Source organism: Gilvimarinus gilvus (genome assembly GCF_030518155.1).
In the GTDB taxonomy this organism is placed as follows: domain Bacteria; phylum Pseudomonadota; class Gammaproteobacteria; order Pseudomonadales; family Cellvibrionaceae; genus Gilvimarinus; species Gilvimarinus gilvus.
On sequence record NZ_JAULRU010000583.1, the window covers coordinates 170,918 to 220,963 of the forward strand.

General features: G+C 51.4%; 48 protein-coding genes (1 of these 48 running past the window's edge). 40 read left to right on the top strand and 8 right to left on the bottom strand.

What is annotated here, in order from left to right:
• On the top strand, nucleotides 1–1,180 hold the final stretch of the coding sequence (locus tag QWI17_RS14580) for an efflux RND transporter permease subunit (protein WP_302723254.1). It extends 1,982 nt beyond the left edge of the window; only the last 1,180 of its 3,162 coding nucleotides appear in the window; the start codon falls outside the window, past its left edge; its stop codon occupies nucleotides 1,178–1,180.
• Nucleotides 1,181–1,197: 17 nt separating this feature from the next.
• Nucleotides 1,198–1,743 carry an NADPH-dependent FMN reductase gene (locus QWI17_RS14585; RefSeq protein ID WP_302723255.1) on the top strand — a complete coding sequence of 182 codons (546 nt, stop codon included), beginning with the start codon at nucleotides 1,198–1,200 and terminating at the stop codon, nucleotides 1,741–1,743.
• Nucleotides 1,744–1,753: 10 nt separating this feature from the next.
• On the opposite strand, the gene QWI17_RS14590 is transcribed toward QWI17_RS14585, so the two are convergent.
• Both QWI17_RS14590 and QWI17_RS14595 read right to left on the bottom strand, forming a co-directional pair.
• The gene (locus QWI17_RS14590) at nucleotides 1,754–2,671 is read right to left on the bottom strand and encodes a response regulator transcription factor (RefSeq protein ID WP_302723256.1); all 918 of its coding nucleotides are present in this window, start codon (nucleotides 2,669–2,671) and stop codon (nucleotides 1,754–1,756) included.
• Complete coding sequence (locus tag QWI17_RS14595; RefSeq protein ID WP_302723257.1) at nucleotides 2,658–6,035, bottom strand: hybrid sensor histidine kinase/response regulator; 3,378 nt, start codon at nucleotides 6,033–6,035, stop codon at nucleotides 2,658–2,660. Before QWI17_RS14595 ends, QWI17_RS14590 begins: the two co-directional genes overlap by 14 nt.
• A 422-nt stretch (nucleotides 6,036–6,457) precedes the next feature.
• On the opposite strand from QWI17_RS14595, the gene urtA reads away from it, so the two are divergent.
• The 13 genes from urtA to QWI17_RS14660 all read left to right on the top strand — a co-directional run bounded on the left by urtA (nucleotide 6,458) and on the right by QWI17_RS14660 (nucleotide 21,044).
• Nucleotides 6,458–7,648 (top strand): urea ABC transporter substrate-binding protein, encoded by a 1,191-nt coding sequence (urtA, locus tag QWI17_RS14600; RefSeq protein ID WP_302723301.1) that lies wholly within the window; start codon nucleotides 6,458–6,460, stop codon nucleotides 7,646–7,648.
• Nucleotides 7,649–7,740: 92 nt separating this feature from the next.
• The gene (urtB, locus tag QWI17_RS14605; protein ID WP_302723258.1) at nucleotides 7,741–8,667 is read left to right on the top strand and encodes an urea ABC transporter permease subunit UrtB; all 927 of its coding nucleotides are present in this window, start codon (nucleotides 7,741–7,743) and stop codon (nucleotides 8,665–8,667) included.
• A 12-nt stretch (nucleotides 8,668–8,679) separates the two neighbouring features.
• Nucleotides 8,680–9,828: an urea ABC transporter permease subunit UrtC gene (gene urtC, locus QWI17_RS14610; protein ID WP_302723259.1), complete on the top strand. Its 1,149-nt coding sequence runs from the start codon at nucleotides 8,680–8,682 to the stop codon at nucleotides 9,826–9,828.
• Nucleotides 9,815–10,564 carry an urea ABC transporter ATP-binding protein UrtD gene (gene urtD, locus QWI17_RS14615; RefSeq protein ID WP_302723260.1) on the top strand — a complete coding sequence of 250 codons (750 nt, stop codon included), beginning with the start codon at nucleotides 9,815–9,817 and terminating at the stop codon, nucleotides 10,562–10,564. Before urtC ends, urtD begins: the two co-directional genes overlap by 14 nt.
• Nucleotides 10,565–10,574: 10 nt before the next feature.
• The gene (gene urtE / locus QWI17_RS14620; protein WP_302723261.1) at nucleotides 10,575–11,264 is read left to right on the top strand and encodes an urea ABC transporter ATP-binding subunit UrtE; all 690 of its coding nucleotides are present in this window, start codon (nucleotides 10,575–10,577) and stop codon (nucleotides 11,262–11,264) included.
• Nucleotides 11,265–11,282: 18 nt separating this feature from the next.
• Nucleotides 11,283–12,326 (top strand): aliphatic amidase, encoded by a 1,044-nt coding sequence (locus QWI17_RS14625; RefSeq protein ID WP_302723262.1) that lies wholly within the window; start codon nucleotides 11,283–11,285, stop codon nucleotides 12,324–12,326.
• A 124-nt stretch (nucleotides 12,327–12,450) separates the two neighbouring features.
• Nucleotides 12,451–13,491, top strand: coding sequence for an AAA family ATPase (locus tag QWI17_RS14630; protein WP_302723263.1), 1,041 nt, complete (start codon nucleotides 12,451–12,453; stop codon nucleotides 13,489–13,491).
• Nucleotides 13,492–13,748: 257 nt separating this feature from the next.
• A complete protein-coding gene (gene fmdA, locus QWI17_RS14635; protein ID WP_302723264.1) occupies nucleotides 13,749–14,984 on the top strand; it encodes a formamidase in 1,236 nt (411 codons plus the stop codon).
• 3 nt (nucleotides 14,985–14,987) lie between these two features.
• Nucleotides 14,988–15,359 (top strand): FmdB family zinc ribbon protein, encoded by a 372-nt coding sequence (locus QWI17_RS14640; protein WP_302723265.1) that lies wholly within the window; start codon nucleotides 14,988–14,990, stop codon nucleotides 15,357–15,359.
• A 215-nt stretch (nucleotides 15,360–15,574) separates the two neighbouring features.
• Nucleotides 15,575–16,834 carry an MHYT domain-containing protein gene (locus tag QWI17_RS14645; protein ID WP_302723266.1) on the top strand — a complete coding sequence of 420 codons (1,260 nt, stop codon included), beginning with the start codon at nucleotides 15,575–15,577 and terminating at the stop codon, nucleotides 16,832–16,834.
• Nucleotides 16,835–17,428: 594 nt separating this feature from the next.
• On the top strand, nucleotides 17,429–18,715 hold the full coding sequence (gene rhlB, locus QWI17_RS14650; RefSeq protein WP_302723302.1) for an ATP-dependent RNA helicase RhlB: 1,287 nt from the start codon (nucleotides 17,429–17,431) through the stop codon (nucleotides 18,713–18,715).
• Between the two features lie 15 nt (nucleotides 18,716–18,730).
• Nucleotides 18,731–19,588 (top strand): DMT family transporter, encoded by an 858-nt coding sequence (locus tag QWI17_RS14655; RefSeq protein ID WP_302723267.1) that lies wholly within the window; start codon nucleotides 18,731–18,733, stop codon nucleotides 19,586–19,588.
• An 82-nt stretch (nucleotides 19,589–19,670) separates the two neighbouring features.
• Complete coding sequence (locus QWI17_RS14660) at nucleotides 19,671–21,044, top strand: AmpG family muropeptide MFS transporter (protein WP_302723268.1); 1,374 nt, start codon at nucleotides 19,671–19,673, stop codon at nucleotides 21,042–21,044.
• Here QWI17_RS14660 and QWI17_RS14665 read toward each other — a convergent pair.
• On the bottom strand, nucleotides 21,041–21,349 hold the full coding sequence (locus tag QWI17_RS14665) for an MGMT family protein (protein ID WP_302723269.1): 309 nt from the start codon (nucleotides 21,347–21,349) through the stop codon (nucleotides 21,041–21,043). The two genes, QWI17_RS14660 and QWI17_RS14665, sit on opposite strands and share 4 nt — an antisense overlap.
• A 61-nt stretch (nucleotides 21,350–21,410) precedes the next feature.
• Between QWI17_RS14665 and QWI17_RS14670 the strand changes: the two genes are divergently transcribed.
• The 7 genes from QWI17_RS14670 to QWI17_RS14695 all read left to right on the top strand — a co-directional run bounded on the left by QWI17_RS14670 (nucleotide 21,411) and on the right by QWI17_RS14695 (nucleotide 27,119).
• The gene (locus QWI17_RS14670; protein WP_302723270.1) at nucleotides 21,411–22,433 is read left to right on the top strand and encodes a DUF481 domain-containing protein; all 1,023 of its coding nucleotides are present in this window, start codon (nucleotides 21,411–21,413) and stop codon (nucleotides 22,431–22,433) included.
• Nucleotides 22,434–22,435: 2 nt separating this feature from the next.
• Entirely contained in the window at nucleotides 22,436–22,924 is a 489-nt protein-coding gene (locus QWI17_RS14675; RefSeq protein ID WP_302723271.1) for an FxsA family protein, read from the top strand.
• Nucleotides 22,925–23,186: 262 nt separating this feature from the next.
• Complete coding sequence (gene groES / locus QWI17_RS14680) at nucleotides 23,187–23,477, top strand: co-chaperone GroES (RefSeq protein WP_302723272.1); 291 nt, start codon at nucleotides 23,187–23,189, stop codon at nucleotides 23,475–23,477.
• 52 nt (nucleotides 23,478–23,529) lie between these two features.
• Complete coding sequence (gene groL, locus QWI17_RS14685) at nucleotides 23,530–25,179, top strand: chaperonin GroEL (protein WP_302723273.1); 1,650 nt, start codon at nucleotides 23,530–23,532, stop codon at nucleotides 25,177–25,179.
• Between the two features lie 221 nt (nucleotides 25,180–25,400).
• Entirely contained in the window at nucleotides 25,401–25,982 is a 582-nt protein-coding gene (sodB, locus tag QWI17_RS14690; RefSeq protein ID WP_302723274.1) for a superoxide dismutase [Fe], read from the top strand.
• 164 nt (nucleotides 25,983–26,146) lie between these two features.
• A complete protein-coding gene (locus QWI17_RS23675) occupies nucleotides 26,147–26,827 on the top strand; it encodes an RHS repeat-associated core domain-containing protein (protein ID WP_370659577.1) in 681 nt (226 codons plus the stop codon).
• Nucleotides 26,814–27,119 carry a hypothetical protein gene (locus QWI17_RS14695; protein ID WP_302723275.1) on the top strand — a complete coding sequence of 102 codons (306 nt, stop codon included), beginning with the start codon at nucleotides 26,814–26,816 and terminating at the stop codon, nucleotides 27,117–27,119. Before QWI17_RS23675 ends, QWI17_RS14695 begins: the two co-directional genes overlap by 14 nt.
• A gap of 129 nt (nucleotides 27,120–27,248) precedes the next feature.
• Here QWI17_RS14695 and QWI17_RS14700 read toward each other — a convergent pair whose 3' ends face one another.
• From QWI17_RS14700 to QWI17_RS14710, 3 genes are all read right to left on the bottom strand, one after another.
• Nucleotides 27,249–28,148, bottom strand: coding sequence for an IS3 family transposase (locus QWI17_RS14700; RefSeq protein WP_302723303.1), 900 nt, complete (start codon nucleotides 28,146–28,148; stop codon nucleotides 27,249–27,251).
• A 119-nt stretch (nucleotides 28,149–28,267) separates the two neighbouring features.
• Nucleotides 28,268–28,744, bottom strand: coding sequence for a hypothetical protein (locus QWI17_RS14705; protein WP_302723276.1), 477 nt, complete (start codon nucleotides 28,742–28,744; stop codon nucleotides 28,268–28,270).
• Between the two features lie 48 nt (nucleotides 28,745–28,792).
• A complete protein-coding gene (locus tag QWI17_RS14710; protein WP_302723277.1) occupies nucleotides 28,793–29,287 on the bottom strand; it encodes a nitrogen fixation protein NifB in 495 nt (164 codons plus the stop codon).
• A gap of 388 nt (nucleotides 29,288–29,675) precedes the next feature.
• Between QWI17_RS14710 and QWI17_RS14715 the strand changes: the two genes are divergently transcribed.
• The 4 genes from QWI17_RS14715 to QWI17_RS14730 all read left to right on the top strand — a co-directional run bounded on the left by QWI17_RS14715 (nucleotide 29,676) and on the right by QWI17_RS14730 (nucleotide 33,290).
• Complete coding sequence (locus QWI17_RS14715; RefSeq protein WP_302723278.1) at nucleotides 29,676–30,425, top strand: hypothetical protein; 750 nt, start codon at nucleotides 29,676–29,678, stop codon at nucleotides 30,423–30,425.
• Between the two features lie 86 nt (nucleotides 30,426–30,511).
• Nucleotides 30,512–32,032, top strand: a complete 1,521-nt coding sequence (locus QWI17_RS14720) for a fumarate hydratase (RefSeq protein WP_302723279.1) — start codon at nucleotides 30,512–30,514, stop codon at nucleotides 32,030–32,032.
• Between the two features lie 52 nt (nucleotides 32,033–32,084).
• A complete protein-coding gene (locus QWI17_RS14725) occupies nucleotides 32,085–32,417 on the top strand; it encodes a 4a-hydroxytetrahydrobiopterin dehydratase (protein WP_302723280.1) in 333 nt (110 codons plus the stop codon).
• 144 nt (nucleotides 32,418–32,561) lie between these two features.
• Nucleotides 32,562–33,290 carry a hypothetical protein gene (locus QWI17_RS14730; protein WP_302723281.1) on the top strand — a complete coding sequence of 243 codons (729 nt, stop codon included), beginning with the start codon at nucleotides 32,562–32,564 and terminating at the stop codon, nucleotides 33,288–33,290.
• Between the two features lie 51 nt (nucleotides 33,291–33,341).
• Here QWI17_RS14730 and can read toward each other — a convergent pair whose 3' ends face one another.
• A complete protein-coding gene (can, locus tag QWI17_RS14735) occupies nucleotides 33,342–33,971 on the bottom strand; it encodes a carbonate dehydratase (RefSeq protein ID WP_302723282.1) in 630 nt (209 codons plus the stop codon).
• Between the two features lie 94 nt (nucleotides 33,972–34,065).
• Between can and sbcB the strand changes: the two genes are divergently transcribed.
• The 14 genes from sbcB (at nucleotide 34,066) to QWI17_RS14805 (ending at nucleotide 49,170) form a co-directional block, all read left to right on the top strand.
• On the top strand, nucleotides 34,066–35,514 hold the full coding sequence (gene sbcB / locus QWI17_RS14740; RefSeq protein WP_302723283.1) for an exodeoxyribonuclease I: 1,449 nt from the start codon (nucleotides 34,066–34,068) through the stop codon (nucleotides 35,512–35,514).
• 311 nt (nucleotides 35,515–35,825) lie between these two features.
• Entirely contained in the window at nucleotides 35,826–37,046 is a 1,221-nt protein-coding gene (locus QWI17_RS14745; RefSeq protein WP_302723284.1) for an argininosuccinate synthase, read from the top strand.
• Between the two features lie 218 nt (nucleotides 37,047–37,264).
• Complete coding sequence (gene ccoN, locus QWI17_RS14750; protein ID WP_302723285.1) at nucleotides 37,265–38,713, top strand: cytochrome-c oxidase, cbb3-type subunit I; 1,449 nt, start codon at nucleotides 37,265–37,267, stop codon at nucleotides 38,711–38,713.
• 12 nt (nucleotides 38,714–38,725) lie between these two features.
• The gene (ccoO, locus tag QWI17_RS14755; RefSeq protein WP_302723286.1) at nucleotides 38,726–39,337 is read left to right on the top strand and encodes a cytochrome-c oxidase, cbb3-type subunit II; all 612 of its coding nucleotides are present in this window, start codon (nucleotides 38,726–38,728) and stop codon (nucleotides 39,335–39,337) included.
• A 2-nt stretch (nucleotides 39,338–39,339) separates the two neighbouring features.
• Nucleotides 39,340–39,540: a cbb3-type cytochrome oxidase subunit 3 gene (locus tag QWI17_RS14760; RefSeq protein WP_302723287.1), complete on the top strand. Its 201-nt coding sequence runs from the start codon at nucleotides 39,340–39,342 to the stop codon at nucleotides 39,538–39,540.
• A gap of 2 nt (nucleotides 39,541–39,542) precedes the next feature.
• Nucleotides 39,543–40,457: a cytochrome-c oxidase, cbb3-type subunit III gene (gene ccoP / locus QWI17_RS14765; protein ID WP_302723288.1), complete on the top strand. Its 915-nt coding sequence runs from the start codon at nucleotides 39,543–39,545 to the stop codon at nucleotides 40,455–40,457.
• 97 nt (nucleotides 40,458–40,554) lie between these two features.
• Nucleotides 40,555–41,985: a cytochrome c oxidase accessory protein CcoG gene (gene ccoG / locus QWI17_RS14770; RefSeq protein WP_302723289.1), complete on the top strand. Its 1,431-nt coding sequence runs from the start codon at nucleotides 40,555–40,557 to the stop codon at nucleotides 41,983–41,985.
• A gap of 9 nt (nucleotides 41,986–41,994) precedes the next feature.
• Nucleotides 41,995–42,555: a FixH family protein gene (locus QWI17_RS14775; RefSeq protein WP_302723290.1), complete on the top strand. Its 561-nt coding sequence runs from the start codon at nucleotides 41,995–41,997 to the stop codon at nucleotides 42,553–42,555.
• A gap of 11 nt (nucleotides 42,556–42,566) precedes the next feature.
• On the top strand, nucleotides 42,567–44,960 hold the full coding sequence (locus QWI17_RS14780; protein ID WP_302723291.1) for a heavy metal translocating P-type ATPase: 2,394 nt from the start codon (nucleotides 42,567–42,569) through the stop codon (nucleotides 44,958–44,960).
• 21 nt (nucleotides 44,961–44,981) lie between these two features.
• A complete protein-coding gene (ccoS, locus tag QWI17_RS14785) occupies nucleotides 44,982–45,212 on the top strand; it encodes a cbb3-type cytochrome oxidase assembly protein CcoS (protein WP_302723292.1) in 231 nt (76 codons plus the stop codon).
• Nucleotides 45,202–45,936 (top strand): sulfite exporter TauE/SafE family protein, encoded by a 735-nt coding sequence (locus QWI17_RS14790; RefSeq protein WP_302723293.1) that lies wholly within the window; start codon nucleotides 45,202–45,204, stop codon nucleotides 45,934–45,936. Before ccoS ends, QWI17_RS14790 begins: the two co-directional genes overlap by 11 nt.
• Before the next feature lie 159 nt (nucleotides 45,937–46,095).
• Nucleotides 46,096–47,802, top strand: a complete 1,707-nt coding sequence (locus QWI17_RS14795) for a BamA/TamA family outer membrane protein (protein ID WP_302723294.1) — start codon at nucleotides 46,096–46,098, stop codon at nucleotides 47,800–47,802.
• 19 nt (nucleotides 47,803–47,821) lie between these two features.
• Nucleotides 47,822–48,211, top strand: a complete 390-nt coding sequence (gene gloA / locus QWI17_RS14800; RefSeq protein WP_302723295.1) for a lactoylglutathione lyase — start codon at nucleotides 47,822–47,824, stop codon at nucleotides 48,209–48,211.
• A 56-nt stretch (nucleotides 48,212–48,267) separates the two neighbouring features.
• Nucleotides 48,268–49,170: an MBL fold metallo-hydrolase gene (locus QWI17_RS14805; RefSeq protein WP_302723296.1), complete on the top strand. Its 903-nt coding sequence runs from the start codon at nucleotides 48,268–48,270 to the stop codon at nucleotides 49,168–49,170.
• Nucleotides 49,171–49,206: 36 nt separating this feature from the next.
• Here QWI17_RS14805 and QWI17_RS14810 read toward each other — a convergent pair whose 3' ends face one another.
• The gene (locus QWI17_RS14810) at nucleotides 49,207–49,842 is read right to left on the bottom strand and encodes a DUF2799 domain-containing protein (protein WP_302723297.1); all 636 of its coding nucleotides are present in this window, start codon (nucleotides 49,840–49,842) and stop codon (nucleotides 49,207–49,209) included.
• Between the last annotated feature and the right edge of the window lie 204 nt (nucleotides 49,843–50,046).

Sequence of the window (50,046 nt, forward strand, 5' to 3'; positions counted from 1 at the left end):
TTTATCGATCATCGATAACGTGTTTGACAGTGGTATGAACGATGGCGATGTTAGCTTTCGGATTATCGGCAAGGATATAGATCAGTTGCGTTTGGCTGCGCGTGATATTCGCGATGCGCTGAATGAAATTGAAGGGGTTTATGAAATTCAGGACAGCGAACAGCAAGGCGTGCAAGAGGCTCGCTTCGTCTTAAAGCCTTTGGCTGTGAGTATGGGATTGACGACTGCGGAAGTGGCCCGTCAGGCAAGCTTTGCGTTGTACGGTGTCGAAGCTCAGCGTATTGTTCGCGACAGCGAAGAAATTCGGGTGATGGTGCGTTACCCAGAGCAAGAGCGTAACGTGCTGGATGCTATTCGTGATGTCATTATTAATGCCCCAAATGGCAGCCAAGTCCCTTTAGTGGAGCTGGCTGACTTTGAGCTGGCTGATGGTGTGAATCAAATCTATCGTGAGGATGGCAATCGAACAATCAGTATATGGGCAACACTGGACTTTGCCAAAGTACAACCCCTAACCGTAGCAAATACGTTAGAGGATGGTGTATTTGAAACGTTAGAGTTGAGGTATCCAGCGGTTACCCTGGAGGAGGCAGGTAGCCTCAAAGACGAGCGGGAATCGGTCAAGAATTTCATGGTTAACCTTGGCAAAATATTAATGATGATTTTTGTTTTGCTCGCATTGCCTTTGCGCTCGTACGTACAACCTTTGATGATTATGTCGGTAATCCCTTTCGGCGTTATAGGCGCAATCTGGGGACACGTCATAATGGGGTATGACTTGAGTAATTTGTCACTGTTTGGCATTTTCGCCGCCATTGGCGTAGTGGTGAATGATTCACTGGTGATGGTGGATTACATCAATAAAGCTCGTGAGCGCGGCGAAACCTTGAATAATGCTGTGTTGCAGGGGGGGAGGCGTCGATTCAGAGCGGTTATCTTAACCTCGCTGACGACATTTATTGGTTTGCTGCCAATTATGTTTGAAAGTTCGTTGCAAGCGCAGATTGTAATACCAATGGCGATCTCATTAGCATTTGGTGTGCTTTGTGCGACGTTTGTGACCTTGCTGTTGGTGCCGGTGTTGTATTTGGTTATGCATGATGTCGGGCATGTGGGTCGAAAAACTGTTGGCTGGTTTGTACCTCATCGCAAGGCCAAACACGATATCAGCCAGACGTAATAAAAACGGGTAAGAGAATGACGGCTATTAAGAATGTATTGGCTATTTGCGGCAGTCTGCGTCAAGCCTCGCTTAATGCGCAGCTGTTGCAGGCTACAGAAAAAGTGCTGGATAACCGCGCGCAAGTAAGCTGGGCGAATATCGCCGATTTGCCACATTACAACGGCGATTTGGATGGTGATGATAAGCCGCTACCCGTGACACAACTGGTCGCGCAAATAAACGGCGCCGATGCTCTGATAATAGCGACGCCGGAGTACAATTACGGCGTACCGGGCACTCTAAAAAATGCTCTGGATTGGGCGTCTCGACCGGCCTTTAAGTCATGCTTAGCGCACAAACCTGTTTTGCTTATGAGTGCATCACCAAGCCCGGTGGGTGGGGTGAGGGCGCAAGGACAACTTAAGCAAATACTTGGAGGTACTTTAAGTCATCTTTGTCCCGTGCCTGAATTCGCCCTGGGGGGTGCGGCAACCAAATTTGAAAATGGGGTATTAGTCGATAGTGAGACGCAGAAGAAACTGGAGCGTCTCATTGGCGACTTTTTGGCTTGGTTGGAGTAGCGTTGTCTTGTTAGCCTTTTTCGGCCAGGGTGCGTATTGCCATGGCCGCTGCGGATGTTCTGTTCTCGACCCCCATTTTCTTAAACACTTGCTCTAAATGCTTGTTAACAGTGCGGGGGCTCATTTCTAAAATTTGGCCAATTTCCCGGTTCGTTTTACCGTTGGCGATCCACAGTAATACATCCGCTTCGCGCACCGTAACCTGAAAGCGGGTGCGCAGTAAGTCGGTGTAGCTTTCATTACTGGGTTGATCGGACAGGCGTAGCAGATGTTCATTGCCGCTAACATTGGCCAGGTACTCAACGCATATACTTTCGTCCAAGCCTTGTAGCTGCATTTTGTGCCCAGCGCCTGGTGTATGCTCCAGCCAGGTTTTTAACGTTTTCTGTAAGCCTCTCTCGTTTTCGCTTTCGCCGCCAGGCAGGCGTGCCAACAATTGGTACACGCGAGGCGTGGCCCACAGAGTATCCCCGTCCTGATCAATGGCAAAAAGCGTTTGCCCAGCAGCGTCCAAAGCCATGCGTGCACTTTGCGTCATGCGAGCATTAGCGAGATGAACATGCATGCGTGCTACCAATTCCGAAGCATTAATGGGCTTAGTAATATAATCTACCCCTCCCGACTTGAGCCCCATAACAACATGTTCGGTATCGCTTAAACCAGTCATGAAGATAATTGGCACGTCCATTAGCTTGGGATTTTCTTTCAGGGCCCGGCACGTTGCAAAACCATCCATGTTGGGCATAATGGCATCGAGCAAAATGATATCCGGTGATATGTTTTTGGTAATGGTAAGTGCCTGGCTACCCTCAAGTGCCACTAACACTGTCATTTCGGCTTCTTCCAGAACATCGCTGATCATCCGAATACTGTCGATGCTGTCATCAACAACCAGTACTACATCTTGTTTGCTACTAGCTTCGTTCATTGTTGGGTGCCTTAAGCATGGATATGAGTGTTTCAAATTGAAAGTTGCGAACCATGTCCGTTGCCTTTTCATAAAACGCTCTGTCGCAATATCCTTGAGCGATGGTTGTATTGAGTAGTTGAATGAGGCCGCTTTTGTGCCCAATCAGTGCCAGTTTGCGCATCTGCTGCAAAGTCTTTTCATCCGGCAATGCTATAGTGCTTGATGGCGATACGGGTAAGTCAATTTTCTTAATTTCGTGGGCAGGACTGTGCTGCCAGGTAAGATTAAGTTGCTTACCAAGGGTATCGAGTAGGCTGTCGATATTGATTGGTTTTACTACGTAAGCATTGTGATGTGAGGTGTCTATGGTGTCGGGGTGGGTTTCCCTAGCATCGGCAGATACCATGACAATCGGACAATTCAAACCACTGCTGCGCATTTGTTCTGCAATTTCCCAGCCGGATAAGCCGGGCATCGATATATCGAGCATCACCAGATCAGGTTTTATCGAATGTGCTGTGTCGACAGCAAGCAACGAATTATCCACCAGTTGCACGTCAAAGCCCAGCGGGGTTAATACCGCTTCAATCAGTTGGCGGTGACTAGTTTCATCATCGATTACCAAAACGGTTTTGGCGCTGCCTGCGTACCCGAAAACCTGGCGATTTTTTTGCGGCAGTTTACTCGGTGAGCTGGTACTCAATAGCATTAGTGCAAGTCGAAACTGAGTTCCTTTTCCAGGCGTGCTGGTAAGTGAAATGTCGCCTCCCATTATATCGGCCAAAAGTTTTGAGATGGTTAATCCCAAGCCAGTGCCAGAAACCGCGGAGCCGGGAGTTTTAACTCTTTCAAAGGGTTGAAAAATAAGCTCGACATTATCATCGGCAATGCCGACACCGGTATCGGAAACACTGAACTCTGCGACTTGGCTGCGGTAGCGAACCTTAAAACAAATCTCGCCTTTCTCCGTGTACTTAATGGCATTGGAGAGGATATTAATTAGAATTTGGCGCAACCGTTTTTCATCAGTCTTAACGAATTCCGGTAGCGCTGTTTCCTGTATATAGTCGAATTTCAAACCCTTACCTTCGGCCTGTAGTCGAAACATATAGACCAGTTGATCCATTAGCTGGGGTAGACGCACCTGCTCGCTGTGCAGGTCTAGTCGGCCCGCCTCAATCTTAGAAATATCCAGTAGGCCTTCAATCAAATCGCCAAGGTGCTCGCCGCTGCGGCGAATCACTGATATAGCGTCGCGCCGATTACTGGGGATATTCGGGTCTTTTTCCAACAGCTGCGCGTACCCTAGCACGGCGTTAAGAGGGGAGCGCAGTTCATGGCTAATACCTGTTAGGTAGCGACTTTTGGCTTTGTTGGCCGCCTCGGCTGTCTCTTTGGCTACCTGAAGTTCGCGGTCGGTTTGCTCGTGCGCAATGATCTCTTCGGTGAGCAAGCGGGTCTGGCGCTGGGACTCTTCCTGAGCAACAACCCGGCTCTCATGCGCCAATACAAATAGCCAGGTTACGATGCCGGTAATAATCACCAGTAGAAAGAAGACTTTCCAAAGTGTCGTCGCGGTTACCGGTGTTGGCGATTGAAAGTAAATCAGCGATAACAATAATCCGGAAAATCCATTGATAACGGTGAGTAGACCGAAGAAATGACCAATGCGAGAGTTAATGGTGGGAGTGAGTGACGCCGGTAAAAATCGTTGAACAAAGCTTTTTACCTGAGTCCAATAGCCCGCGCCAGGCTTGCAATAGTCACCACAGCGGGCATCCAGTGAACAGCACAGAGAGCAGATGTTGCCTGCATAGGCGGGGCAGTGGCTAATGTCTTCGCGCTCCAGGCGGTGCTCACAAATGCAACAAGTCGCTGTAGTTCCTTCAACATCGTTATAAAGAATGTCTGTTGCGATAAATGGGCGCGCCAGATAGTAGCGCCCCTTAGTAATCCAAGCAATTAATGGTGCGCAAACAAGCGCCGTGGCCAGGGTAATAAAATGTGTCAGAGCTTTAGAAATCTCACCAGCGACACCCGCATAGCACAACATTCCGACTATGCTTGCTAATATCATAGAGCCGCAGCCGACAGGATTAATGTCATAAAGATGTGCGCGCTTGAACTCAATGTGTTTCGGTGAAAGCCCCAGTGGCTTGTTAATTACCAAGTCCGCAACCAAACAGCCAACCCAGGCAACCGCGACGATTGCGTAAAATCCCAAAGTTTGCTCCAACGCCTGATAGACGCCAAGTTCCATTAACAACAGAGCAATACCGACATTAAAGATGAGCCACACTACTCGCCCTGGGTGTGAATGAGTAAGCCTTGAGAAAAAATTGGACCACGCGATGGAGCCGGCATAGGCATTGGTGACATTAATTTTCAGCTGACACAGCACCACAAAAATACCGGCCACACCCAGTGCGACCGCGGGCGACTGAGTTACATAGCCAAAAGCAACCATATACATGCGTGTTGGGTCGGTGGCTTCGAGTGCGCTATAGCCGTGTTTGAGGGCCAAAACAGCGAGAAATGACCCTGCTAACATTTTGACGGCCCCCACCAGGATCCAACCCGGGCCCGCCGCCAAAGTTGAAAGCCACCATGTGCGTTTACTGCGGGGGGTGTTAACAGGTTTCGGGACAAATCGCAGAAAATCCACCTGCTCACCAATCTGCGCAATCAGAGCGAACATAATTGCTGCGGCGGAGCCAAACATGACGACATCAAAATTGTGATGCTCTTGTGCCGGGCTGATGTATTGAGTCCAGTCGGTAACGGCGCTGGCGTCAGCGTAGATAATAAAAACAAAAGGTGATAGCTGTAGCAATAACCAAACCGGCTGACTCCAAACCTGAAAACGACTGATAAAAGTAATACCATAGATTACTAACGGAATTACCACTACCGCGCTAATAAAATAACCAATGGCCAGTGGAATTGAAAATAATTGATTCAGTGCCATGGCCATGATGGCCGCTTCTAGCGCAAAGAATATAAAGGTAAAGGATGCATAGATTAACGAAGTGATGGTAGAGCCAATGTAGCCAAAACCTGCGCCACGCGTGAGCAGGTCAATATCAACACCATATTTTGCTGCGTAATAGCTAATGGGTATGCCAGATAGAAAAATAATTAGGCTAACGGTCATGATCGCCGCTAACGCATGCCCGAATCCATAGTGCATGGTGGCCGTAGCGCCAATAGCTTCAAGTGCTAAAAATGAAATCCCTCCCAGCGCGGTTAGGGCAACTCGTCGCGCACTCCAGCGTCGTGCACTTTTGGCTGTGAAGCGCAAGGCGTAGTCTTCCAGAGTTTGGTTGGCGACCCATTGGTTGTAATTACGGCGGACGCGAAAGATATGTTGCTTTGCTGTCATAGTTAAATTCAGGCTTGTGCAGCCGCGTCCATGTTACCGCTTGCGCAATGCTGGTGCTTGGCATTTTGGTGCGCGCGATTTTGGTGCGATCTGCGTTGAAGAATACTGGCTTCGTCCGCGCGCGTCCTAGCAATACGGTAACTGTGAGCCTACCTCTCTCAATTCTTGTGCCACTTCCTCTCCTGCTCTTTTAATGCTCTGACACTACGCCGTAATGATGACGGTCCATATGAGTTAAATGACGTAGCTCTATGGTGTGTTTAGCGAATTGGCCAAATGGCTGTCATTTCTGAGAATGGAGGGGCAGGCACACGATGTCTATCAACTGGCTAAACAAATCATGAGGAAAGATCATGGCTACTACGATCAAAACACGACCAACGGGTAGCAGAAGCAAGCTTCCCGGGTTGGTGAAATCGCTAATGGGTGCGGCGGCGTTTGCCACAATGGCATTGACTGCGCCTATTTCGTTGGCGGAAGTGAACACCACCGGTTTGGCGGTAACCGAAGATACGGTACAGGTCGGTATTCTACATTCAGTGACTGGCACCATGGCAATCAGTGAAACCGGCTCGGTACAGGCTGAGAAGCTGGCCATTGAGCAGATCAATGCAATGGGTGGTGTATTGGGTCGCAAGATTGAATACATTCAGGAAGACGGCGCCAGCGACTGGCCCACCTTTGCCGAAAAATCCCGTAAGTTATTGGTGAATGACAAGGTGGCTGCAGTGTTTGGTTGCTGGACGTCGGCTTCGCGTAAAGCGGTTCTGCCGGTGTTCGAACAATACAACGGTATGCTCTACTACCCAACGTTCTATGAAGGTCTGGAACAGTCGCCTAACGTTATCTATACGGGGCAGGAAGCAACACAGCAAATTCTTGCCGGTATTGATTGGGTTGTTAAAGCCAAAAATGCCAAAACTTTCTACTTGTTGGGTTCTGACTACATTTGGCCTCGCACCTCCAACAAAATCGCTCGCAAGCACATTGAGAAGTTGGGCTTAAAGGTAGTGGGTGAGGATTACTATCCACTTGGCCATACCCAGTTCAACTCGATTATTAACAAGTTCAAGTTGAAAAAACCTGACGTTATCTTTGCATCTGTTGTGGGTGGATCCAACGTTGCTTTCTATAAGCAATTAAAGGCCGCCGGTATCGACATGACCAAAGAGAAACCTCTGGTGTTGACCATCTCCGTAACCGAAGATGAAATCTTGGGTATTGGTGGCGAAAACATCGATGGTGCTTACGCGTCAATGAAGTACTTCCAAAGCCTCACCAACGAAAACAATATCGCGTTCGTTAAAGCGTTCAAAGAGCGTTGGGGTGACGACATTGTCATTGGTGATGTAACGCAAGCGGCTTATCTTGGTCCCTGGTTATGGAAGGCGGCCGTTGAAGCAGCAGGCTCATTTGATATCGACAAAGTTCGTGCCGCATCTCCCGGTATAGAGTTGACCACCGCTCCAGAAGGTTATGTCAAAGTCCATCCTAATCATCACCTGTGGTCTAAGACTCGTATCGGTAACGCAAAAACCGATGGGCAGTATGAGATCGTTTACGAAACTCCTGAGTTGATCGAGCCCGATCCATTCCCGGAAGGTTATCAATAAGCAGTGTAGGAGCCCGCCTGGCGGGCTCCTTTTACTCATGAACAAATAGTGGCTCTTAGATGTTTCCGATTTTTCAGCACGAGGATTGAGCGATGTTCGCCGATTATTCCACTTCTGAATTAATGTCAATTTTTGCCATGCAGGGCTTTGCCGGACTAATTCTGTTCTCGGTGTTCGTGCTAATGGCATTGGGTCTGGCGATCATTTTCGGCCAGATGGGCGTTATCAATATGGCACACGGCGAGTTTATGATTCTCGGCGCGTATGTTACCTACCTTACATCAAACGTTTTTGCAGATTATATGCCGAGCCTCTTTGGCTCGTACTTTTTTATTGCCATGATACTGGCCTTTATAGCCGCAGGGGCACTCGGGATGTTCGTCGAGTGGGCCTTAATACGGCATCTATACAAGCGACCGTTGGATACTCTTCTTGCAACCTGGGGTTTGAGCCTAATTTTGCAGCAAATTTATCGTTCGGTTTTTGGCGCTCGTGAAGTGGGTGTAACCCTGCCGGATTGGTTGATGGGTTCAATTCAGCTTACCGACATTGTCGAAGTTCCCATCAATGGTATTTTCGTAATGAGTTTGGCCATCACAATTTCGCTGATTGTGGCTATCCTGATGTACAAGTCACGCTGGGGTATTCAAGTGCGATCAGTGGTACAAAATCGTCCTATGGCAGGAGCAGTGGGGATTAATACCGCCCGAGTTGACCGTCTGACTTTTGGGCTGGGCTGCGGTATAGCCGGAGTGGCGGGTAGCGCGTTTACCATGATCGGATCGACAGGGCCGACGTCTGGCCAGCTTTATATTGTTGATACCTTTTTGGTTGTAGTATTTGGCGGTGCACAAAGTTTACTGGGTACCATTGCTTCAGCGTTCACAATTTCACAGGCGCAATCGACTATGGAGTTCTTCTTAAGTGGTTCTATGTCAAAAGTTCTGACGTTGCTGTTCGTCGTGGGTATTTTAATGCTGCGTCCGCAGGGTTTGTTTTCACTCAAAGTGCGTCGCTAGGAGGACGGTTCCATGTCTTACGCAGGATTTAAAACACTGTTCCCTAAAAGTGATTTGATTGGCTTTGCGGTACTCGCCGTCATTCTGGTGATTGTTCTCCCTTTGGCTGTTGACATTTTTAGGCTTAATCTTATCGGTAAATATCTAACCTACGCTTTTGTCGCAGTTGGATTAGTTTTGTGCTGGGGTTCCGGAGGAATACTAAGCCTAGGGCAGGGCGTGTTCTTTGGTTTGGGTGGTTACGGAATGGCAATGTTTCTCAAGCTTGAAGCATCGTCCCCGGAGAATACAGCAATTCAGTCGACGCCGGGCATTCCAGATTTTATGGATTGGAATCAGCTCACTGAGCTACCCTGGTTTTGGGAGCCCTTCCACAGCCTAACCTTTACTGTACTTGCCATCGTTCTGGTGCCTTCACTATTTGCCTACATTATCGGTGTGGCAATGTTCAAACGCCGTGTAGGTGGGGTTTATTTCGCCATTATTACGCAGGCAGTTGCGGCGATTCTGACGATTCTAATCATCGGTCAGCAAGGTTATACCGGTGGTGTTAACGGTATTACCGATTTGCGTACACTCAATGGTTGGGATATTCGCTCTGACGAGGCAAAGTACATTTTCTACTTTTTGTGTGTGTTCTTACTTTTTGTTTGTCTGGGTGTGGCCCAGTACGTACGAAAAAGTAAGCTAGGCCGTCTTTTGGTGGCAATGCGTGAGATGGAAGATCGTGTACGATTCTCTGGTTACGATGTCTCCAACTTCAAAATATTTGTATTTTGTTTGGGAGCTGCTTTTGCCGCGGTTGGTGGTGCTATGTTCACCTTGCAGGTTGGCTTTATGTCGCCCACCTTGGTTGGCATTGTTCCGTCAATTGAAATGGTGATTTTCTGTGCGGTTGGTGGTCGCTTATCAATTCTCGGCGCGGTGTATGGTGCATTGGTCGTGAACTGGGCCAAAACGACACTTTCGGAAAGTTTTCCAGAACTTTGGCTATTTGCCATGGGCGCGCTGTTTATTGCCGTGGTTATGGCGTTTCCCAATGGCTTGGCAGGTTTGTACAGCAAGTACTGTGAACCATACATTAAGCAAAAACTTAAATCTTTTCGCGCAGGCCGCGGTGGTGATGTAATGGCAGAGGGGGTCGCACATGAGCGCCAGTAATACTGACTTCGTACTTGCAGTCGAGGGTTTAACGGTTTCCTTCGATGGCTTTAAGGCCGTTAATGACCTCAGTTTCTACGTGGATAAGAATGAAATTCGGGTTATTGTTGGCCCCAATGGAGCCGGTAAAACCACGGTGCTCGATTTGATCTGTGGTCGAACCAAGGCCACAGATGGATCCATAAAGTTTCGCAACCGCGAACTGACCAAGATGAAAGAGCATCAGATCGTTCGGGCCGGTGTTGGTCGAAAGTTTCAAACACCGTCTATCTACGGGGACTTGTCTGTATTTGAGAATCTGGAGATTTCTTTCCCCCGTGGTCGCTCGGTATTTGGCGCCTTAGTGTTTAAACGTGATGCCGAGGTTTTGCAAAGAGTCGACGAAATTGCAGACATGATCTTCCTTAAAGATCTGCTGCACACTCCCGCAGAGCTTCTCAGTCATGGCCAGAAACAATGGTTAGAGATCGGTATGTTGCTGATTCAGGATCCGGAGCTACTGATGTTGGATGAGCCCGTTGCGGGAATGTCCGTCGCTGAGCGCCGCCAAACGGCGGATCTACTGAGGCGTATTACCCGAGACCGTTCCGTTATTGTGATCGAGCATGACATGCAGTTCGTTGCGGAAATTGCCGACAAGGTAACGGTACTACATCAGGGAAAAATTCTGGCGGAAGGGTCGGCGGAAGAAGTGAAGAAAGACGAGAAAGTGATCGAAGTTTACTTGGGCCATTGAGGAAAATGTCATGCTAAATGTTTCCAATCATCACGTCAGCTATGGTCAAAGTGAAATCATTCACGGAATGAACTTTGAAGTAAGGCCCAATGAAATTGTTGCCATTATGGGGCGCAATGGTATGGGTAAGACAACGCTGATGAAATCGCTTATGGGCGTTATTCCCAGCAAGGCTGGCGAGATTACCCTCGAAGGTAAGGATGTTTCGGCCATGCAAAGCTATCAACGCGTCGGAGCAGGCTTCGGCTTTGTACCCCAAGGTCGCATGATATTTTCCAGTATGACTGTGAAGGAAAATATCGAAACAGGCCTTACTACCACGAAAAGTCGCTCAGTGCCGAAAGATCTTTACGACTTATTTCCGGTGTTGTTGGAAATGCGCAATCGTCGTGGCGGGAATCTGTCCGGAGGTCAGCAGCAACAACTGGCGATTGCACGTGCGTTGGCGAGCGACCCAAAGCTTTTGCTGCTGGATGAACCCACCGAAGGCATTCAGCCTTCAATCATTCGCGACATGGCGAAAACTCTCAAGGAAATTCGTGATCAACGCGGATTATCAATCGTTGTGTCCGAGCAGGTATTGAGTTTTGCCCTAGAAATTGCCGATCGAATTCTGGTGATAGAAAAAGGTGAAGTTGTCCACGAAGACCTGCGTGAAAATGTTGATGAAGCGAAGATTGCTTCCTATTTGTCTGTTTAATTCGCAAGTGAGGTGCGTATGCGACACGGTGATATTTCGAGTTCCCCCGATACTGTCGGAGTGGCAGTCGTTAACTACAAAATGCCCAGGCTGCACAGCAAAGCTGAGGTGCTAGACAACGCCCGCAGTATTGCGCAAATGATTGTCGGTATGAAGCAGGGTTTGCCAGGCATGGATCTGGTGATATTTCCTGAGTACAGCACTATGGGTATTATGTATGACCCAGATGAGATGATGGCAACCGCCGCTTCTATTCCGGGTGAAGAAACTGAAATATTTTCCGCAGCGTGCCGCGAAGCGAATACATGGGGTGTATTTTCACTAACCGGTGAGCGCCACGAAGAGCACCCTAAAAAAGCCCCGTATAACACCTTGGTGTTGATTAATAACGAAGGCGAAATAGTTCAAAAGTACCGCAAATGTATCCCCTGGTGCCCCATAGAGGGCTGGTATCCGGGTGACCGAACTTATGTCACCGAAGGGCCCAAGGGATTAAACATCAGTTTGATCATTTGCGATGACGGGAACTACCCAGAAATATGGCGCGACTGTGCCATGCGTGGTGCTGAGTTGATTGTGCGCTGCCAGGGTTATATGTACCCCGCTAAAGAGCAGCAGGTGATGATGGCCAAATCCATGGCCTGGGCCAATAACTGCTATGTGGCGGTAGCCAATGCTACAGGCTTTGATGGTGTCTACTCTTATTTCGGTCATTCTTCGATTATCGGTTTTGATGGCCGCACCCTAGGTGAATGTGGCGAAGAGGATATGGGCGTACAGTACGCCCAGCTGTCGGTGTCACAGATTCGCGATGCGCGTAAGAATGACCAGTCACAAAACCACTTGTTCAAACTGTTGCGCCGAGGTTATAGCGGTATTCATGCCTCTGGCGATGGCGATAAAGGCGTGGCCGATTGTCCGTTTGAATTTTACCGCTCCTGGGTGATGGACGCAGAAAAAACCCGGGAATCTGTCGAGGCTTTTACCCTGACAACCGTGGGTGTTGCGGATTGTCCGGTAGCGGATTTACCGCTAGAGGAAAAGGGCAAAACAGTTGGCTGATCGTTGCCAGGTGTTTTGAAAAAGGAGCGCACGTGATAGATGCCTCAGGGGTAGGTGCTGTTAAGTGCGGCTCACCTCAGATTTATGCGCAAAGATAACAGGGTAAATAGAGGTGTACTAAAGCGTGGAGCACAACCGCCGTAAATTAGCTGAAAATCAAGCAAATCAGCCATCAGCGTATCAATCTGCGCTCCCCATTCGCAGCCGCTTCGCATTTGATTTGGACGACGCCCGCCGCCTTTTACAGGAGCGGCTGATTGGACAGTCAGAGGTGCTTGAGCAGTTACTTGACGCGTTATCGTATATTAAATCCGACTTTGCCGACGCCGATCGACCGCTTTGGAACGCCCTGTTAATCGAGCCAACCGGAGTCGGTAAAACTGAGGCGGCAAAATTGCTGGCCAAGGTCTTAACCGGCAGCGACGATAATCTTTGTCGGATTGACATGAACACCCTGTCGCAATCCCATTACAGCGCGGCAATAACCGGCGCTCCACCTGGTTATGTCGGCAGCAAAGAAGGTGTGACTTTGTTTGATGAACGTCTAATTGCCGGCGATTTGGCGCGTCCGGGAGTGGTGCTGTTTGACGAGATTGAAAAGGCGAGTGATGAGGTTCGCATGGCACTGCTCAATGTGTTGGAAGATGGATATTTAACTTTGGCGGGGTCAGGTAAACGTATCAGCTTTCGCAACAGCATTATTTTAATGACCTCTAACTTGGGCGCCCGCTTGTGGGAATCAACCCATGGGGGACGCGTTGCCCGTGCGTTAGGGCTGCAACGGCGTCGGCAAAAACGGGTACTGAATGCCATCACGCAGGGGTTTGCCCCGGAGTTTTTTAATCGGATCGACCGAGTACTTATGTTTGCAAGTTTGTCCGATACAGCCGCCGGCGACATTCTCATGTTGGAACTAGAGCGCCTTAACCAGCGTCTGCAGCGCAAGGGGATTTCAATGACCTTAAGCGCAGATGTTTGCCAGCAGCTGGTGCGTGAGGGTTTTTCTTCGCGCTATGGCGCGCGTTCTGTCCGGCGCATTGTGCGCGATCGGGTCGAAATGCCGTTGGCTTGTTTTCTTATTGGCTGTAGCGCTTTACGTCATGAGCGGGGTGATCTGGTTGTACACGGTGTATGGGAAGATAACGCCGTGCAATTTCAGTTTTAAATACTGGCGTTTCAATATTGTTCACACTCAGTTGCCGCCGGCTTTGTTAACCGAGCCGGCTTTTTTACGCCCGTCAGGTTTGCCAGGCTCGTACGATACCGGAAGCTGTTGACCTGCTTAATGGGTCAATGCGTCATTTGACGTAGGCGTCGGGCTATTTGTCGTATTGTTGCCAAAGGCATGGGTGCGGATACTGAGTTCGAATTCTGGTGAATTTTTTCACTTTTTCTCGTTCTGTTCCATAAGGAGCCTCAACCATGACAGACACGATTGTCAAAATTGATTTATCCAAGTCACCCTATGAAAACGACATGATCCACAACCGCTGGCACCCGGATATACCCATGGTGGCGACGGTGAAACCCGGCGACGATTTTATAATGGAGTGTTACGACTGGACCGGTGGCCAAATTGCCAACGATGACAGCGCCGATGACGTGCGCGATGTAGATTTATCGCAGGTGCACTTTTTGTCCGGCCCAGTCGGGGTTGAAGGTGCAGAACCTGGTGATTTGCTGGTTGTCGATATTATGGATATTGGGGCTTTTGATGAAAGTCAGTGGGGTTTCAACGGATTCTTTTCTAAACAAAATGGTGGCGGCTTCTTGACAGAGCACTTCCCGGAGGCGCAAAAATCCATTTGGGATTTCAACGGCATGTTTACCAAGTCTCGCCATATTCCCGGGGTCGAGTTTGCCGGCCTTATTCACCCGGGGCTCATTGGTTGTTTGCCCTCCAAAGACATGCTGGACACCTGGAACAAGCGTGAAAAAGGCTTATACGACACCGAGCCCGATCGTGTACCTGCACTCGCCACTCTGCCTTACGCTGAAACTGCGCATATGGGGCGTATGGCACCCGATGATGCCAAAGAAGCTGCAGCCGAAGGCGCCCGCACAGTGCCCCCTCGTGAACATGGTGGAAACTGCGACATCAAAGATCTGTCGCGCGGTTCCAAAATTTACTTCCCGGTTTACGTTGAAGGTGGCGGGCTGAGTGTTGGCGATTTGCACTTTAGCCAGGGCGACGGTGAAATTACCTTTTGTGGCGCCATTGAAATGGCGGGATGGATTCACCTGCGGGTTAATCTGGTGAAGCAGGGCATGTCGAAGTACGGGATTAAGAACCCAATCTTTAAGCCAAGCCCGATCACGCCAAATTACGACGATTATATTATCTTCGAAGGCATCTCTGTGGACGAGTACGGCGAGCAGCATTATCTCGATGTGCATGTTGCCTATCGGCAGGCTTGTCTCAACGCTATTGAGTTCTTGACCAAATTTGGCTACAGCAAGGCTCAGAGTTATGCGATTCTCGGCTGCGCACCGGTGCAAGGTCATATTAGTGGTGTGGTCGACATACCAAATGCTTGCGCTACGTTATGGCTGCCCAATGACATTTTCGAATTCGATATCAATCCAAACGCGAATGGGCCCACCATTCAGGTTGATAGCTCGGTGGTCGACATTCCCAAATCTCCTGATAAGGAGTAAATCATGCCGGTATACGATTATCGCTGCCAGCAGCACGGAGTTTTCAGTGATTTGGCTACCATGGACAATAGTGCAAATCCTGTAGATTGTCCCGTGTGCGGTGAGGCCTCAGCGCGCGTCATTATGATGTCGCCCGAGCTCTTTGACATGGCGCCGTCTAATCGCAAGGCTCACGAGCGCAATGAGCGCTCGCGCGAGGCGCCCATGTTTTCCACTCCCCAATCGCGGGCGGAAAAGCAAGCTCGCCATGCGCACGATCACAAAAGTGGCTGTGGTTGCGGTTCGGACGCTCCTATTCGCGGGTCAAAAGCGGTGTACATGCCTGACGGTAGCAAAATATTTCCGTCGGCCAGACCGTGGATGATCAGTCACTGAGGTAACGATTTTGCCTTAATCTCTGTTCGTTTGTTTGAGACTTTGGGAGGCTTGCGCCTCCCTTTTTTGTTTCAGTTTTTGTTTCAGTTTTTGTTGCAGTGCGCTTATTGTTGGCGGATTTTTCATTCTTTACTCATTTTAACAGTTTGTGTGCATCTAGATTCATATTGGCGCCGTATTATGCGTTTCGAGGAAAATATAAGGGGCAAATCAGCATGACGGGCAGTTACAATCTTACTTTAGTGTTCGCATCTTACTGTGTGGCGGTAATCGCGGCCTACACCGCGATTTACTTTGGTACGCGTCTTTTCACACTACAGGGGAGCTCGCGCAAATTTTGGCTCGGTGCCGGAGCCGTGTGTCTTGGCAGTGGTATTTGGTCCATGCACTTTGTCGGCATGAGCGCCTATTCCATGCCTCACGACATGACGATGAGTTTTAGTTTACCGCTGACAATCGCCTCCTGGATTCCCGCGGTAGCCGCCTCCGCACTGGCTTTGCTGGTGATTACTCGCGAGCAGGTGGCCTTTCGTGGTATCGCTGCCAGCGCCGTAATTATGGGGGCGGGTATATCCGCTATGCATTACGGCGGTATGTGGGCGATGAAAATGGAGCCCGGCATTGTCTACGACCAAACCATTGTCGCCATATCCATTGCCATTGCGGTGGCCGCTTCAGGTGCTGCGTTGGTGATTTGCCGCCAGGTGCGGGTGGTGCCGGCGCGATATGCGTTGCTGACAAAAACCGTTGCCGCCCTGGTGATGGGCGCGGCCATTTGTGGGATGCATTACACCGGCATGGCGGCGGCGAGCTACCCGATGAACGCGGCAATGTCTGCGGATAATGCGTTGCGCGGGGACTGGATGGGCATTCCTACGGCGATAGCCGCGGGTGGATTTTTGCTGATTGCTCTGATTGTGGCTTACCAAGATTTTCGTCAGGCGGAGCTCGAGCGCCAGCAGCGTGTGCAGCAGGCGCAGAAAGTTCAGGATGATGCCTTTCGCGACCCGGTGACTGGCCTTGGCAATCGCAGTGATCTCGACCGTCAGGTCATGGCACTATTGGCCGATGATTCCACCAAATCGGGATTCTCTGTCATTTGTCTGGATATCGCACAGTTTCGAGAGCATGCATTGGCATCCTCCGGTGAGACGACCAATGATGTAGTCCGTGAACTCGCCAATGTACTAGCGGCGGTTGTGCCTAATGCACACAGTGTTGGGCGCCTGGGGTCGAGCGGGTTTGCAGCCTTGTTGCCGCGACTTGATGAGTCCGAAGAGTTGGCGCTGGCTAAGCAGCTCAAAGCTGCCATGCAACACTCAGCGCAAATCCGCCGATTTAGCCCCTTTACCCTGGGAGTCAGTCACTACCCCACATCGGCGACTAACAGCCGTTTATTGTTTCGTGAGGCGCAGCGCCCCAAATACACCCTGTCGTGGTCGCAACCTGCGATTGCAGAGGCCGAGCCAGCCTAGCAGGCTGAGGGCGCTTGGGGTTTTTCACTCGCCTGTAGTACACGCCGTTCTCTCGTGTGCCGCGATTGACTTGTGAATCGGTGACGGTAGCGCGATTCTCGCGAACGAGAGAACCCGTTGCTACACGCATACGGGTTAAAACGTGGTGAATAACCCCATTCGCGGTCGCAAATCTGTGGTAATTGGGGGGACACGCCAAACGTTCAACGGGCCGCAAACGCTGATGAGCGCAGACTCTCCGCAGGCAATCGTGTATACTCCGCCCACATTTTAATCAACGGGTGTTCGATTTTGATCTCAAAGCTGTTTAGGAAAGTGGTTGGTGGCGAAAAGGCGTCGGTAACCAAGGCTGATGCCAATGAAAAAACTGGCAAGAGCGCTAGTGCCTCGCGCGATAACAAGCAAGGGGGCAACAAGCGCCGTAAGCCTTCGGCTCGCAAGTCTGCTAAGCCCGATTCCAGCAAATCAGCACCCAAAAGTGACAAGGCCAGCAATAGCGCAGACAAGTCCGAAGCGAAGCCGTCGCGTTCGCAAAAACCCAGAAATCGCCGCAACCCGAAAAAAGCCGAACCCACAAAGCCTTGGGATATTTCGATGTTTCCGGTGCCCGAGGTGGAGGGCAAGCGCCGCTTCCATGACTTCAGTCTGGAAAACGACTTGATGCACGCGATTGCCGACCAAGGCTTCGAGTACTGCTCGCCGATTCAGGCGCAGTCATTGCCGCACGCGTTGCAGGGTAAAGACGTGGTGGGTAAAGCGCAAACCGGCACGGGTAAAACCGCAGCTTTTTTGACGGCCATTATCGATGATTTGCTCAAACACGCGCTCACCGAAGAACGCTACGCCGGTGAAGCACGGGCTCTGATTATTGCGCCGACCCGCGAATTGGTCATGCAAATTGCGGATGATGCCAAAGGCTTATGCAAGCACACGGATTTACAAATTCATACCCTGGTAGGGGGTATGGACTACAACAAGCAGCAAAATCGTTTGCATAACACCTTGGTCGATATCCTGGTTGCCACGCCAGGTCGCTTGTTGGACTTTTGTCGCAATAAAGATGTGTATCTGGATCAACTCGAAGTTATGGTCATTGATGAAGCCGATCGTATGCTCGACATGGGTTTTATTCCTCAGGTACGTCAAATTGTTCGACAGACCCCACAGCGCGGTGAACGTCAGACGTTGTTTTTCTCAGCGACCTTTACCGATGAAGTGCATCGCTTAGTCGAGCAGTGGACAGAGAATCCGGTAACGATTGTTATTGAGCCTGAGAGTGTCGCCACCGATACCGTTAAGCAGCATATCTATCTGGCCTCTACCGAGGAAAAGTACACCTTGCTCTACAATCTGATTCAGGACGCTGAAGTTGAAAGCATGATTGTTTTCGCCAACCGCCGCGATGAGTGCCGTAAGTTGCAAGATCAATTGCGCCGCCACGGTATTAAGGTTGGGCTGCTGTCCGGTGAGATTGCCCAAAACAAGCGGGTATCAACCCTGAACGCGTTTAAAGACGGCAGCTTAAAAGTGTTGGTTGCCACAGATGTGGCTGGGCGGGGCATACACATCGATGGTATTAGCCACGTAGTAAACTTTACCTTGCCGGAAGAGCCCGAGGATTACGTGCATCGCATTGGACGCACCGGCCGCGCTGGTAAAAAAGGAACGTCGATCAGCTTCGCGTGTGAAGACGACGCCTTTCGCCTAATGCCCTTGCAAGAATTGCTTGGACATGATTTGAAATGTGAGCAACCACCGCAGGATCTTTTGCTGGCAACACCGCCAATGGCGCCGCCGGAAAAGTCTGAGCATCGCAATCATGGCAGCCGACGTGGGCCGGGCGCTGGCCGCGGGCGAGGTCGGGGTCAACGCCGCTCTTAATCTTCGAGGCCGCGAATGAAACATCCACATTCGGCCATATTTACTCTGCATTTAACCGTTATTGTGATGGGGGCGACAGGGGTGTTCGCCCGCACCATTGACTTGCCGGCCTGGGAAATCACCGGTATTCGAACGCTTATGGCCGCGCTATTGCTGGTGGCCTGGGTCGGAATAACGGAAGGCCACCTGGGGCTTAAGTCCGCCAAAGATTATTCGCGTATGGGGTTGCTGGGCGTGCTTTTGGGCGCCCACTGGGTGACTTACTTCCACGCCATGCAGGTGTCCAGCGTCGCCATCGGCATGATTGCCTTTTTCACCTATCCGACTATGACGGTTCTGCTGGAACCTCTGTTTAACCGTATTCGCCTGAATTGGCGCGATGCGGTGAGTGCCGGGTTAGTTCTGCTTGGTGTGTACTTTCTGGTACCCGAGTTTTCCCTCGATAACGACATGACCTGGGGCGTGGTTTGGGGATTAATTTCGGCCCTGTTGTTTGCTCTGCGCAATATTTTACTCGGCCACTGGTTTAAAGAGCAGACCGCAGCGCGGTCACTGGGTTATCAGACGGCCGTTACGGCACTGCTACTCTTGCCGTTTATTTTTGCCAAAGGTGAGGTCCCCGCGACTGAGGATATTGGATTACTGATCCTCCTCGGTGTGGTGTTCACCGCGGTGGCTCATACATTGTTGGGTTATACTCTACGCCTGTTGCGCCCCAAAACGGTAGGGTTAGTTTCTTGTATGCAGCCGGTTTACGGTGTCATCTATGCGGCTTTGTTACTGGGGGATATTCCAACCGTCACCACGGTCGTTGGTGGTTGCTTGATCAGTCTCGCGGCATTTTACGAAACTTTGCAAGTGCGCCAAGGCTAAGCTCGGCGGCTGTCGTGCGCGTTTGTCGCTTTTCTGATAACGTGACGTTTTCTACGGCATGGTCGCCAACAGGCCCTCTACTATGAGTCAATCTCCGACCCAAGCGTCGCAACATCCCTGGCTACAAGCGCTTGATAATTATCGTGACTGGCGATTGCTCTACGTGTTTTTGCTCGGCTGCTCGTCCGGGTTTCCTTTTGTGCTTATTGGTTCTAACTTAAGCGGTTGGCTTACCGACTCGGGCATATCGCGCTCGCAGGTGGGGTTGCTGGGCGCCGTGTTTGTGGTTTATGCCATTAACTTTATGTGGGCACCGCTGGTCGATAGGGTCCGCCTGCCGCTGGTGTGCAAGTTGCTGGGGCACAGGCGCGGTTGGATTTTCACCCTGCAAGCGCTTATGTTGCTGGCCACTATTTTTCTCGCCAATACCGACCCATTAACTCATTTAGGCTTACTGGCGGCTTTGTGTCTGGCCATTGCGACTTGTTCGGCTACGCACGACATTGCGATTGATGCCTACCGAATCGAAATTATTGGTAAGGATTCCCATCGCGTGCCCGCCGCCTCGGCCATGAGTATTATTGGTTGGTGGACGGGCTATTCATTGCCAGGCTATCTCGCTTTTGCCAATGCCGAGGCGGTCGGGTGGTCGGGCGTTTATGGCTGGATGGCGGTGTTTGTAGGTGTGCTAATGGTGTTCACTCTGTTAGTGCGCGAGCCGGAAACAGACCGACAGGCACTGCAACAAGAAGCAGAGTTGCGTTATGCCGGTATGCTTCATACCCGTCCTGAAAAGGGTATCTGGTCGCGTATACTGGTCTGGCTTAGCGTCACCATTGTCGAGCCTTTTGCCGACTTTTTTCGTCGCAACGGTTGGCAGTTGGCGCTGGCAATATTGTTGTTTGTATTTTTGTTTAAAATTGGTGAAGCCTTTCTTGGCCGCATGTCAATCGTGTTTTACCGCGAGGTGGGGTTTAGCAACGAGCAGATCGCGCACTACTCTAAGCTGGTAGGTTGGGGGTTGACCATCCTTTTTACCTTGGTTGGCAGCACCATTAATATTCGCTACGGTATTGTACGGGGCCTGTTCATTGGTGGTGTCGCAATGGCCGCCAGCAATCTAATGTTTGCCTGGATTGCGCTGGTGGGGCCGCACGAGTGGCTGTTTTTAGCGACTATTGTGGTCGACAATTTCTGCGCTGCGTTTTCCACCGTTGCCTTTGTGTCTTTATTGACATGGTTAACCGGTAAAGCCTTTTCGGGGGCACAGTACGCATTGTTGGCATCGCTGGGGAATCTGGGCCGCACATCAATGTCATCGGGCAGTGGCTATTTGGTGGACGCACTCAATGGCAACTGGGCGTTCTTTTTCGTATTGACGGCGGTGATGGTGATTCCGGGGCTGGTTTTGTTGATTTTTATTGGCCGTAAAATGACACAGGGGTCGCAAGACTAGCGGTTTAAGAAACCGTATTGGGCGAGCGGTACTTTGTCGCCTTTGAACACAATGCCTTCGGCCTCGAGGCGGCGGCGCTGCTTAGTGGCGGCATCACCGGGTAAAGAAATGCGGCCGTTGGCGGCAATGACTCTGTGCCAGGGCAATTTTGTGTGCTCGGGCAGGGCTTTGAGAACAGAGCCGGCCCAGCGCGCGGCACCGGGCCTGCCGGCCAATTGGGCCAATTGGCCGTAGGTCACCACAGAGCCGGGCGGCACCTGCATAAGTGCGGTATATAACGCGCAAGACAAAGCCGAATTGGGCACGGATAGCTCTCACAACACATTAAGAATTGAGCCAGTGTAACCGACTATGCAAGACAAACTAATGCAGCGACTACTATTTGCCCTTTTATTAGTGGCAAGCCTAGCGACACAGGCGGGCGTCGTCGAACTCTATAATGGCGACCGTCTCGAGGGCGACTTTGTAAGCCTGGAGGGGGACAAGCTCGTATGGGCCTCCAGTAATTTTGGTAAAGTGAAAATTCCTCGTACCAAAATTAAAAATTTAACCACCACCATGCCAATGAAAATCAGTGGCAGTGCCACCCCCTGTTTGATTGATGGCATGAAACAGGAATATTTGTTTTACAGTTGCGGTGGTGACCCAGATCAGCGCAGTGTGCCCCTGGCGAGCTTGGATATTATGCTGCCCTTTGAAAGCCACATTGATGGGGAGTACACCCTGCGTGGCAAGTTCGGCCTGTCGGGTTTTTTTGCCGAGGGCAATGACATTCGCCGCGACATTAAAATGAAAACATTGGTTGAATACCGTCGCAGTGAGTTTCGCCATAACGGCCTGCTGGAGTACGCCAGTTATTCAACCGACCGCGAAGCGCCCGATGAAGTGTGGTCGGGCCGCTATGCGGTAGACTGGTTCTTTCGTGAGCGCTGGTTCTGGGCCAATGACATTACCGCTGGTGCCGATGAGTCCCGGGGCATTGCCGAGTATTATTCGGTTGGTAGTGGTACTGGTTTTCAGTTTTGGGAGAACAAGCAGACGGCTTTGGCATTGACCGCCGGTTTTACCTACCTCAACGAGCGCTACGAAATACCGGAAGAGCCGGAGGATGATTTTGAGATAGAAAACGAGCGTATCGCCACCAAATTTGGCTCTAATTTTCGGTACAAGCTGCCGCTCGGTATCGCCTTTTTCCACCACAATGAGCTGGTGACGTCGCTCGAAGACAATGAAGATTGGCGCCTGAGCAGCAATACGGGAATTAGCACTGTTATTGCTGGCGAACTCTATTCGGAACTAAAGGTCGACTATAACGTCGATAACATTCCACAACCGGACAAAAAACGCGAAGATACCCGCCTGATGGTGGGCGTCAGCTACGAGTGGTAACTATGCCTATTATATTGTTGTTATTTATTGGAATCCCCCTGTTAGAGATTGCCCTGTTTATTCAGGTTGGCGATGAACTCGGTGTTCTCAACACGGTAGCGTTGGTGATTCTCACCGCCGTTATCGGGGTGGGGTTACTGCGCTGGCAGGGCTTTGAAACCCTGTCGCGGGCCCGAGCCAAAATGGACAGCGGGGAAATGCCCGCCCGGGAAATGGCTGAGGGCTTAATGCTGCTGGTTGCAGGCGCTCTGTTGCTAACTCCTGGCTTTTTCACCGATGCCGTGGGGTTTGCTCTGTTGGTGCCCTGGCTGCGCTATGCCCTGTTTATGTGGGCAGGTCCGCGCATCATGGTGCGTGGCGGGGCCAGTTTTGGGGCGGGCGCTCACTTTCGCGGTGGTCGCCCTCACGGCGATACATCCAACACGTTTGAAGGTGAATTTACCAGTACCCCCGAGTCTTCCGACGAGCCAGACAAGCTGGATAAAAAATGATCGATTGCTCGCGCATTCGCTCAATTTGGGTGAATATCGCGAAAAAATCACTTTTTTTACCTGCCTCCTATTGAAATGCCTCGTTTCATCCCCAATTTCTTCAGCAGATCGGTTGTCTTAAGCGGCGCAAGCCGCTTGTTGCCAGGCAACTGTTAAGAATTTTTGCAGCGGGTTCTTTAGGGCCGGCGGCAAAATCCCGACCTTCGGGTTTGTTGATAATGTGCTCAGCATTTTAATTTTTGCTAGTTGGAGATAACTGTCCATGAAAATTCGTCCGTTACACGATCGCGTTGTAGTACGCCGCAAGGAAGAAGAGGAAAAAACCGCAGGTGGTATCGTACTGCCAGGTTCTGCTAAGGAAAAGCCAAACCAAGGTGAGGTTGTTGCCGTTGGTAATGGCCGCGTTCTCGATAATGGAGACGTATGTGCGGTAGACGTACAAGTAGGTGACGTTGTTGTTTTCGGTAAGTATGCAGGCAGCGACACCATCGAAATCGATGGTGAAGAGCTGGTTATCCTGAGCGAGAGCGACATTAAAGCGGTACTCGCTTAAGTCCCTGACCCCCCTTTGAGTTATTGCAAGAAATTTAGGAAGGATTAAAACTATGTCTGCGAAAGAAGTGAAATTTGGCGATAGCGCTCGTCAGCGTATGGTAGCCGGTGTCAACATCTTGGCTGATGCGGTAAAAGCAACATTGGGCCCCAAGGGTCGCAACGTTGTTCTGGAGAAGTCTTTTGGCGCGCCAACCGTAACCAAAGACGGTGTTTCCGTGGCCAAAGAAATCTCGCTGGAAGACAAATTTGAGAACATGGGCGCGCAAATGGTGAAAGAGGTCGCCTCTAAAGCCTCTGACGACGCCGGTGACGGCACCACCACAGCCACTGTACTGGCTCAGGCCATCGTTAACGAAGGGCTGAAGTCGGTTGCTGCTGGCATGAACCCGATGGATCTGAAACGCGGCATCGACAAAGCCGTGATCGCAGCGGTTGCGCATATTCAGTCGATCGCGCAGCCTTGTGATACCCCTAAAGCCATCGCTCAGGTGGGCACCATCTCTGCCAACAGCGACTCTCACATCGGTGACATTATCGCTGACGCCATGGCCAAAGTGGGTAAAGAAGGTGTTATCACCGTGGAAGAAGGCTCCAGCCTGGAAAATGAGCTGGACGTCGTTGAAGGTATGCAGTTTGACCGCGGCTACCTGTCGCCTTACTTTATTACCAACCAAGACAACATGATGGTTGAGCAAGACGCTCCTTACATCCTGCTGGTTGATAAGAAAATCTCTAACATCCGCGAGTTGCTGCCAACTCTGGAAGCCGTTGCCAAGTCAGGCAAGCCGCTGGTTATCGTAGCGGAAGACGTTGAAGGCGAAGCACTGGCCACTCTGGTTGTGAATAACATGCGCGGTATCGTTAAGGTATCAGCCTGTAAAGCACCTGGTTTCGGCGATCGTCGTAAAGCCATGCTGCAAGACATCGCCGTATTAACCGGCGGCACCGTGATCAGCGAAGAAGTAGGCCTGGACCTGGAGAATGTTACTCTGGAGCACCTGGGTACTGCCAAGCGCGTAACCATGAGCAAAGAGAACACCACCATCGTTGACGGTGCGGGTAACGCTCAGGAAATCGAATCTCGCGTAGCGCAAATTCGCACTCAAATCGAAGAAACGTCTTCTGATTACGACCGTGAAAAACTGCAAGAGCGCGTAGCCAAATTGGCTGGCGGTGTTGCCGTTATTAAGGTTGGCGCTGCTACCGAAATGGAAATGAAAGAGAAGAAAGCCCGCGTTGAAGATGCTCTGCACGCAACTCGCGCTGCGGTAGAAGAGGGCGTTGTACCTGGCGGTGGTACTGCACTGCTGCGCGCCGTTGCCGCTATTGCTGATTTGGTGGGTGACAACGAAGAGCAAAACGCCGGTATTGGTATTGCTCGTCGCGCCATGGAAGCACCGCTGCGTCAGATCGTAAGCAACGCCGGCGACGAAGCGTCTGTTGTGGCTGAAACCGTTCGCAATGGCGAAGGTAACTTCGGTTACAACGCTGCCATCGGTGAATACGGCGATATGTTGGAAATGGGTATTCTGGATCCAGCCAAAGTAACCCGTACTGCGCTGCAAGCAGCCGGTTCTGTGGCTGGTCTGATGATCACTACCGAAGCCATGGTGGCTGATAAGCCCGATGATAAAGGCGCCGCTGCTGCACCAGATATGGGTGGCATGGGCGGTATGGGTGGCATGGGCGGCATGATGTAAGCCCCCAGCCTCCACAAAGGCACCTACTTAGGTAGGTGCCTTTGTTTTATATAAGGTGCCATTTAATCTAGAGGCATCTCGCTCTAAGCGCTATACTCAGCGCTCCGCATAAAAAGAATCAGCTGGGAAGCCAGTTGATGACAATAGGATCCGCCGCACGGCCGATTTATTCGGTAACCCCTTGTAGCTTTTATAAGTACCGTGATCTAAAGGAGAACTTTATGTCTTTCGAATTACCTGCTCTGCCTTACGCAAAAGATGCTCTGGCTCCTCATATCTCAGAAGAGACCATTGAGTTTCACTACGGCAAACACCACAAAACCTACGTTGATAAGTTGAACGCTGCGGTACCTGGTACCGAATTTGAAGGTAAAACTCTGGAAGAAGTGGTTAAAACCTCTTCTGGTGGCGTTTTTAACAACGCGGCACAAATCTGGAACCACACCTTTTACTGGAACTGCTTAAGCCCCAACGGTGGTGGCGCCGCGACCGGTGACGTTGCTGCAGCTATTGACGCTGCGTTTGGTTCTTTCGACAAGTTTAAGGAAGAATTCACCGCCTCGGCCATTGGCAACTTCGGTTCTGGTTGGACCTGGTTGGTGAAAAAAGCCGACGGCTCTGTTGCTATTGTTAACACTGGCAACGCCGAAACCCCACTGACCGACGACTCAGTAACTCCACTGCTGACCGTTGATGTCTGGGAACACGCATACTACATCGACTACCGCAATGCTCGTCCTAAATACATGGACGCGTTCTGGGCACTGGTTAACTGGGAATTTGTTAACCAGAACTTCGCTTAATCTAGACTGTTTAAGCGATACGAACGCCGGGCTCTGCCCGGCGTTTTTGTGTGTGGGGTTTGGTAATTTCCGAGGTGAGTTAGTTTGGTTCAGGGAGTACTTACACTGATGAGTATTACCTAAGAGCGAGGTATTACGACCAAGGAGTGGGTCGTTTTACGCAGATGGATACGTGGATGGGGCATCAAAACGATCCCGTCACTTTAAATAAGTATCTATATGCAAATGGAGATCCGATACTTAATGTTGATCCCTCTGGGAATTTTTCGATCGGTAGTTTAGGTTCTTCAATGTCATCGGCTCTTCAACTCAGCGTAAGAGTGACTTATAACGTTGCCAGATCTGGGGGGAAAAAGTCGGTATCGATGGCCTCACATTTGATGGGGCGACTTGCCGTGAACGCATTGCGGCCAATATTCAGAGCTGTTGGTCGAGTTGAGATGAAAGGAAAGCGTGGTAGAAAGATAACGTCATTTGACAAGATGAAGCGATTCTTCGCATCGCCTAACAAATCCCACACTGGGGTGACCTGGGGACCAATAGGGCGGTTTCTGAAAAGGGCCTTCCCCAATACAAAATGGGAGCAGCATCATGTAGCCATTCAGAAGAAATGGTTTAGGCAAGGTAGTCCTAGTCAATGGTATCCTAGGGATCCAATCGCTAACAGAGGGCTGCAAAGGCTTGGGAACGCAGGATTCAATCTTATGTCAATTCCTAGGGGGTTGAACAACGCGCTGGGTAGAAGTCCAGCGGGAACAGCGGGGCTTGCAATTGGCTCCTATGGAACCGTTGCTTATGCAGTACATACTATATTGAATTCGGATGACAATGATGACGCACAATAAAGCAGTACTTCTCTATCATGACTCAAATACTGAGCTAAAAGTAGGTGATAGAATTAAAGTTAAAAAGCTATTTGGACATAAGTTGGCCACTGTGGTTTATGTGCCAGGACAAAGCAAATTTCACAAAGACTTTGGCGATGATAATTGGGTAATACAGTACGATAATGAAAAATACGATGTTCGCTTTTTACCGTTTTATCCAGATTATGAGCAGCATATCCCCAAAAAGTATGTTTTTGTTTCTAGAGGTGGGCGTGAGTTAGAAGTATCCTCAGATGAAAAAATTGAGTGAACATACTGGAGATGGGGGCGTAAGAGACTTTCGCCACATATCGCAACCAATCAAACAATGTGTCGTAGTGTAGTGGTCAACTAAAACTGGCCACCGTGTTATAAGTTTTTTGATACTCTTGTTCGGCCATTATGGGCGATACCCCATCGTTGTGCTGATGCGGGCGATAGCGATTGTAATAGCCGTTTTTATACTCCGATATTGCACTGCCCCTTCGGCGAATGAGTCGTACCCTGACTTCGGCATCCACTCGCTTTTAAAGCTTCTAAAAAATCGCTCTGTCGGTGCAGTATCCCAACAATTTCCGCGTCGACTGAGACTTTGTCGAATACCTAATCGCCACAGCATCTGGCGGTAGCTTTTGCTGGTGTAGTGGCAACCTTGGTCGCTGTGAAACAGCAGGCCTTTGGGTTTTCCACGGCTTTCATAGGCCATTCTCAGCGCCTTTTTAGTCAGTTCACTGTCAGGGCTTTTTGATGCCGCAAAGCCCACCACCCGTCTACCGAATAAGTCGATAACCACCGCAAGATACATCCACCCCGAGCGGGTCCAAACATAGGTAACATCACCACTCCAGGCCTGATTGGGCTTGTTTGGTTTGAAGTTTCGACCCAGCACATTGGGTATGCACAAGTGCTCTTTTTCCGATTTAGCGTACTTGTGCTGCGGCAGCTGCCGGCTGACCAAGCCCTCTTGGCGCATAAGTTTCTTGACCAGCCAGCGACTTACATTGAAGCCAGATGTGGCCAGTAAAGACACCAGCGTGCGCTGGCCCGCCGAGTTCATGCTCAGACCGAACCAACGCTTAAGCTCTGCGATGAGCTTAAGCCGATGTGGTGACACTTTTTCTGGGCGATCACACCAATAACGATAACTGCTGCGATTGACGTCAAGCACGCGGCATAACCGTGACACTGGTTGGCTCTCTTGTTGCTCGCGAATTAGCGAAAACCTTTGATCGAGTCCGAAAAATAAAGAACATCCAAAAATTGAAAGTCGTGACGCTTTGTTTGCGGTTTTTCGTGACAGTTTTTGGCTTAAGTGGTTTGCGGTGAGTTACCTGGGGTGCTTTCCGGCCTAATAGTTATTTCCGGGTATAGGAATTCCTGCCCACCAAGAGCATACAGGCATTTGACGGAGATAGGAGGTTAGCCGGTTTTTGGATAAAGTCGTTTGCAGTTTCGAATGCCGTGCATCCATTTTACATTGACCGATTCACAGAGTTCACTGACTTTGGCGACGGGGCCGATAGCTCGGCCAAAGTGACTTTCGATATTGCAGCAGGTGTCCAGCCAATCTTTTGAAGGCAAGCCTAATCGCTCGAGTATGTTGGGTAAGGCCTTGTCGATTGCGCCACGTTTATCGTCTCTAATGGCGCGACCACTCCAATCTACCAACTCTAGATAATCACTTAAATCGAAAGGTAAGTGGTTCGGCTGGTTGTGTTGGTGTTCACCACCCGAAAAAGGTATAAGTTCCGCCAGTGGCAGGGGCTCTTTGGGTTGTGTTTCGGCGGAGGACTCAACTGGTTGCTCTGGCTTAATGCCTAACCGTTCTTGAATGCTGGTGAAGTCGGAGTTCTCAGGTGTATCAGCAATTGCGGCCCTAATGGGATTTAAGTCCACATAAGCCATACAGCTGAGTAGAGCCCGCTCATCCAAAAGAGCTTGGCTTTAAAACCGCCCTTCAAAGAATCGCCCCGTACAGTTATCCTCCTGGTTGGCCCAGCGCGCAATAGGTTCATTGAGACAACGCATAAACCAGCTGATGCTTGATAGTCGCTGTTGCCACGTTGCGACTATGTCGTCTAGTATTTTGAGCTCTTCGGGAGAGAGTGTCTGGCCGCCTCGAAACCTCTGTACCAATCGTGGCCCCTTAAACAGTAGGCTCCAGCGTTCTATGACTTCTTTTTTGCTAAGTGAATCACTCAATTCTCGGTTGACGCGCAAGACGACATGATAATGATTCGACATAACTGCGTAGGCGGCTACATCGATAGCAAAAACGGCTGATAACTCTTTTAGTCGGTGGGTAATCCAGCCACGGCGGTGCTCAAAGTTATAGTCTTTACCTGAGCCACACAAGAATGCCCGCCTCACACAGCGGGATACGCAGTGATAGAAAGGCGTATCGTCGAGAGAAATTAATCGGTTGCGGGGTTGGGTCATGGCTCCTCCTTGAGCATGGGGTAATACTTACAATCTAAATTTACTTTGGCTCACGTGTGTGGCAATTGTCAAATTGGTGGGTGATGAGATGGACGCTCCTGTATATCAACTGATGTATGTTTTACCTCACTATCAGTTTGGTGCATTGCGACGCCGGTTACATTTGGAAGCGTCCATCTCATCACCCACAGATTGAAGCTCCCCAGAAAATTGAATCCCCTATTCAGTTCTCCCAAAGAGGATAGTTAGACTTCCGCAACCCGCAACCCGCAACCCGCAACCCGCAACCCGCAACCCACACCCCCCAATTCACCCTTATCCCTTCTTTTTTAGGGTTAGAACTGTTATAACCAGTGCCCAGTAGAGTATTGATTTATATAGGTAGTTTATGGAACGGAAAGAACCCACGTTGGGCGGCATCAGTGCCGAGCGGGATGATCACCACGAGCCGGTTGCAAGCGGAGCCTCGCGCTCGCGCGCCAGTGTAGAGCCTCAGGTTGTGCATGAGAGTTCAGGTCCCGGGTTTGTCGCTGTATTTGCGTTGTTGCTGGCTATTGCCGGTATCGGTGGCAGCGGCTATTTGGCTTATACACTGACTGAATCGCAAAAGGCGTTAGTGGCAGCCCAGAACCGAATTACCAACCTGGAGGCCCAGCTCAACCTCAACTCGAATGAGTCCAACGAAACGGTAGATCAAATACGCGATAAATTAGAATGGGCAGACTCTGAAATTCGAAAATTGTGGGGCGTTTCGCACGATACCAATCGCAAGCGTATTCAGGCGAACCAAGAGGCCATTGCGGCGAACAAGCGTACTTTGAGTTCAGCGGAAAAGGATGCTGCCAGCGCGCGGGCCGCAACCGCGAGTCTCAAGCGCGATGTTGAGGCCGAGTTGGCGGGTCTGCAAACTCAACTTGCCAGTGCGCAAGAGGCTATGGCGACTTTGACCTCCAGTGCTGATCGCATCGAAAGCCTAAGCCTCGATGTGCAGCGGGTGATGCAGCAAATGCCAGGCTTGCGTGGGCTGGCGGCTCGGGTGAAAACCAATGAGGAGGCGATTGCCGCAATCGACGCCTACCGCCGCAGCATTAACCGCGATATTTTGCAGTTAAAACAACAACTCGGTGGGGCACCCTAGCCGACAGTTCAGTGCTTTGGTACGGGCAAAGCTCGGCACATTGGTGTAAAATTGCGCGCAAAATCCGATGAGCTAGAGATTTTGCTATGACCACCGTGATCAAAGAAGCCGATTTTATCGAGAGCGTCGCCGACGCTCTCCAGTTTATCTCCTATTACCACCCCGTAGATTTCATTCAGGCCGTGAATGAGGCCTATGAGCGCGAAGCCAATCCGGCGGCCAAAGACGCCATGGCTCAAATTCTGATCAACTCCCGCATGTGTGCCATGGGCCACCGTCCGATTTGTCAGGACACCGGCATTGTCACGGTATTTGTGACCGTCGGTATGGATGTGCAGTGGGACAGTACCCAAGGATTGACCGATATGGTCAACGAAGGGGTGCGCCGCGCCTACAACAACCCAGATAACGTGTTGCGCGCCTCGATTTTGGAAGACCCCGACGGCGCCCGCAAAAACACCGGCGACAATACGCCTGCGGTGATTCACTACAATATTGTGCCGGGCAATGAGGTTGATGTGCATGTGGCGGCCAAAGGCGGCGGCAGCGAGGCGAAAACCAAGTTCGCTATGCTCAACCCGTCCGATTCGGTGGTCGATTGGGTATTGGATATGGTGCCTAAAATGGGTGCTGGCTGGTGCCCACCGGGTATGCTCGGCATTGGTATTGGCGGCACCGCCGAAAAGGCGATGTTGCTCGCCAAAGAGTCTCTGCTGGATCCGGTCGATATTCAGGACTTGCAGAATAAAGGCGCTGACAATCGCAGCGAAGAGTTGCGCTTAGAGCTATACGACAAAGTGAACCGCTTGGGTATTGGCGCCCAGGGTTTGGGTGGTTTAACCACGGTATTGGATGTGAAGGTTAAAGACTATCCAACCCATGCGGCCAACAAGGCCGTGGCGATTATCCCCAACTGCGCGGCCACGCGCCATGCGCACTTTACCCTCACCGGTGCCGGCCCTGCATTACAAACCCCGCCGTCGCTGGAAGACTGGCCAGAAATCAGCTGGGAAGTGTCGGATACCGTGCGCCGTGTTGATCTCAACACCGTAACCGCGGAGGATGTGAAGCAGTGGCAGCCGGGCGATACCATTTTACTGTCCGGCAAAATGCTCACTGGCCGCGATGCCGCCCATAAAAAAATGGTGGACTTGCTGGCCAAAGGGGAGTCGTTACCGGTGGATATGACTGGGCGCTTTATCTATTACGTAGGGCCGGTCGATCCAGTGCGTGACGAAGTGGTTGGCCCTGCTGGCCCCACTACGGCGACGCGTATGGATAAGTTTACCCGTACTATGCTAGAAGAAACTGGCCTGCTGGGCATGATTGGTAAGGCTGAGCGCGGCCCTAGCGCCATTGAAGCGATTCGCGACAATGAATCTGTGTACTTAATGGCTGTGGGTGGTGCCGCATATCTTGTGGCGCAAGCCATTAAATCCGCCCAGGTGTTGGGGTTCCCCGAGCTGGGAATGGAGGCGATTTACGAGTTTGATGTGAAAGATATGCCGGTGACGGTGGCGGTAGACAGCAAGGGTGAGTCGGTGCATAAAACTGGCCCACAAATCTGGAAAGCCAAAATTGAAGAAGGCGTGGTCACGGTCGCGTAACAACGGCCGTTTGGTGTTGTCTAAATACCTCACGCTAAACTGGAGGTAAATCATGACACAGTTACAAGAGCAAACCTGCGAAGCGTGTCGGGCTGACGCGCCGAAACTAACCGCAGAGCAAATTGATGCGTTGTTGGTAGAGGCGCCGGGCTGGCAAGTTGAGGAGCGCGGTGGTATTGCACAGCTCAATCGCGAATTTACGTTTGCCAATTTTGCCGAAGCGCTCGCGTTCGCTCAAAAGGTTGGGGAGCTGGCTGAGGCGTTTGATCACCACCCCATGATTGTAACCGAGTGGGGCAAGGCGACAGTGTATTGGTGGACGCACAAAATAGGTGGTCTGCACAAAAACGATTTTATAATGGCGGCGAAAACCAGCGGTCTTTAATCGCTGAGTGTTGATACTCATTAGTTTTTGCCGCACGCAGTTGCTTTGAGTACAAACCGTTGCAGGGTTAGGGGGCACAGTTTTAGTATCACGCGGTCGCGTTGTAAATGTTGCTCGCTGCTGTGCCGTGAATTAAGGAAAAGAATGCGAAAAGTTATATTTCATTATCATTTTTTTAAAAATGCTGGCACGTCACTCGACTCTCAGTTGAAAAAGAATGTAACCGGGGAGCAGTGGGTTACTAAAGAGTTTCCTGGTCCAATTGAGGCAAACCGTGCACAGGTGGCGCAATGGGTTGCTGCACAAGAGCAGGCTCTTATTTTCTCATCGCATACCGCGCACCTTCCCGTTCCCCAGATAGAAGGTGTTGAGTGTTTGCCTGTGGTGTTTATTCGTCACCCGATTGATCGTATTGCTTCTATTTATGCTTTTGAACGCAAACAGGGAACAGCTAATTTTGGTGCGGTGTTAGCTCGCAATACTACTATGGCCGGCTATGTTGAGTGTCGTTTGTCAATTCCGCGCGATCGCCTTTGCCATAACTTTCACTCTCATCGGTTTTGTTTGAGCTACGATCCCAGTGTGGGTGATGAGCAGATTAGAGCTGAAAAAGCACTGGCTGAATTACCTTTTGTCGGGGTGGTGGATCGTTTTGATGATTCTCTGAGTAAGCTAGAGTGTTGGTTATCAAGCGAAGGTTTTGATGTGACATTAAAGCCTGTGAGAGAAAACGTGTCTCGCAGTGTGGATCAGTCCCTGCAAGAGCGGCTGGATCAAATCAAGTCAGAGCTTGGGGAAGATTTGTATCAAAAGCTGCTGGACGCGAATGAAGTAGATTTGATTTTGTACAACATGGCTTGTGAAAAACTTTAACTTTGAAGAAACAATCGGGCTTTAGGCTCGAGTGTTTCTTCAGCTTACAGTTTAATCTAGACGATAGCGCTCGCTGATATCTTCCATGCCGTCGATAGGCTCCATCAAGTTGCGGATGATGCCGTCTTTAATGCTGTAACACCAGCCGTGAATGGTTAAATCCTGACCGCGCATCCAGGCGTTTTGCACAATGTTGTTGTGCGATACATTGGCTACCTGTTGCATTACGTTTAACTCAACCAGCCGCTCCAGCCGCTTTTCTTCATCGGTGCACTGTTCAAGTTCGGCTAAATTGTTGTAGTAGACGTCGCGAATATTGCGAATCCAGTAGTCGACGAGACCGACTTGTTGGTTTTGCATCGCCGCCTTCACGCCGCCGCAGCCGTAGTGGCCGGTAACCATGATGTGCTTCACCTTCAATACCTCGACTGCGAACTGCATAACAGATAAACAGTTTAAGTCGGTGTGCACAACCAGATTGGCAACATTGCGGTGAACGAAAATATCCCCCGGTAGCAGTCCTACGATTTGATTAGCCGGTACCCGGCTGTCGGAGCAACCAATCCAAAGGTATTCCGGTGTTTGTTGTTCGGATAATTTGGTGAAAAACTCCGGGTCTTCGGCCTTGATTTTTTTGGCCCACTCGGCGTTTTGTTCAAATAGATGGTCTAATTTACTCATTGTTACCCCCATTCAATTCGGCGATAAGTATATGACAAACCGATAGAGATGGTACAGTAACCGGCACCTTCACAGCTAAAAGGATAGGGGATACGTGCAAACATTTTACTGGCACGACTACGAAACCTGGGGTGAGGTGCCCGCCATTGACCGGCCCAGCCAATTTGCGGGTGTGCGCACAGACCTCGAGCTAAACCCCATCGGCGAGCCGCTGATGATTTACTGCCGCCCGCCGGAGGATTTACTGCCCAAGCCCATGGCCTGTTTGGTGACGGGTTTGACGCCACAAAAGGCCGCACAGGAAGGGCTCAGTGAGCGCGACTTTATCGGCCGGATTCATCAAGAGTTGGCCGTAGCCGGCACGTGCGGAGTGGGCTATAACTCTATTCGGTTTGACGATGAAGTGACCCGCTACAGCCTTTATCGCAATTTCTACGATCCCTATGAGCGCGAATGGAAGGCGGGCAACTCCCGTTGGGATATTATCGATGTGGTGCGTATGACCCGGGCGCTGCGCCCAGAGGGCATCGAATGGCCCAACTATGATGACGGCACGCCCTGCTTCAAGCTCGAGGCATTAACGGCGGCAAATAACCTTGAGCACGGCGCCGCGCACGATGCGCTAAGCGATGTATATGCCACTATCGCCCTGGCGCGACTGGTTAAACAGCGCCAGCCCAAGTTGTTTGAATACGCCTTCAAGCTGCGTAATAAGCAGTTTGTAGGGCGCCAACTGGACATAGAGACACTTAAACCGGTGCTGCATATTTCCTCTATGTTCCCGTCCGCGCAGGGCAACTGCGCTCTGATGGTGCCTCTGGCCTATCACCCCAAAAACAAAAATAGCGTCATCGCCTTTAACTTGGCGCAGTCCCCCAAGTTGCTGCTAGACGAATCGCCCGAGGCGCTGGCAGAGCGCCTATTTGTGGCATCAAAAGATCTGCCAGAGGGTACTGAGCGCCTGGCGTTAAAAGAAATACACCTGAATAAATCGCCCATGGTGTTGCCGGTCGCCATGCTGGATGAGTCGGTCGAGCGCAGACTGGGGCTTGATCGCACACAATGCGAACGACACTGGCAAGAGTTTAAAAGCTTAACGTTGGTGGAGATGACGGCATTGCGTGCCAAACTGGCACAGTTGTATCAGATGAGTCGCTTCGAGCCGCGCACTGATGTCGATGCAATGTTATATGACGGTTTTCTCGACGACCACGACAAAGCTTTGGCGCGAAAAGTTCGGGATGCGGCGCCTGCAACCTTGGCCTCTGGTCAGTTCGACTTCCACGATGAAAGGTTGGCGGAGTTGTTATGGCGCTACCGTGCCCGTAATTTCCCGGCAACTCTAAGCGAGAATGATCTGCGGCGCTGGCGCCAGTTTTGCCGGCAGCGCTTAACCGATCCGGCCGCTGGCGCCGATTTGGTGATAGAGGGTTTTGAGTCTGAGCTTGCCCGAATGCAGAGTGAATGTAGCGCCAAACAACAGCGAGTGCTGCAGGCTGTGAATGAATGGGGGCAGGGCTTGTTGGCGCAAGCGCAAACTTAGACGCCAAGGCGTGCGGTGAGCTTAAGCGGTGCCGATTGAGTGGCTAAGGTATGCTTCAAGTTCACGCCAGATATCGTGATGCTTCGGCAATGAGATTGCTGCAAGTGGCTGCTAGTCTATTGTTTATCCACAGTGGTAACAGGCAAACGTAAAGACGGGTGGGGAGTGTGTAATTTGGTGACATTGGTGTGGGAATTGTGCGCGTTTGTCTGTACAATTCTCCGCGCTCATAACGGGCTTGCGCAAAATATGCGCAGCTAGCGTTTGACCCGGGCACAGTTAGAGAATTGTTATCAATTTAGGAGCAGAGTATGTCATCCATCAACAAAGTTGTACTGGCCTATTCCGGTGGCCTCGATACCTCCGTGATCGTTAAATGGCTGCAGGAAACTTACAACTGTGAAGTGGTGACGTTTACCGCCGACATCGGTCAAGGTGAGGAAGTAGAGCCCGCACGTGCCAAGGCTGAAGCTTTGGGAGTCAAAGAAATCTACATTGACGACCTGCGCGAAGAGTTTGTGCGTGATTTTGTTTTTCCCATGTTTCGCGCAAACACCATTTACGAAGGCGAATACCTGCTGGGTACCTCGATTGCCCGCCCGCTGATTTCCAAACGTTTGATTGAAATCGCCAACGAAACCGGCGCTGATGCCATCTCGCACGGTGCTACCGGTAAAGGTAACGATCAGGTTCGTTTCGAGTTGGGTGCCTACGCTCTTAAGCCCGGTATTCAGGTCATTGCGCCCTGGCGCGAGTGGGATTTGACCTCTCGCGAAACGCTGATGGCTTACTGTGAAGAGCACAATATTCCGGTAGACTTTTCCTCCAAGAAGAAAAAGTCGCCCTATTCCATGGACGCCAACCTGCTTCACATTTCCTACGAAGGCGGTGTGCTGGAAGACCCCTGGACCGAAGCCGAAGAAGACATGTGGCGCTGGAGTGTGTCACCTGAAGCGGCGCCCGATGTGGCGACCTACATCGACCTGACCTTTGAAAAGGGCGATATTGTCGCGATCGATGGCGAGCGTTTGAGCCCGGCTGAAGTGTTGGCCAAGCTGAATAAGCTCGGTGGTGACAACGGTATTGGCCGTCTCGACATCGTGGAAAACCGTTATGTGGGTATGAAGTCACGCGGCTGTTACGAAACACCAGGCGGCACCATTATTTTGAAGGCGCACCGTGCCATTGAGTCCATCACACTGGATCGTGAAGTGGCGCACCTGAAAGACAGTCTGATGCCGAAGTACGCCGAGCTGATTTACAACGGCTACTGGTGGAGCCCTGAGCGTCAGTTGTTACAAAACGTCATCGACGAATCACAAGAGCCGGTAAACGGCGACGTACGCTTAAAGCTGTACAAGGGCGGTGTACACGTGGTTGGTCGTCGTTCAGACGATAGCCTGTTTGATGAGAACATCGCGACTTTTGAAGACGACGCCGGCGCCTACGATCAAAAAGATGCCGAGGGCTTTATCAAGCTCAACGCGCTGCGTATGCGTATCGCCGCCAATAAAGGCCGCAAGCTGCTTTAATGTGCTTCGGGTCTGAGCGTATTCAGGCCCAAATCAGCTGCCAGTTATCCTCGTCGCGATTACGACGCTGGTGTTTGTACTATAGTTGATAGAAATCAAGTCTTGACGGCCAAGGGTGTCGCACAATCGCACCTATTGGCCGTAGAACGCCTTGCGCGTCACCTCTAATAACAATATTCAAACAAATTGTGTTTTTGCCAACAAATAGGGAAGGTCCTATGAGTAGTAACCTAGTTGCGGCGGGAGATCACCCGGTGTATGACTATAAAGTCGTACGTCAGTTCGCAATCATGACCATTGTCTGGGGAATAGTGGGCATGGGTGTCGGTGTATTAATCGCCGCCCAACTGTACTGGCCCGAGCTTAACGATATCTTTCAGCCTTACACGCACTTCGGTCGTTTGCGTCCGCTGCATACCAATGCCGTGATCTTTGCATTTGGCGGCTGCGCCTTGTTCGGTACCTCCTATTACGTAGTGCAGCGCACTTGTCAGGCAAAACTGTGGGGTGGCTGGTTGGTGCCCTTTACTTTTTGGGGGTGGCAACTGGTGATTGTGCTCGCGGCTATTACTCTGCCTCTGGGTTACACCTCCGCCAAAGAGTACGCCGAACTCGAGTGGCCAATCGATATCCTCATTACACTGGTGTGGGTGTCTTACGCCGTGGTTTTCTTTGGCACCATCGTGAAGCGCAAAACCTCGCACATTTACGTCGCCAACTGGTTCTACGGTGGGTTTATTCTCACGGTGGCGGTATTGCACGTGGTGAACAGTGCGGCGATTCCGGTTTCCTGGATGAAGTCTTACTCCGCGTACGCCGGTGCCGCGGATGCGATGGTGCAGTGGTGGTACGGCCACAACGCGGTAGGCTTCTTTTTAACCGCCGGTTTCCTCGGCATGATGTACTACTTCGTGCCTAAGCAGGCGGACCGTCCGGTTTACTCCTACCAGTTATCGATCGTGCATTTTTGGGCGCTGATCTCTATCTATATTTGGGCCGGTGCTCACCATCTGCATTACTCTGCACTCCCCGATTGGGCCCAGAGCCTGGGTATGGTGATGTCACTGATCCTGTTGGCGCCGTCCTGGGGCGGTATGATCAACGGTATTATGACTCTGTCGGGCGCCTGGCATAAGCTGCGCACTGACCCGACGTTGCGCTTTTTGGTGGTGTCTCTGTCCTTCTACGGCATGTCTACCTTTGAAGGTCCCATGATGTCGATCAAAACCGTCAACGCGTTAAGCCATAATACGGACTGGACCATTGGCCACGTGCATTCTGGCGCTCTGGGTTGGGTGGCTATGATTTCTATCGGTGCTATCTATCACCTGTTGCCAATTTTGTACGGTCGCAAGGATATGCACAGTGTGAAATGGATCAATATCCACTTTTGGCTGGCGACCATTGGTACCGTGCTCTACATCGCCTCTATGTGGGTAAATGGCATTATGCAAGGTTTGATGTGGCGCGCCTTTAACAACGACGGCACCTTGACCTACAGTTTTATCGAAGCGGTGCAGGCGAGCTACCCTGGCTACTTCGTTCGATTCCTGGGTGGGGCGTTCTTCCTCGCAGGTATGTTGTTAATGGCTTACAACGCCTTCAAAACAGCACAAAACGCCGGCGAGGCTGCAACTGAAGCCAACGCTGAGCCACAAGCGGTATAAGGGGGCCGGACTGTGAAAAATCACGATTTAGTCGAAAAAAATATTGGCCTGATGACTGTACTGGTGGTCATCGCCATCAGTTTTGGTGGCTTGGTGGAAATTGTTCCCCAGTTCTTTCTCAAAGAAACCACGGAGCCTGTGGCTGGCCTGAAGCCGCTGCCGCCGCTTGAGCTAGAAGGGCGCGATATATACATCCGTGAGGGCTGTCACGTGTGTCATACGCAAATGGTTCGCCCACTGCGCGCGGAAGTGGAGCGCTACGGCCACTACTCGGTAGCCGGGGAGTCTGTGTACGAGCACCCGTTCCTATGGGGTTCTAAACGCACCGGCCCGGACTTGGCCCGTGTTGGCGGTCGCTACTCGGATGATTGGCACAAAGTGCACTTATTCGACCCGCGCATCGTTGTTCCTGAGTCGAATATGCCCGCTTTCCCCTGGCTTTATGACAATAAGCTAGACGGCAAGCACACCGAAAACAAAATGCGCGCTATGCGCAAAGTGGGTGTTCCCTACACCGATGAAGATATTGAAGGCGCCGGTGATAAGGTTAAGGGCGTGACCGAAATGGACGCATTGGTGGCTTATTTGCAGCAATTGGGTACGCTCCTGCAGGAGAAGCGCTAACCATGGATAAAGGGACACTGGGAGCAATCAGCACTGTCATGATGGCAATTGCCTTTGCAGGCGTTTGCTGGTGGGCCTTTGCTCCTAAGCGGCGCAAGCGATTTGATGACGCTGCCAATCTGCCCTTTGCCGATGAACAAAGCAACGAACAAAAGAAAGAAGAACCGAATTCATCGACCGATGATGTAGCAAGGCGGAATTGATTATGAGTACTTTTTGGAGCCTTTGGATTATCGGCCTGACCCTGATCAACATGGCGTTGGTATTGTGGGTACTACTGGCCAATCGCAAGGTGGCGGTGCGTGATGATGAGACGCCGGAAAACCGCACCACAGGGCATGTCTACGATGGCATTGAAGAATACGATAACCCCTTGCCACGCTGGTGGTTCAAGATGTTTATCGCTACCTTCATCTTCGCCGCAGTTTATCTGATTATTTATCCGGGCATGGGCAGTTTTAAGGGCTTATACCCAGGTGGTTGGACACAGGAGTTAGAACTGGAGCGTCATCAGCAGCAAGCCGACGCTCGCTACGCCGAGCAGTTTGGTGAATACAATGCCATGCCTATTGAACAGTTGGCGCAAGATCAGCAAGCCATGAAAATGGGCTTGCGTCTGTTTGCCAATAACTGTGCGGTGTGTCACGGCGCTGATGGCGGTGGTAACTACGGCTTCCCCAACCTGACCGATAGCGACTGGATTTGGGGCGGCAGTCCGGAGCAAATTAAGCAATCCATCGTGCAAGGGCGTAAAGCCGTGATGCCACCTTGGGCCGCAATCTTAGGCGATGAAGGTATTGCTGAAACGACTGAATATGTACTGAGCTTGTCAGACCGTGACCACAAGGCAGAGATGGCTGAGCGCGGAGCCGAGCATTATAAACGCAACTGTGTCGCCTGCCATGGCGCTGACGGTACGGGCAACCCCATGCTGGGTGCACCTAATTTGACCGACGATATTTGGCTGTACAGTGGTGAGCCCAGTGGTATTCGCACCACATTGCGTGAAGGCCGCAACGGCGTCATGCCAGCGCAAAAAGATTTGCTGAAAGAAAGCCGTATCCATTTGTTGGCGGCTTATGTTTACAGTTTGTCCCAGCCTTACGAGGCTCAGGAGTAATCCTGTAGCCTGCGCTTAACTGCGTGCCTGCAAGAGGTGCTAGTGGGTAGTAACCCCGGCACCTCGCATCTTGCACCCCATAGGTCGAGGAGTCTGTGTGAGTCAAGGTAACCCGCATAAATCCCCCAAGGACGATCACGTCGGTGAGGATGGTGTTCGCTACATCAATCTTTACGAGGCGGATGATAAAGTCTATACCCGGCGCATTACGGGCTTCTATCAAAAATTACGCCGCTATACCGGGTTGCCGCTGATTGCCGGATTTGCGCTGTTGCCCTGGCTGCTGATTGATGGCCGACCGGCCGTGCTGTTTGACTTACCTGAACGCAAGTTTCACATTTTGTGGACGACATTCTGGCCACACGACGGTATGTATTTGGCCTGGCTACTGATCATCAGTGCATTTTTGCTGTTTACCGTTACGGTTTTGGTCGGACGTGTTTGGTGTGGCTTTACTTGCCCACAAACGGTTTGGACGCAAATGTATATTTTCGTCGAATACCTGTGTCAGGGTGACCGGAATAAACGCATAAAATTGGATGCGGCGCCTTGGTCAGTCAGTAAGCTGTTGCGCAAGGGCAGTACTTTCGGGTTGTGGTTGTTGATTGCGTTGGTGACGGCGTTAACGTTTGTGGGCTACTTTGTCCCTATCCGCGATCTTATTGGCGGGCTACTGAGTTTGGATATACATCCGGCGGCGGCATTTTGGGTGTTCTTTTTTACCGCCGCGACCTTTATCAATGCCGGGTTTTTACGGCAGCAAGTGTGCAAGTACATGTGCCCCTATGCGCGCTTTCAATCGGTTATGTATGACCCAGATACACTAACCGTATTTTATGACTATGTGCGTGGTGAAAAACGTGGACCACGCAAGCCGGGCGATGATTACAAGGCCGAGGGTTTGGGTGATTGTATCGATTGCTCCTGGTGCGTTCAGGTGTGCCCGGTGGACATTGATATACGTGATGGTTTGCAATCTGAGTGTATCGACTGCGGTCTGTGTGTCGATGCCTGTAATACCGTTATGGATAAAATGGATTACCCCCGTGGCTTGATACGCTTTACCACCGAAGACTCCATTAAACACGGCAAGGCTCATGTATTGCGTCCGCGCTTTGTTGGCTACCTAATGGTTCTTTTGGTGATGATCAGCGTGTTTGTTTACAACCTATCAACGCGCACGCCCTTGGGTATGGAGGTGTTGCGCGACCGCGGTGTGCGTATGTACCGCATCAGCGGCAAAGATGTACAAAATGTTTACACCCTGAAAATTAATAATATGGATGGCGAACCGCATCGTTATACCGTAGAGGTCGCCGGTGATTATCCTTTCCGGGTGCAGGGCTATAAAGCGCTGGAGGTGGAGTCCGGCGAGGTATTTACTTTCCCGATGCGTGTGGCGGTAGAGCGTAAAGCACTCAAAGATGTTGAAACCAGCGTGACCTTTACGGTGACCGCAATCGACAACGACGCGTTAACCACGCAGCACACAACCAGCTTTATCGGTCCTCAGTTAAGAGATTACTAGAGAGTTGTCATGACAAATACCGAAGTACAGGGCCAGCCCTGGTATCGTGAGCCCTGGGCTTGGTTTGTATTAACGCCCCTTATTGTGGTTGTGATTGTGTCCCTGTCGTTTGTTACGGTTGCGGTCAAAAAAGCTGACGACACCGTGATTGATAATTACTACAAAGAAGGGCGCATGATTAACCAGTCTTTGGCACAAGACAAGCGCGCCGCCAACTGGCAACTGAGCGTCGATATAAAGTGGTCTTCGCCGCAGGGGCGGCTTGACCTAGAGCTGCACTCACCGGTTATTCCAGCGCCGCAAGCGTTAACGTTGTGGTTGGATCACCCGTTCGACGAACAGCAAGACTTTACCGTAACCGCCAAGCAAATCGATGGCTTACGCTACCGGGCGAGTATTCCGGCCAACGATCAGAACTGGTATGTCACTTTGGTTCCGGTTGATGCGCCTAGCCGCAACGACGCGCCTTGGCGGCTGAAAGGTGAAATGAATTTTGCCCGGCAACACCAATGGCACTTCGCACCTTCTGCCTCGGCAGCGGGTGTTGCTAACGGCGTCGGCGAGCAGTAGGCGATGCATTAATGGCGCAAACGACACCGGCTACGGAGTCTGAAACTTGCTACCACTGCGGTTTACCTTTGCCGCGCAACAAGCTGTACGTGGTGGAGTTGGGGGGCATTGTCAGGCGTATGTGTTGCCCTGGTTGCCAAGCTGTCGCCAGCGCAATTGCCGACGGTGGTTTGTCCCGCTTTTATAAGTACCGCCAAAGCAGCAGTCAAAAGCCTTCTGATCAAGCGGGTAAAGACACCTACCTAATCTACGACGATGCGGATATACAGGCAGATTTTGTCGTGCCTTTCAGTGAGGGGCTGGTCCAAGCCAATCTGATTTTGCAGGGCATTACCTGCGCTGCATGCAGTTGGTTGATTGAGAAACACCTATTGGCTATTAGCGGTGTCGAGTCTGTGCGTATCAACGTTACCAGTTTCCGCGCACAAATTATTTTTGCCCCCAGTCAAGTGTCGCTAAGCCAACTGATGCAGCAATTGGCGGCGATTGGCTATACACCACTACCTGCGACCGACGAAGCGCATTTAACCGTAGAAACCCGTGAAAATCGCTTGGCACTGATTCGTTTAGGTGTGGCCGGTTTCGGTATGATGCAGGTGGGTATGGTGGCGGTGGGTTTGTATACCGGCGCCGCGGACCAATGGCAAGTGTTGTTACGCTGGCTCAGTTTGCTATTGTCGACGCCAGTTGTCTTTTTCAGTGCCCAGCCTTTCTTTCGCGCAGCGCTGCGCAGCCTCAAGGCCGGTCAGTTGGTTATGGATGTGCCGGTGTCTCTCGCCATCGCCATTGGCTACAGTGCGAGTCTCTGGGCTACGGTGACCCATCAAGGCGACGTTTACTTTGAGTCCATCGCCATGTTTGTTTTTTTACTGTTGGTTGGGCGTTATCTGGAAATGCGCTCGCGCGCGCGCAGCAGGGTCGGGCGCAGCAACGTGGCTCAGCTGCTCCCCGCTGTGGCCTTGCGCTGGCAGGTTGATGCCTGGCAATCGGTGCCCGTGCGACAAGTGCAAGCTGGGGATCGTATTCGTGTCGATGCCGGCCAGAATATTTGTGCCGACGGTGTTGTGCGAACGGGTCGATCCAGTGTCAGCGAAGCGTTTATCACAGGTGAATCACGCCCTGTCGCCAAACGGGTTGGAGATACCGTGATCGCCGGTAGCGAGAATATTGATTCGCCGCTAGAGGTCGATGTGGTGGCAGTGGGTAGCGGCACGCGTTTATCGGCCGTTGTCAGGCTTATTGAGCAAGCCGAAGCCGATAAACCCCATCGTTTGGCTATTGCCGATCGGGTCGCGCGTTATTTCGTAGCGACGGTTTTGCTGGTGTGCGCTGGCGTATTCGCCACCTGGTGGTGGCTCGATGCCAGTCGTGCGCTATGGGTGGCACTGTCGGTGCTGGTGGTGACCTGTCCCTGTGCACTGGCTTTGGCTATGCCAACGGCACTGACTACCGCGACAGAGGCATTGCGTAAACAGGGGCTACTGATTACCCGCGGCCATGTTCTGGAAAGTGCACCGACAATTACCCGGGTTTTGTTTGATAAGACCGGCACTTTGACCACGGGTAATCTGTCAGTGGCTGAGATCAATATTGCGCGCCGTGGATTACAGGAAAATGAGGTGCTCAGCATAGCGGCGGCACTCGAGGAGGGCTGCCGCCATCCGATTGCCCGGGCGTTCGGGGCTTGGGCAAATACAATGCGCGCCAGTGATGTGCAACAAACCTTGGGCGCCGGAGTCGAGGGTAGCGTACAAGGCACCTATTATCGACTGGGGCGGGCAGAATTCGCTGCGCCGGGTTGCAGCGTACCAGCGGCGCAAGGCTTGCAAATATGTCTGGGTGATGAACAAGGGTTGTTGGCCAGCATTGTATTAGATGATCCCATTCGCGACGATGCTGCGAAAGTGGTTGCAGCGCTGCAGGCACGGGGTATTGCCGTAGAGCTGTTAAGTGGTGATGCCGAGGCCAACGTGGCGCGCGTAGCAGCGAACCTGGGCATCGATACTTATCGTGCTGGTGCAACCCCGGAAGACAAATTGTCGCACCTGGCCCATTGTCAGGCGCAAGGTGATACCGTTGCCATGGTCGGTGATGGGATCAACGATGTACCGGTGCTCGCCAAGGCCGATGTATCCGTTGCTATGGCCCGGGCCTCGGAACTCGCAGCGACCCATGCCGATGTTCTATTGTTAGCCGATTCGGTGCTCCCCATCGAATTTTTATTGAATAAAGCTGAGCAAACACGGCGGGTTATCTGGCAGAATTTAAGCTTGTCTGTACTGTACAATGTGTTGGCTTTGCCCCTCGCCGCGTGCGGCTTGGTAGCGCCATGGGCAGCGGCCATTGGCATGACGACCAGTTCGTTGGTGGTGGTTTTCAACGCACTGCGCTTGGCTCGTCGTTGATTTGATTAACTGGAATACGCTGTGACCAGTCTATATTTTCTCATCCCTATTGCTTTGATCTTTGTTGCAATTGCCATTCGGGTTTTATTGTGGGCGATTAACTCAGGCCAGTACGACAATCTGGATACCGAGGCGCATCGGATTCTATTTGACGATGACGAATCTGAGGCCAAGTCCAAGTCCGATATCGATTCGGTTCATCCCCGACCTGACTCGCCCGACAGCGCCGGTAGCACCTCTGATGACCACTGACTTTGCCAGTTTTGCTGTAGCTCTGGGCCTCGGTTTTTTTAGCAGCACCCACTGCCTTGCCATGTGTGGGGGTATTATGGGGGCGCTGACAATGGCGGTAGGGGAGGCTGGTCGGGCAAAAAAAATACGCATCCTAATTGCCTATAATATGGGCCGAATTACCAGTTATTGCGTGATGGGGGCGCTGGCCGGATTATTTGCCAAACAGCTTATGGCGCTGGGGGCAGGTCCCGTACTGCGGTTGTTGGCCGCCGCCTTATTGGTAGCGATGGCATTGTATTTAACGGATGTGTGGCGTGGTTTAACGCGCCTGGAAACCGCAGGGCAGTGGTTGTGGCGGGGTCTCCAGCCACTGGGTAAGCGGTTGCTGCCCGTGCGCAACGAGGGCGCGGCACTTGCCCTCGGAGGGCTCTGGGGTTGGTTACCCTGCGGCTTGGTCTATACCGCCCTCAGCTATGCCATGACCCAGCCCGGCGCCTTTGCCGGCGCCAGTGTCATGCTGGGCTTCGGGTTGGGGACCTTACCGGCTGTGCTGTTGGCGGCCAGTATCGCAGAGCCAGTAGTGCGGGTTGTGCGCTCGCGCGGAGCGCGCGCGGCCGCTGCTCTGGTGCTTGTACTGTTCGCCGCCTGGACCGCGTACGGGGCTCTGGCGGGGCATTCGGGCCACCACGGTGAGTCTGCGAACCAAGCTCAGGATGCGACAAATCATCACCATCATCACTAAAGTGTGATGAAATTGGCGCCGTGCCCCTGTGGCGTTTACAATTTTATATAGTCTTTACGATTGGCCGTGTTAACCTTGGTACCCCTTGCCTTGGCACTAGGCCAAGGACAACGTTAATAAGCCGGGTGCGGCGGTCGAAGCCTCAGTTGGCCTTACTGCATGGGTTTTATGCGCTGTACCTTTATTCATGGGCCGCATTTGCGACTCACCTTTTGCCTACTGTTGTTGATGCTCGCCTTTGGCGTCGAAGCGCAGGAGGAAAGCTGTTACAAGGTCGACTTCGCCAGTCGGGCCATGGATCGTTTTAAAGGCGATAGCCGCCTTGATACCTCCCCTATTGATGAGCTTAAAGGTCGGGTTATCCGTAAAATTCGCTACATGCGTGTGGGGGTTTTTGATGAAAATGATCCCGACGAAAACAACAGCTTGTACCTCTTCCTGAATAAGCTCCACATCAATACCAAAGAGTATGTTATCTCCAGCCAGCTGTTGTTTCACGAAGGCGATACCTTAGACCCCGATGTCATCTTGGAGACCGAGCGTTTGCTGCGCCGGCGCGACTACCTGACCGGTGCGTTTATTGTGCCTGAGCAAATCTGTCAGGGCGCGGTGGACCTGGTGGTCGTGACACGCGACAGCTGGTCGTTTGAAGTGGAGGGCTCGTTTAGCCACAGCGGCGGGGATTCTTCATCGGGTGTCGGGATCAGTGATGACAATATACTCGGTTCCGGTACCAGCTTTTCTATAGGCTATGAGCAAGAGGCCGATCGCACCGGCATTCGCTACTCGCTGAGTACTGATCATATCCTGAGCAGTCGGTGGTCTACGCGCTTGGCTTACGCCGACAACTCCGACGGTGAAAACGTCATCGTTGAATTGGAGCGGCCATTTTTCTCGCGTCACACACCTTGGGCGGGAGGCCTCACCTACAATGATGTGACCGAGGCGGAAATAATCCGCTCCAAGGGTGATGAGATTAATGGCTACCGCCATGAAAACGGCTTACAGCAGGTTTATGTTGGTCACTCGCTTTACGTTACCCGAAATTCTACGCAGCGATTACTCGGTGGATACACTATCGAGGAAGATACTTTTTACCCCAATGACGACACCACTGAGCTCGGCATTCCCGAATACAGTAAAGCCAGTTACCCGTGGTTGGAGTATCAGTACCTTGAAGACCACTACGCGGTATATCGGAATTTAAACCAGATTCAGCGCACGGAAGACGTGCCTTTGGGCATTACTTTTGGTTTTCGGCTCGGGTATGGCAAGGCAGAGCCGGCTCGCCACGGCGACGTCTTGCGCTATCTCGGCAGCTACCAACACATTTTCAATATTAATGACGAGCACTTGCTTCAATTGTATTTGGGGGTCAATGGCCGGGACCATATGGACAGCAATGACCAAGACAGTGCCATTTGGTCCAGTAAAGTTTCCTATAACCATATGCAAAGCTACAAGAACCGTTGGTACACCAGCGTAGCTTATGATGCAGGTCAGGACTTAGAGCAGCACGAAGAATTAACGGTGGGTGGCATTGTCGGTATGCGCGGATACCCTACGTCGTTCCAGCGTGGCAAGAAGCGTTTTCTGGCTACAGTGGAGCGGCGCTACTACTCCGATTGGCACTGGTTTAATCTGGTGCGGGTAGGGGCAGTGGCATTTGTTGAAGCCGGTAAAGCCTGGGATGGCCCAGATAATGAAGACAACGACATGCTGGCCAATTTCGGTATTGGTTTGCGCTTGAGTTCGAGCAAAGTCCGTGTGGGCAATGTGGTTCACTTAGATATCGCAACCCCGTTGGTCGAGCGCGAAGGCATTGACGAGTACCAAATTTTGGTCAAGGCAAAGCGTCAGTTCTAGCAATTAAAGTAGGTATATTATGCGACTGTTACACACCATGTTGCGGGTGGGGGATTTGGATAGGTCACTCGATTTTTATACGCGTATACTGGGAATGAAGTTGTTGCGCAAACACGACGTGCCCGAGGGGAAATTTACCTTGGCGTTTGTTGGCTATGGTGATGAGTCTGACACTACCGTATTGGAGCTAACCCATAACTGGGACACCGACCAATACGATTTAGGTGATGGTTATGGACACATCGCCATTGGTGTTGCGGACGTATACAAAACCTGTGATGCGATAGCGCAGGCGGGCGGCAAAGTCGTGCGTCCCGCTGGCCCGATGATGCATGGCACTGCTATCTTAGCGTTTGTAGAAGATCCTGATGGTTATAAAATTGAGCTATTAGAGCACCACGCAGATTGAATTTAATTTCAGTATTCACGAAAAGGTCACGTAAAGTTCACGTATAGGGAGACACTATGAAACGATTGATGCTCGTGCTGGTTGTTGGTTTGTTGGCAAGTAGCGTACAAGCCCAAGACTCCGTTGAGTTTGAGGCTAAGCAAGTCGCCAAAGGTCTGACCATGCTATCCGGGGTTGGTGGCTTTTCCGGTGGCAATATTCTAATCAGTACCGGTGCCGACGGCACTATTATGATTGACGACTCAATGCCGCCGCTCGCCGAAAAATTGCAGGCAAAAATTAAGGAGGTAGCCGGTGGTGACGTTGACTATTTAATCAACACGCACCTGCATGGCGATCACACGGGTAACAATGCCACTTTTGCCGCTACCGGAACTCATATTATTGGTCATAAAAATGTTCGCGAGCGAATGAGCGCCGACAGTAAATTAAGTGCAGACTCGCTGCCGGTCATCACTTTTAGCGATGAAATGTCGTTTTACCTGAACGCACAGCCTGCGCGTATTATGCATGTGGCCAAGGCTCATACCGACGGCGACTCAGTGATTTACTTCACCGAGGCCAACGTTATCCATACGGGCGATACCTTGTTTAACGGCATGTTCCCGTTTGTTGATTTAGACAATGGCGGCAGTGTGCAAGGCTATCTTGATGCACAGCAGAAAATTATTGATCTGGCTGACCAGGACACCGTGATTGTTCCCGGGCACGGTCCGCTGGGTAAAGTCGAGGATGTCACCGCTGCGCGTGATATGTTGGCAGAGAGTCGCCGCCGGATAGCGGATCTAATAAAACAAGGAAAAACCATCGAAGATATTGTGGCGATGAATCCTTTGGCCGATTATCACGAGCAATGGAACTGGGGGTTTATTACCACGGAGAAGATGACAAGAACCCTGTTCCGGGATCTACAAAAGTACGGTGAAGACCCCCACAGCAGTCATCACCATAGCCACTAAGCTTTAGCGCCGGAGCCTCAGCTCCGGCGTAGCTCGCTATTGATAACCCAGCTGGCGATGATAAGCCTCCATATCGGCTAAGTCCTGTGCCAGCACTGCGCGCTCGCGCTCTGAGTAGACCATACTTTCGGCCAGCGTTGCCGCCTCCTGCTCATTGTCTTTGATAGCGTTAAGCAGTTTTTGGCGCTCGCTGGGGGCGCTGGCATGATGAATCAATTGCTCCTCATACAAAGCGCTATCTTCGTTTAATTGTTCGATGGTATTTTGACTGTCGCTGATCTGCTGGTCCAGGGAGGCAAGCGCTTGGCGCAGTCGATAGAGGTCGCGGCCATGCTGGTACGCTTGCACAAATTTATCGGCACCTTGGCCGCTACACACGTTCTGGTAAGTGGCGCCAGTCAGGCCTGTATTATAGCCATTGGCTTCGGCACAATAGGTTTTGTACCCCTCGCTGAGACCCGAGCGGTAACTTTCAATATTGGGCACTACGCTGTATTTAGCGCATGCTTCACGGTGTGAGCCAATACGGCTGACACTGTAGCCGCGAGAGCCATCTTCCAGGCCTATTAGGTACCAGTCGGCATTGACACACTCTTGTTCACTGAGTGTCGAGCAGCCACTGAGTATGACAAGGCTACCCAGAGTTATCAGTGAACGAGTGACTAATTTCATAGCGAGATCCCCAAGGATTAAACAAGCAAAGTTTGTTAGTATTCTAGCAGGCTGTTGAAAAACCCCTTACGTACTCAGACTCTCAGGCTGGTTCGTAATCTAGACGCCACTTTGACGGTGTGTGCCCACCCATCGAAAAGTGGCAACGACGAGTACGGGCCAGCCTGGAAGTCCCGCAGGGCGAGGCCTGAAGCGCACATCTGC

What these genes read in the sequence shown, in the direction of transcription:
- QWI17_RS14695 (WP_302723275.1), top strand. Translation starts at nt 26,814, where the DNA reads ATGACGCACAATAAAGCAGTACTTCTCTATCATGACTCAAATACTGAG.
- QWI17_RS14640 (WP_302723265.1), top strand. Translation starts at nt 14,988, where the DNA reads ATGCCGGTATACGATTATCGCTGCCAGCAGCACGGAGTTTTCAGTGAT.
- QWI17_RS14625 (WP_302723262.1), top strand. Translation starts at nt 11,283, where the DNA reads ATGCGACACGGTGATATTTCGAGTTCCCCCGATACTGTCGGAGTGGCA.
- QWI17_RS14715 (WP_302723278.1), top strand. Translation starts at nt 29,676, where the DNA reads ATGGAACGGAAAGAACCCACGTTGGGCGGCATCAGTGCCGAGCGGGAT.
- fmdA (WP_302723264.1), top strand. Translation starts at nt 13,749, where the DNA reads ATGACAGACACGATTGTCAAAATTGATTTATCCAAGTCACCCTATGAA.
- QWI17_RS14805 (WP_302723296.1), top strand. Translation starts at nt 48,268, where the DNA reads ATGAAACGATTGATGCTCGTGCTGGTTGTTGGTTTGTTGGCAAGTAGC.
- QWI17_RS14595 (WP_302723257.1), bottom strand. Translation starts at nt 6,035, where the DNA reads ATGACAGCAAAGCAACATATCTTTCGCGTCCGCCGTAATTACAACCAA.
- QWI17_RS23675 (WP_370659577.1), top strand. Translation starts at nt 26,147, where the DNA reads ATGGATACGTGGATGGGGCATCAAAACGATCCCGTCACTTTAAATAAG.
- QWI17_RS14670 (WP_302723270.1), top strand. Translation starts at nt 21,411, where the DNA reads ATGCAGCGACTACTATTTGCCCTTTTATTAGTGGCAAGCCTAGCGACA.
- rhlB (WP_302723302.1), top strand. Translation starts at nt 17,429, where the DNA reads ATGTTTCCGGTGCCCGAGGTGGAGGGCAAGCGCCGCTTCCATGACTTC.
- QWI17_RS14790 (WP_302723293.1), top strand. Translation starts at nt 45,202, where the DNA reads ATGACCACTGACTTTGCCAGTTTTGCTGTAGCTCTGGGCCTCGGTTTT.
- urtB (WP_302723258.1), top strand. Translation starts at nt 7,741, where the DNA reads ATGTTCGCCGATTATTCCACTTCTGAATTAATGTCAATTTTTGCCATG.
- QWI17_RS14585 (WP_302723255.1), top strand. Translation starts at nt 1,198, where the DNA reads ATGACGGCTATTAAGAATGTATTGGCTATTTGCGGCAGTCTGCGTCAA.
- urtD (WP_302723260.1), top strand. Translation starts at nt 9,815, where the DNA reads ATGAGCGCCAGTAATACTGACTTCGTACTTGCAGTCGAGGGTTTAACG.
- urtA (WP_302723301.1), top strand. Translation starts at nt 6,458, where the DNA reads ATGGGTGCGGCGGCGTTTGCCACAATGGCATTGACTGCGCCTATTTCG.
- groES (WP_302723272.1), top strand. Translation starts at nt 23,187, where the DNA reads ATGAAAATTCGTCCGTTACACGATCGCGTTGTAGTACGCCGCAAGGAA.
- QWI17_RS14590 (WP_302723256.1), bottom strand. Translation starts at nt 2,671, where the DNA reads ATGAACGAAGCTAGTAGCAAACAAGATGTAGTACTGGTTGTTGATGAC.
- QWI17_RS14775 (WP_302723290.1), top strand. Translation starts at nt 41,995, where the DNA reads ATGACAAATACCGAAGTACAGGGCCAGCCCTGGTATCGTGAGCCCTGG.
- QWI17_RS14645 (WP_302723266.1), top strand. Translation starts at nt 15,575, where the DNA reads ATGACGGGCAGTTACAATCTTACTTTAGTGTTCGCATCTTACTGTGTG.
- ccoN (WP_302723285.1), top strand. Translation starts at nt 37,265, where the DNA reads ATGAGTAGTAACCTAGTTGCGGCGGGAGATCACCCGGTGTATGACTAT.
- QWI17_RS14655 (WP_302723267.1), top strand. Translation starts at nt 18,731, where the DNA reads ATGAAACATCCACATTCGGCCATATTTACTCTGCATTTAACCGTTATT.
- QWI17_RS14675 (WP_302723271.1), top strand. Translation starts at nt 22,436, where the DNA reads ATGCCTATTATATTGTTGTTATTTATTGGAATCCCCCTGTTAGAGATT.
- QWI17_RS14745 (WP_302723284.1), top strand. Translation starts at nt 35,826, where the DNA reads ATGTCATCCATCAACAAAGTTGTACTGGCCTATTCCGGTGGCCTCGAT.
- urtC (WP_302723259.1), top strand. Translation starts at nt 8,680, where the DNA reads ATGTCTTACGCAGGATTTAAAACACTGTTCCCTAAAAGTGATTTGATT.
- QWI17_RS14730 (WP_302723281.1), top strand. Translation starts at nt 32,562, where the DNA reads ATGCGAAAAGTTATATTTCATTATCATTTTTTTAAAAATGCTGGCACG.
- QWI17_RS14780 (WP_302723291.1), top strand. Translation starts at nt 42,567, where the DNA reads ATGGCGCAAACGACACCGGCTACGGAGTCTGAAACTTGCTACCACTGC.
- gloA (WP_302723295.1), top strand. Translation starts at nt 47,822, where the DNA reads ATGCGACTGTTACACACCATGTTGCGGGTGGGGGATTTGGATAGGTCA.
- QWI17_RS14660 (WP_302723268.1), top strand. Translation starts at nt 19,671, where the DNA reads ATGAGTCAATCTCCGACCCAAGCGTCGCAACATCCCTGGCTACAAGCG.
- ccoP (WP_302723288.1), top strand. Translation starts at nt 39,543, where the DNA reads ATGAGTACTTTTTGGAGCCTTTGGATTATCGGCCTGACCCTGATCAAC.
- sodB (WP_302723274.1), top strand. Translation starts at nt 25,401, where the DNA reads ATGTCTTTCGAATTACCTGCTCTGCCTTACGCAAAAGATGCTCTGGCT.
- QWI17_RS14810 (WP_302723297.1), bottom strand. Translation starts at nt 49,842, where the DNA reads ATGAAATTAGTCACTCGTTCACTGATAACTCTGGGTAGCCTTGTCATA.
- can (WP_302723282.1), bottom strand. Translation starts at nt 33,971, where the DNA reads ATGAGTAAATTAGACCATCTATTTGAACAAAACGCCGAGTGGGCCAAA.
- QWI17_RS14760 (WP_302723287.1), top strand. Translation starts at nt 39,340, where the DNA reads ATGGATAAAGGGACACTGGGAGCAATCAGCACTGTCATGATGGCAATT.
- urtE (WP_302723261.1), top strand. Translation starts at nt 10,575, where the DNA reads ATGCTAAATGTTTCCAATCATCACGTCAGCTATGGTCAAAGTGAAATC.
- QWI17_RS14725 (WP_302723280.1), top strand. Translation starts at nt 32,085, where the DNA reads ATGACACAGTTACAAGAGCAAACCTGCGAAGCGTGTCGGGCTGACGCG.
- QWI17_RS14720 (WP_302723279.1), top strand. Translation starts at nt 30,512, where the DNA reads ATGACCACCGTGATCAAAGAAGCCGATTTTATCGAGAGCGTCGCCGAC.
- QWI17_RS14710 (WP_302723277.1), bottom strand. Translation starts at nt 29,287, where the DNA reads ATGACCCAACCCCGCAACCGATTAATTTCTCTCGACGATACGCCTTTC.
- groL (WP_302723273.1), top strand. Translation starts at nt 23,530, where the DNA reads ATGTCTGCGAAAGAAGTGAAATTTGGCGATAGCGCTCGTCAGCGTATG.
- QWI17_RS14795 (WP_302723294.1), top strand. Translation starts at nt 46,096, where the DNA reads ATGGGTTTTATGCGCTGTACCTTTATTCATGGGCCGCATTTGCGACTC.